Source organism: Bacteroides ndongoniae, assembly GCF_900108345.1.
Classification (GTDB): Bacteria; Bacteroidota; Bacteroidia; order Bacteroidales; family Bacteroidaceae; genus Bacteroides; species Bacteroides ndongoniae.
The window spans coordinates 230,687-288,357 of record NZ_FNVV01000012.1 but is presented as its reverse complement, the minus strand read 5'-3'; the positions used below and the strand labels follow the sequence as shown (position 1 = coordinate 288,357).

42 protein-coding genes, 1 tRNA gene and 4 pseudogenes (2 of these 47 running past the window's edge) are annotated in these 57,671 nt (G+C 45.4%); 20 read left to right on the top strand and 27 right to left on the bottom strand.

Annotated elements, in window-relative coordinates; all coding sequences use genetic code 11:
• Positions 1–614, bottom strand: the 5' portion of a protein-coding gene (locus BQ5591_RS01490; protein WP_071148165.1) for a metal ABC transporter solute-binding protein, Zn/Mn family. Its footprint begins 346 nt before the window's first position; only the first 614 of its 960 coding nucleotides appear in the window; it begins with the start codon at positions 612–614; its stop codon lies off the left edge, out of view.
• A gap of 360 nt (positions 615–974) precedes the next feature.
• On the opposite strand from BQ5591_RS01490, the gene BQ5591_RS01480 reads away from it, so the two are divergent.
• Genes BQ5591_RS01480 through BQ5591_RS01465 form a run of 4 tightly spaced genes read left to right on the top strand, consistent with a single transcriptional unit; the run spans position 975 to position 5,577 of the window.
• Complete coding sequence (locus tag BQ5591_RS01480; protein WP_071148163.1) at positions 975–1,592, top strand: hypothetical protein; 618 nt, start codon at positions 975–977, stop codon at positions 1,590–1,592.
• Between the two features lie 30 nt (positions 1,593–1,622).
• The gene (locus BQ5591_RS01475) at positions 1,623–2,186 is read left to right on the top strand and encodes an RNA polymerase sigma-70 factor (protein WP_071148162.1); all 564 of its coding nucleotides are present in this window, start codon (positions 1,623–1,625) and stop codon (positions 2,184–2,186) included.
• Between the two features lie 6 nt (positions 2,187–2,192).
• Positions 2,193–3,161: a FecR family protein gene (locus BQ5591_RS01470; protein WP_071148161.1), complete on the top strand. Its 969-nt coding sequence runs from the start codon at positions 2,193–2,195 to the stop codon at positions 3,159–3,161.
• Positions 3,151–5,577 (top strand): TonB-dependent receptor, encoded by a 2,427-nt coding sequence (locus BQ5591_RS01465; protein ID WP_071148160.1) that lies wholly within the window; start codon positions 3,151–3,153, stop codon positions 5,575–5,577. The genes BQ5591_RS01470 and BQ5591_RS01465 overlap by 11 nt, the downstream gene beginning before the upstream one ends.
• Before the next feature lie 121 nt (positions 5,578–5,698).
• On the opposite strand, the gene BQ5591_RS01460 is transcribed toward BQ5591_RS01465, so the two are convergent.
• The 3 genes from BQ5591_RS01460 to BQ5591_RS01450 all read right to left on the bottom strand — a co-directional run bounded on the left by BQ5591_RS01460 (position 5,699) and on the right by BQ5591_RS01450 (position 9,243).
• On the bottom strand, positions 5,699–6,454 hold the full coding sequence (locus BQ5591_RS01460) for a succinate dehydrogenase/fumarate reductase iron-sulfur subunit (RefSeq protein WP_071148159.1): 756 nt from the start codon (positions 6,452–6,454) through the stop codon (positions 5,699–5,701).
• Positions 6,455–6,488: 34 nt separating this feature from the next.
• Positions 6,489–8,435: a fumarate reductase/succinate dehydrogenase flavoprotein subunit gene (locus BQ5591_RS01455; RefSeq protein WP_071148158.1), complete on the bottom strand. Its 1,947-nt coding sequence runs from the start codon at positions 8,433–8,435 to the stop codon at positions 6,489–6,491.
• A gap of 130 nt (positions 8,436–8,565) precedes the next feature.
• Complete coding sequence (locus BQ5591_RS01450; protein WP_022162761.1) at positions 8,566–9,243, bottom strand: b558 family succinate dehydrogenase cytochrome b subunit; 678 nt, start codon at positions 9,241–9,243, stop codon at positions 8,566–8,568.
• Positions 9,244–9,479: 236 nt separating this feature from the next.
• Here BQ5591_RS01450 and BQ5591_RS01445 point away from each other — a divergent pair, with 236 nt between their 5' ends.
• Complete coding sequence (locus BQ5591_RS01445) at positions 9,480–10,082, top strand: phosphatase PAP2 family protein (protein WP_071148548.1); 603 nt, start codon at positions 9,480–9,482, stop codon at positions 10,080–10,082.
• Here BQ5591_RS01445 and BQ5591_RS01440 read toward each other — a convergent pair whose 3' ends face one another.
• The 6 genes from BQ5591_RS01440 to BQ5591_RS01420 form a co-directional block, all read right to left on the bottom strand.
• A complete protein-coding gene (locus BQ5591_RS01440) occupies positions 10,083–11,693 on the bottom strand; it encodes a S41 family peptidase (RefSeq protein ID WP_071148157.1) in 1,611 nt (536 codons plus the stop codon).
• Positions 11,694–11,751: 58 nt separating this feature from the next.
• Entirely contained in the window at positions 11,752–12,213 is a 462-nt protein-coding gene (gene coaD / locus BQ5591_RS01435; RefSeq protein WP_071148156.1) for a pantetheine-phosphate adenylyltransferase, read from the bottom strand.
• A gap of 21 nt (positions 12,214–12,234) precedes the next feature.
• Positions 12,235–14,151 (bottom strand): DNA topoisomerase IV subunit B, encoded by a 1,917-nt coding sequence (locus tag BQ5591_RS01430; protein ID WP_022162757.1) that lies wholly within the window; start codon positions 14,149–14,151, stop codon positions 12,235–12,237.
• Between the two features lie 486 nt (positions 14,152–14,637).
• Positions 14,638–14,775, bottom strand: a complete 138-nt coding sequence (locus tag BQ5591_RS21270; RefSeq protein ID WP_159434404.1) for a hypothetical protein — start codon at positions 14,773–14,775, stop codon at positions 14,638–14,640.
• A gap of 54 nt (positions 14,776–14,829) precedes the next feature.
• On the bottom strand, positions 14,830–15,966 hold the full coding sequence (locus BQ5591_RS01425) for an N-acetyltransferase (RefSeq protein WP_071148155.1): 1,137 nt from the start codon (positions 15,964–15,966) through the stop codon (positions 14,830–14,832).
• 91 nt (positions 15,967–16,057) lie between these two features.
• A complete protein-coding gene (locus BQ5591_RS01420) occupies positions 16,058–17,059 on the bottom strand; it encodes a calcium/sodium antiporter (RefSeq protein ID WP_071148154.1) in 1,002 nt (333 codons plus the stop codon).
• 197 nt (positions 17,060–17,256) lie between these two features.
• Here BQ5591_RS01420 and BQ5591_RS01415 point away from each other — a divergent pair.
• Positions 17,257–19,070: pseudogene (locus tag BQ5591_RS01415) on the top strand (mechanosensitive ion channel family protein).
• Between the two features lie 40 nt (positions 19,071–19,110).
• Here BQ5591_RS01415 and BQ5591_RS01410 read toward each other — a convergent pair.
• Together BQ5591_RS01410 and BQ5591_RS01405 are read right to left on the bottom strand one after the other, a co-directional pair.
• Complete coding sequence (locus tag BQ5591_RS01410) at positions 19,111–20,313, bottom strand: THUMP-like domain-containing protein (protein ID WP_071148153.1); 1,203 nt, start codon at positions 20,311–20,313, stop codon at positions 19,111–19,113.
• A gap of 42 nt (positions 20,314–20,355) precedes the next feature.
• A complete protein-coding gene (locus BQ5591_RS01405; protein WP_071148152.1) occupies positions 20,356–21,159 on the bottom strand; it encodes a M15 family metallopeptidase in 804 nt (267 codons plus the stop codon).
• A gap of 1,045 nt (positions 21,160–22,204) precedes the next feature.
• Here BQ5591_RS01405 and BQ5591_RS01400 point away from each other — a divergent pair.
• From BQ5591_RS01400 to BQ5591_RS01360, 9 genes and pseudogenes are all read left to right on the top strand, one after another.
• The gene (locus BQ5591_RS01400; RefSeq protein WP_205410614.1) at positions 22,205–23,698 is read left to right on the top strand and encodes a tyrosine-type recombinase/integrase; all 1,494 of its coding nucleotides are present in this window, start codon (positions 22,205–22,207) and stop codon (positions 23,696–23,698) included.
• Positions 23,699–23,711: 13 nt separating this feature from the next.
• Positions 23,712–24,962, top strand: coding sequence for a DUF6043 family protein (locus tag BQ5591_RS01395; protein ID WP_071148150.1), 1,251 nt, complete (start codon positions 23,712–23,714; stop codon positions 24,960–24,962).
• A gap of 181 nt (positions 24,963–25,143) precedes the next feature.
• Positions 25,144–25,461, top strand: coding sequence for a DUF3853 family protein (locus BQ5591_RS01390; protein ID WP_071148149.1), 318 nt, complete (start codon positions 25,144–25,146; stop codon positions 25,459–25,461).
• Positions 25,462–25,466: 5 nt separating this feature from the next.
• A pseudogene (locus tag BQ5591_RS01385) lies at positions 25,467–26,825 on the top strand (VapE domain-containing protein); the annotation flags it as partial.
• 154 nt (positions 26,826–26,979) lie between these two features.
• Entirely contained in the window at positions 26,980–27,327 is a 348-nt protein-coding gene (locus BQ5591_RS01380; protein WP_071148147.1) for a hypothetical protein, read from the top strand.
• A 50-nt stretch (positions 27,328–27,377) separates the two neighbouring features.
• Positions 27,378–27,770: pseudogene (locus tag BQ5591_RS01375) on the top strand (hypothetical protein); the annotation flags it as partial.
• Positions 27,771–28,240: 470 nt separating this feature from the next.
• Positions 28,241–28,642, top strand: a complete 402-nt coding sequence (locus BQ5591_RS01370; protein WP_071148145.1) for a plasmid mobilization protein — start codon at positions 28,241–28,243, stop codon at positions 28,640–28,642.
• A gap of 14 nt (positions 28,643–28,656) precedes the next feature.
• Positions 28,657–29,868 (top strand): relaxase/mobilization nuclease domain-containing protein, encoded by a 1,212-nt coding sequence (locus BQ5591_RS01365; protein ID WP_071148144.1) that lies wholly within the window; start codon positions 28,657–28,659, stop codon positions 29,866–29,868.
• A gap of 24 nt (positions 29,869–29,892) precedes the next feature.
• Positions 29,893–30,435 (top strand): hypothetical protein, encoded by a 543-nt coding sequence (locus tag BQ5591_RS01360; protein WP_071148143.1) that lies wholly within the window; start codon positions 29,893–29,895, stop codon positions 30,433–30,435.
• 155 nt (positions 30,436–30,590) lie between these two features.
• On the opposite strand, the gene BQ5591_RS01355 is transcribed toward BQ5591_RS01360, so the two are convergent.
• From BQ5591_RS01355 to BQ5591_RS21265, 14 genes are all read right to left on the bottom strand, one after another.
• Positions 30,591–32,039, bottom strand: coding sequence for an ATP-binding protein (locus tag BQ5591_RS01355; RefSeq protein WP_071148142.1), 1,449 nt, complete (start codon positions 32,037–32,039; stop codon positions 30,591–30,593).
• Between the two features lie 18 nt (positions 32,040–32,057).
• Positions 32,058–33,551, bottom strand: a complete 1,494-nt coding sequence (gene brxL, locus BQ5591_RS01350) for a BREX system Lon protease-like protein BrxL (RefSeq protein WP_071148141.1) — start codon at positions 33,549–33,551, stop codon at positions 32,058–32,060.
• Positions 33,552–33,562: 11 nt separating this feature from the next.
• On the bottom strand, positions 33,563–35,992 hold the full coding sequence (gene pglZ / locus BQ5591_RS01345; protein WP_071148140.1) for a BREX-4 system phosphatase PglZ: 2,430 nt from the start codon (positions 35,990–35,992) through the stop codon (positions 33,563–33,565).
• Between the two features lie 3 nt (positions 35,993–35,995).
• Complete coding sequence (locus BQ5591_RS01340) at positions 35,996–39,544, bottom strand: hypothetical protein (RefSeq protein ID WP_071148139.1); 3,549 nt, start codon at positions 39,542–39,544, stop codon at positions 35,996–35,998.
• Positions 39,545–39,559: 15 nt separating this feature from the next.
• Complete coding sequence (locus tag BQ5591_RS01335; protein ID WP_071148138.1) at positions 39,560–42,055, bottom strand: phosphoadenosine phosphosulfate reductase domain-containing protein; 2,496 nt, start codon at positions 42,053–42,055, stop codon at positions 39,560–39,562.
• Between the two features lie 7 nt (positions 42,056–42,062).
• A complete protein-coding gene (locus tag BQ5591_RS01330) occupies positions 42,063–42,281 on the bottom strand; it encodes a helix-turn-helix transcriptional regulator (protein ID WP_235817016.1) in 219 nt (72 codons plus the stop codon).
• A 415-nt stretch (positions 42,282–42,696) separates the two neighbouring features.
• A tRNA-Ile gene (locus tag BQ5591_RS01325) sits at positions 42,697–42,770 on the bottom strand.
• Between the two features lie 607 nt (positions 42,771–43,377).
• Positions 43,378–43,689 carry a DUF4491 family protein gene (locus BQ5591_RS01320; protein WP_022162620.1) on the bottom strand — a complete coding sequence of 104 codons (312 nt, stop codon included), beginning with the start codon at positions 43,687–43,689 and terminating at the stop codon, positions 43,378–43,380.
• A 3-nt stretch (positions 43,690–43,692) separates the two neighbouring features.
• Positions 43,693–44,157 carry an Lrp/AsnC family transcriptional regulator gene (locus tag BQ5591_RS01315; protein ID WP_022162619.1) on the bottom strand — a complete coding sequence of 155 codons (465 nt, stop codon included), beginning with the start codon at positions 44,155–44,157 and terminating at the stop codon, positions 43,693–43,695.
• A gap of 189 nt (positions 44,158–44,346) precedes the next feature.
• Entirely contained in the window at positions 44,347–45,240 is an 894-nt protein-coding gene (locus tag BQ5591_RS01310; RefSeq protein ID WP_022162618.1) for a BamJ family beta-barrel-assembly machinery protein, read from the bottom strand.
• Positions 45,241–45,256: 16 nt separating this feature from the next.
• Positions 45,257–45,850, bottom strand: a complete 594-nt coding sequence (locus tag BQ5591_RS01305; RefSeq protein WP_022162617.1) for a BamJ family beta-barrel-assembly machinery protein — start codon at positions 45,848–45,850, stop codon at positions 45,257–45,259.
• A gap of 332 nt (positions 45,851–46,182) precedes the next feature.
• Positions 46,183–47,088 carry a hypothetical protein gene (locus BQ5591_RS01300; protein ID WP_071148137.1) on the bottom strand — a complete coding sequence of 302 codons (906 nt, stop codon included), beginning with the start codon at positions 47,086–47,088 and terminating at the stop codon, positions 46,183–46,185.
• A 25-nt stretch (positions 47,089–47,113) separates the two neighbouring features.
• A complete protein-coding gene (locus BQ5591_RS01295; RefSeq protein WP_071148136.1) occupies positions 47,114–48,247 on the bottom strand; it encodes an AAA family ATPase in 1,134 nt (377 codons plus the stop codon).
• Positions 48,247–49,242, bottom strand: coding sequence for a DUF262 domain-containing protein (locus BQ5591_RS21265; protein WP_071148135.1), 996 nt, complete (start codon positions 49,240–49,242; stop codon positions 48,247–48,249). Before BQ5591_RS21265 ends, BQ5591_RS01295 begins: the two co-directional genes overlap by 1 nt.
• Before the next feature lie 183 nt (positions 49,243–49,425).
• On the opposite strand from BQ5591_RS21265, the gene BQ5591_RS01285 reads away from it, so the two are divergent.
• From BQ5591_RS01285 to BQ5591_RS01265, 5 genes and pseudogenes are all read left to right on the top strand, one after another.
• Positions 49,426–50,124: an SIR2 family NAD-dependent protein deacylase gene (locus tag BQ5591_RS01285; protein ID WP_071148134.1), complete on the top strand. Its 699-nt coding sequence runs from the start codon at positions 49,426–49,428 to the stop codon at positions 50,122–50,124.
• Between the two features lie 42 nt (positions 50,125–50,166).
• Entirely contained in the window at positions 50,167–50,814 is a 648-nt protein-coding gene (locus BQ5591_RS01280) for a tetratricopeptide repeat protein (RefSeq protein ID WP_071148133.1), read from the top strand.
• 109 nt (positions 50,815–50,923) lie between these two features.
• On the top strand, positions 50,924–52,210 hold the full coding sequence (locus tag BQ5591_RS01275) for an IS1380 family transposase (RefSeq protein WP_071147970.1): 1,287 nt from the start codon (positions 50,924–50,926) through the stop codon (positions 52,208–52,210).
• Positions 52,211–52,379: 169 nt separating this feature from the next.
• Positions 52,380–53,288, top strand: a pseudogene (locus BQ5591_RS01270) (dipeptidase); the annotation flags it as partial.
• A 147-nt stretch (positions 53,289–53,435) separates the two neighbouring features.
• Positions 53,436–56,756, top strand: coding sequence for a beta-galactosidase (locus BQ5591_RS01265; protein WP_071148132.1), 3,321 nt, complete (start codon positions 53,436–53,438; stop codon positions 56,754–56,756).
• A 114-nt stretch (positions 56,757–56,870) separates the two neighbouring features.
• Here BQ5591_RS01265 and uxuA read toward each other — a convergent pair whose 3' ends face one another.
• Positions 56,871–57,671 carry the 3' portion of a mannonate dehydratase gene (gene uxuA, locus BQ5591_RS01260; RefSeq protein WP_071148131.1) on the bottom strand. Its footprint extends 381 nt past the window's final position, so 801 of the gene's 1,182 nt are visible here — the last part of the coding sequence; its start codon lies off the right edge, out of view — the gene reads right to left on this strand; the stop codon is at positions 56,871–56,873.

Sequence of the window (57,671 nt, the reverse complement as noted above, 5' to 3'; positions counted from 1 at the left end):
CTGTCGGTCCGCTCCAGCTTGCGGCACAGCGTGTTGTATCGTTCCAGATAGACGCTCTCGTTCTGTTTGTTCATCAGGCACAGGGCGTTCAGTATGTTTCCGGCAATGATTTGGGCATTGGTTGGCGAGTTCCAGATGTGTGGCTCCACTCCGAGCAGGGGGCGTTCGCCGTCAGCTTCGTCGGCATGGTGCATTTCTTCTTCCTGATAGTTGCTTTCAGGTGCCGAGGAATGGACGTGTTGGTGCGGGGTGTCAAAGATCAGTTCGATGCCACGCGATAGTTCGAAAAACTGCAAGTGGGGCGCATTGTCTGCCAGTCGGTCGGCCCATACCCGTTCGAACCCGATGTGTCCGATTCGGAAGTAAGCTTTGCTTTTGGCCAGTTCAACCAGTTGCTGGGGAGTAGGATCGTAAGTTTCCGGGCTGCTGCCTTTGGGCACCATGCTGACTACGGTGTATTCGTCGCCGGCAATGGCCTCGGTAAAGTAGCGTAGAGGTTCGATGGTGACTGTGATGATGGGCTTTTCAGTACCGGCATCTTTTTTCGAGCCGTTTCCCGATTTGCATGCAATCATCAGAACAGACGATATAAGTAAGATAAGGAGTTTTTTCATATACAAAGCATGTTCGTTTAAGTTCGCAAGTACAAAGTTGGAGTTAGGCTGCATCGTACTTGACTGTGCAAAGATAGTGAAATGTCACATTTATACGAAGTACAAGTTAAAAATGATAAGCGGGAACTTTGGATTGCAGAATTTTTTTTTGGAAAAATAGCAGGTGCGCATAGGGGTTTTTACGGAAGTCTGCGTTATAAAGGCAGAATCACCTGGCCAAGTGATGCGACAGCGAAAACAGAAACAGACAGGTATTCCGGCCGTTTTGTTGCATGGAAACAAGAAGAGAGAGAAAAAGAGACATCCGAAACGGGAAGGAGAAAACCTGATGAGTATTCAACCATTAAAAAACAAGAAGTTATGAAGATTAAATTTATTGCATTATCTTTGTGTGCATTGGCAAGTGTAAATATGGTAAACGCTCAGGAGAGCAGTAAAGGAGAGAGTAAACACGAAATCCGTCTTTCGGTAAGCGACGGACTAACGCAAGGAACGGTCGATGTACTCGGAATGGGACTGGCCGATGCTGTGCTGGGTAGCAAACGTACTGACGAATCATTCAGCATGGTATACGGATTGGGTTACCGTTATTCGCTCAATCGTTTCCGGGTCGGTACAGACTTTGGTTTCTCGTATGGAAACAGTAAATTGATGTTGTCCGGCGAAAAGTCGCCTTCATTGAAGGAGAAAGACCTGAATCTGCTGGTACTGCCCACTGCCGAGTTTACCTATTATAAACACGGGCTGATAGAATTGTATGGTGGAGCTTCGGCCGGTGTCAAACTGAACCGTCACACCGAAACTGGGCTTACTGATGCCGGCAAGAAGGTGGCAAAGAAAGCGGACTTGTCTACTTCGTTTGCCTATCAGGTTAATCCGATAGCTTTGCGGGTTGGCAATAACCGTGTCGGTGGATTCGTTGAAGCCGGATTGGGGCACAAGGGATTCCTGACGGCAGGTGTCAGCTTGAAGTTCTGACAAAACGATATTTGATGTGAATGCAATGATATGAGAGCCGATAGAAAGGAAATATTCAGATCCAGGTTTCAGAAACATTATTCCAGGCTGTGTAGTATAGCCTACGGATATGTTTCTGACAGGGATGACTCGGAAGACATTGTTCAGGAACTGTTCATCAGTATCTGGAACAAGGGACTCGACTCCATGCCCGAAGCTGAGTTCACGGCTTACGTGACTACTTCCGTGCGAAACAGTTGCATCTCTTTCCTGCGGAAGCGCAAGGAAGATGTAGTTTCTATCGAGGACTGCCCTTTCCTGGCCGGTGACGTAACGGACGATAGTCCGGAGGCTGGGCATGAGTCTCCTTCGCCTGCCGAGCTCCTGGAGTCGGCACTTGCTACCTTGCCTCCCAAGTGCAAAGACATCTTCCTGATGGCGAAGTTGCAGGGACTGAAGTATCGTGAGATAGCCCAAAAATTGGAATTGTCCGAGAAAACCGTTGAGAACCAGATGACAAAAGCCATCAAGATGCTGCGCGCCTATGCAGCCGAAAATCGGTCGTTGCTGGCAGTCGCTATCATTCTCCTTTTATCAATTATCGTAAACCGTTAGCACATTATGAATAGTAAGACAGATATCAACGAGCTGCTGGCCAAGCATTTTGCCAACGAACGGCTGACCGCTTCCCAGCAAGAAGAGCTGAACGAATGGATATCAGCCCATCGGGATGAATACAGACGGTTGCAAAAACTGATAGGTGCCTCTGTTGGAAAACCGCAAGGTATCAGCTTCGATGCAGAGCGGGCTTGGCAGAAGGTCGAAGCACAGTTGGAGGAACGGTCTCAGAAGGTCATACCATTCAGGCGAAAGATGTTGTTTTGGACTTCGATGGCAGCTTCACTCCTCATTGTGCTTGCTGTATCGGTGTTCTACTTCTCTTCGGCATCGGACGAAGAAATGGTGCGTTATGCCAATGTCGGCCGTACGGAGCAGCATTGCTTGTTGCCTGACAGTTCGGAGGTTATTCTTTATCCCGAAGCAGTGGTTACCTATCAGCATACCGATAAAGGTCGGTTGGCACGACTCGAAGGAAAAGCATTTTTCCAGGTAAAAAGGAAAATACACGGTGTCCCTTTCAAGGTAGAGACCAACTTGTTGAAGGTAGAAGTGCTTGGTACTTCGTTTCTGGTCGATGCAGCCGGTAAAGAGCAAGCCGCCGTATTTGTAAAGAGTGGCAAAGTCAGAGTCAAGACAGACGAAAGTGGAGCGGTGCTCGAAGCCAATGAAAAAGCTGAATGGAAAGACGGGCGTCTGGAAGTAGGTATCATTGAGGATCCTCAGGCTTTGTTTGGTGAGGCTCCAGTAGTATTGGTGTTTAGCGCGACTCCCTTGCCTGATGTAGTGCGAGATATTGAAAAGAAGACCGGCGTTCGTATCGAATTGGAGGCTGGGTTAGAAAAGAATTTGATTACTACCCGAATAGAAAGTGAAAGTGCACAGGATATGGTAGAAGAACTGGCTTTCCTGTGCGGATGTAAATACAAAACTCTGACAGAAGGAAAACATTATCGCCTGTATGAAGAGTAGGCTGTATATCTTACTGCTGTTGGCAGTGTTAGGTATGACCGAAGTGGACGGACAGGATTTGAAGCCGTCGGATACGGTAGCGGAAGAGCTGGTGCAGGTCAGCGCCTCTTCCGCTACCGTGTTGCAATGGTTTGGCTACATCGAGAAGCAATGTGGTATTGTGCTTTCGTATAATCCTGCGCAAATCGATCTTACTAAAATCTCCACTCTAGAGACTGCTGGAGCTATGACTGTAGGCCGGCTGCTGGCACAGGTGCTGAAAGACTATCGCTTCAAGACAGCCTTTGTACCTCCTCGCAAGCTGGTCATACAAATACAGAAACAAGAAGAACATTATGTTCAGGGTAAAGTGAGCGAAGCCGATACCGATGAGAAACTCTATGGTGCGGTAGTTTCCTGGACTGACGCTGCAGGCAGACAATGGAATACGGTAACAGACGAGAACGGTATTTTCAAGCTTTATTTGCCTGAAGGAGCCTATACATTGAGCGTGTCGTACATGGGGTATACGCCCTATACCCGTCAGGTTAGAATCAGTCGCGACTGTTTTCAGAATGCTTCTTTGCAACCTTTGCTGTTCGAGATAGACGAAGTGACGGTACGTTCGGAGAAATCTACTGATGAACTCACTGAACTGAATCCTTCCAATCTACTTGCTTTCAGTACCAATGACCTGTTCTCACAGATATGGATTTTGCCGGGGGTGACTTCTTCTTTGGCCGGAAACAACCTGCAGGTAGATGGTGGGGGACCGGATGAGAACCAGTTTTTGCTTGATGGAGTACCGGTCTATCATCCGGGGCATCTCGGTTCATTACTGCCCATGTTCAACGGAGATGCTGTGAAAAACATGGTTTTTCATAAAAGCTTCTTTCCCACCCGTCTGGCGGGCCGATTGTCTTCTGTCACCGAAGTCAACCTGAAAGAGGGGAATAAGGACGAACATATGCGTACCCTGACGCTGGATATGCCGGCGGCATCGGTGATGCTCGAAGGACCTATCCTGAAACAGAAGCTGTCGTATATGGTAAGTGCCCGTCGCAGTTGGCTCGATTTTTTCGACAATCTGTTATCGGAAGACGACCGGCTGAACCATTCTTCGTACGACTATAACGCTAAGTTGTCTTACTCCATCTCGCCGCTTTCTACCCTTAATCTGCTGGCGTATGGTGCACGTGACGATTATCACCTGCCAGTGTATGAAGGCGAGACAACTTCGGTTTTAAGATGGGAGAATCAGGTCTATCAATTGTCTTATAATATCCAGTGGGGTAAGTTGGGCAATGCAACTTCCCTGTATTATTCATCTTATTCAAACCGTGCTCTTGTTGACGGTCTGGGGCTGGATGGTGAGGGATATGTACGTAGTGGGATTAAGTCGCTGAATGTCTCGACCGAGTTTACTTATGCTCCTGAGAATTTATATCGGGCCCGTTGGGGACTGAAGTATACACATGAATCTTATGATTTGGCAACGTTGGGCGAAGAAATCCGTACCCGTCGTGAGCCTATCGGACAGGTGTCGCTGTTCTATGATAATACGGTGAATATTTCGCCTCGTTTTTCCGTGCAGGTCGGTGTGCACGGAGTGGGCTATTATCCACGAAATCATCGTTCGTATTATAGTATTCAGCCACGACTGTCGGTGAAGTATTTTCCGACGGAGAAAGACTTACTTTATTTTCATTTTTCGAAAATGGAGCAGTTTTATCATTATCTGCGTTTCAGCAGTTGGGCTTTGCCTACCGACTTCCGAATGCCGAGTATTGACGGTTATAGACCCCGTACGTCGGAACATTATGAAATAGGCTGGAAGCACTTTCTAGAAGAAGGTCGTTTGGAAGCTTCGCTTTATTACAAAACACGACGTAATGTTGTGGCCTTACGTCCTGAAACCTTTGTCGAGAATGGGGCGTGGCAAGAATATATTATGAGTGGTAACGGCGACAGTTATGGTGCGAAGTTCTATCTTTATAAAAATTGGCAACGCTGGAAACTGCAGCTTTCCTATGCGTACACCCGTAGCAGGGAATGGTTTGCCGAGGTTGAGAACAGGAAGAAATTGCCATCTTTGTACGATGTTCCCCATCAGTTGGGCGGGGCATTGTCCTATCAGCTGAATGCGCGTTCACTGTTTTCGGTTGGCGGTATGATGCGTTCAGGGAAAGTCATCGATCTGGACGAATGGTTTGAACCATTACCTGAGGCCGATTTCCGTATGTGGCGCGAACCGCTTCATTATCGGGTGGATGTTGGTTATGCTTATAAGAAGTCGTTTGGTGAGAAGTTGTTCACATTTCGTTGTGGACTTTATAATGTAGTGGGTAATCCTTCGGAGGAAGATGTACTCAGTTTCTATTCCGTCCATTGGCATGGCAACTGTTTACCTTATGCTGGTATCAGCTTTAAATTCTAAAAAGGTTGCTCTGCCCGTTTTCGTTTGGTTATAGCTATTATTTGGATAAAAAAGAAAGAGGGTGCGTCTCTTCGTTGACGCACCCTCACTTCTGTGATATTAATCAAATGTAAAAAACAAATTAGTCTTTCAATTTGGCGATGATGAAGTCGCGGTTCAGACGGGCAATGTTGCTGATAGAAACATTCTTTGGGCATTCAGCTTCGCAAGCGCGGGTGTTGGTACAGTTACCGAAGCCCAGTTCGTCCATCTTGGCAAGCATAGCCTTTGCACGACGCAGTGCTTCAGATTTACCTTGCGGCAACAGGTTGAGCTGGCTTACTTTAGCTGATACGAACAACATGGCCGAACCATTCTTACAAGCAGCTACACAAGCACCGCAACCGATACAGCTGGCGGCATCCATAGCTTCGTCAGCAACGGTCTTCGGGATCAGGATAGCATTGGCATCTTGCGGAGCACCTGTGTTTACGCTTACGTAACCACCTGCCTGCATGATCTTGTCGTATGCTGTACGGTCTACCATCAAGTCCTTGATTACCGGGAAACCTGCAGAACGCCAAGGCTCTACTGTGATGGTATCGCCATCGTTGAAGCGGCGCATGTAAATCTGGCAAGTAGTAGCTCCGGTAGCAGGTCCGTGCGGATGTCCGTTGATGTAGAGTGAACACATACCGCAGATACCTTCGCGGCAGTCGTGATCGAATACAACTGGTTCCTTACCTTCAGAAATCAGCTGTTCGTTCAGGATATCCAGCATTTCCAGGAAAGAAGTATCGCCGGGAATGTCCTTCATCTGATAGGTTTCAAAAGCGCCTTTAGCCTTGGGGCCTGCCTGACGCCATATCTTTAAAGTAAAACTTATATTCTTATCCATTTTCTTTCATTCTTTAATTGTTCAACATTCCCGATTAGCTCTTGTAATTTCTAGTCTGAACTTTGATTGCTTCGTAAACCAGTGGTTCTTTCAGCAATACCGGAGCTTTATCGTCGCTGCCTTGGTATTCCCAGCAAGCTACGTAGAAGTAGTTTTCGTCATCACGCTTAGCTTCACCTTCTTCTGTCTGGTATTCTTCGCGGAAGTGACCACCACATGATTCGTTACGGTTCAGTGCATCGTAAGCGATCAGTTCACCCATAGTGATAAAGTCGTTCAGACGGATAGCTTTGTCAAGCTCTACGTTCATGCCTTCCTTGCTGCCTGGGATGAAGAGGTTGGTTTCGAATTCCTTGCGGATTTCTTTCAGTTTGGCCAAACCTGTCTTCAAGCCTTCAGCTGTACGGCCCATACCTACGTATTCCCACATTACGTGACCCAGTTCTTTGTGGATAGAGTCTACAGACTTCTTACCCTTGATGTTCATCAGATGGTCAATCTTGTCCTGAACGGCTTTTTCAGCAGCTGCGAATTCGGGCAGATCGGTTGAGAAGCGGGGAACGGTGATCTGGTCAGCCAGATAATTCTGGATAGTGTAAGGCAATACGAAGTAACCGTCGGCCAGACCCTGCATCAATGCAGAAGCACCCAGACGGTTGGCACCGTGGTCAGAGAAGTTACATTCACCAATAGCGAACAGACCCTTGATGTTGGTCATCAGTTCGTAGTCTACCCAGATACCACCCATTGTGTAGTGGATAGCCGGATAAATCATCATCGGGTTTTCGTAAGGCGATACGTCGGTGATTTCTTCGTACATGTCGAAGAGGTTGCCATAGCGTTGTGCTACTACATCTTTACCCAGACGGTTGATAGCTTCGGAGAAGTCGAGGAATACGGCCAGACCTGTGTTGTTTACACCGTAGCCCTTGTCGCAACGTTCTTTGGCTGCACGGCTGGCAACGTCGCGCGGAACGAGGTTACCGAATGCCGGATAACGGCGCTCCAAGTAGTAGTCACGATCTTCTTCGGGGATATCTTTACCTTGCAGTGTACCTTCCTGCAATTTCTTGGCATCTTCCAGTTTCTTCGGAACCCAGATACGACCGTCGTTACGCAGAGACTCAGACATCAAAGTCAGCTTAGACTGCTTGTCGCCGTGTACAGGGATACAGGTCGGGTGGATCTGTACGTAGGCTGGGTTGGCGAACCAGGCACCCTTACGGTAGCAAGCCATAGCAGCTGAACAGTTACATGCCATAGCGTTAGTCGAGAGGAAGTAAGTGTTTCCATAACCGCCAGTTGCGATAACTACAGCGTGAGCAGCGAAGCGCTCCAGCTTACCTGTTACCAGATTCTTGGCGATAATACCACGAGCACGACCGTCGATGATAACGACGTCTTCCATTTCGTAGCGTGTATACAGTTTTACAGTACCGGCATTTACCTGACGGCTCAGTGCAGAGTATGCACCCAGCAGCAGCTGCTGGCCTGTCTGACCTTTAGCATAGAACGTACGTGATACCTGTGCACCACCGAATGAACGGTTGGCCAGTGTACCGCCGTATTCGCGAGCAAAAGGAACGCCCTGTGCCACACATTGGTCGATGATATTGTTCGATACTTCAGCCAAACGGTATACGTTGGCTTCGCGGGCACGGTAGTCACCACCTTTTACTGTATCGTAGAACAGACGGTATACAGAGTCGCCGTCGTTCTGATAGTTCTTGGCAGCATTGATACCACCCTGTGCAGCGATAGAGTGTGCACGACGAGGAGAGTCCTGAATGCAGAAGTTGAATACTTTGAAACCCATTTCACCCAACGAGGCAGCAGCACTGGCACCAGCCAGACCTGTACCAACCACGATGATGTCCAGACGACGCTTATTGGCGGGGTTTACTAATTTCTGATGGGCTTTATAGTTTGTCCATTTCTCAGCTACCGGTCCTTCCGGTATTCTTGAATCTATCTTGGTCATAGTTTTTTAGTTTACGAGGGTTCAGTTAACGAGGCTACGAGGCTGTGTCAACTGTACCTGCTTGTTGATTAAATCTTTCCTTGTCAACTTGTCAACTCGTTAACTTGTCAACTTGTCAACTCGTTAACTCTTAAATAAGGGATTGGATGTAGAATGCAACAACTACCAGTGCAAAGCAGATGACAACGATGGTGGAGTAGATGTTAGAAATGCATTTCCAACGGTTAATCCAAGTCTTGTTGTTCCATCCCAATGTCTGCATAGCGCTCCAGAAACCGTGAGTGAGGTGGAACCACAGCGCACCCAGCCAGATGATGTAGAGTACTACGTTGACTACATTGCCAAAGGTGTTCTGGATGTGATAGATACCATTAGCGGCATTCATCATTACGCCCAGATCTTGGCAGCCTGCCAGTTCGGGAAGCATCATTTTTGACCAGAAGTGTACCAAGTGCAGGCACAGACCTACAATGACGATGATACCCAACACCAACATGTTTTGTGAAGCCCATTCTACTGTTTTAGGCTTTTCTACCACTGCATAGCGTTCGCTACCGCGTGCACGGCGGTTCTGCATAGTCAGCCAGAAGGCATAGATGATGTGAATGATGAACAAGGCGGCCAGACCGAGTGTACCGACCACTGCATACCAGTTCGCTCCCAAGAACTCACAAACCATGTTGTAGCCTTCGGCCGAAACCAGCGCAACAAGGTTCATCGCCATGTGAAACGTCAGAAACAGGATAAGGGCGATACCGGTAACGCTCATCACCACTTTCCTTCCTACAGATGAATTACTTAACCACATAAATGATTGAATTTAAATTATTTAATAGTTAGAAAAAAATTCCTGTCAATGCCCGATGGCTATTTTCTTGCAAAAATAGGTGAAATACCTTGATTAAGCAAGGAATTAAAGAAATAATTCCTTAATAAGTAGTGGCTTGTTTCTCTGTTCGTTGCATGTATGGAGAAAGTAGATTATATTTGCTGCCTGATAGGAAAGAAGGATGTTAGAACGCTAAATTGATAGAAATGCAAATGATGAAACGTTGGACTTTTTTTGTATGTTTTCTGTCGTTGCTCGTGTCGGGCGCATGGGGGCAGAATTGGGATATCAACACGGTGCATCGTGTCAATAGTTGGGACGGAAAGTTCATTCGTAATTATAATAAGGTGATTTCACGGACGGAGCCGTATGTGGCAATTGGAGTACCTGTTGCCATGGCGGTAACTGCATGGGCCAAGCATGACAAGCAGTTGCTGAAGGATGCTGTTTATGTAGGTACCAGTGTGGCAGGTGCTTTTGTTGTGACGTACGGCATGAAGTATCTGGTGGACAGGCAGCGGCCTTATGAACGCTATCCCGACAGAGTGCATGCTTACAGCCACGAAAACAGTCCGTCTTTTCCTTCGGGGCATACGGCGACAGCCTTTGCGCTGGCCACATCGCTCAGTGTAAAGTATCCCAAATGGTATGTGATTGCTCCTTCGGCCGTGTGGGCCTGTTCGGTAGGGGTATCGCGAATGAACGAAGGCGTGCACTATCCGTCCGATGTGCTGGCGGGCGCAGCAATCGGAGCCGGATGTGCAGTGGCTAATATCTATATCAATCGTTGGCTGAACAAATGGTTGTTCGGTGACTGATTACAATTCAGTCGTAGTCTTATCCATCAGTTGTTCGTAGAAGCCTTCGTTCAGCACTTTCAGTGCCTGCTGTACGCTTTGGTTGGTGGCGTTCATCACCTGGAAATATTCGTTCATGTCCCATAGGTCGCGGGCGATGAGGGCTTTCAACTGTGTCTTGATGAGGGGAAGCGCACGTTGGTATTGCGCTTCATCGAATTTCACCTTTTCCTTGTCGGCCAGTGCACGCAGGTCGGTCAGGAAGGCTTCGTCTATCTCGAAATCCTTGTCGAAGGCTTCAAAATTCTTGTATTTCTTCTGTAATTCCTGGCGGTGGTGTTCGATGTAGCCCGTTGTGCTGCGGATAATGACTCCTTTTGCCACGAGATTGCGGTGGTAGTCAGTGTACTGCGTAGTATCCATGGGGACAAAGAAGTCGGGCATGATGCCTCCGCCGCCATAAACGGTACGTCCCAGACGTTTGGTCTGGTATTTCAGTGAGTCGGGGAGGTGGATGCTGTCGGCGTGCATCAGTTCGCCGTGGTTGAGGCGGTCGAGCAAGTCCTTGGCATAAGCTTCCTGCATGTCATCGCCTTTGCCGGTGTAGGGCTTCTGGATGCAGCGTCCGGCGGGTGTGTAGTAGCGGGCAATGGTGAGGCGTATCATCGAGCCGTCGGGCAGGTCGATGGGGCGTTGCACCAGTCCTTTGCCGAAGGTGCGTCGTCCAACGACTACGCCGCGGTCCCAGTCCTGTACGGCTCCGGTGACGATTTCGCTGGCCGAGGCCGAATACTCATCCACCAGAACCACAAGGCGTCCGTTGCGGAAGTTGCCGTTGCCCTTGGCGTAGAAGTTGCTGCGGCGGGAGGCTCTTCCTTCGGTATAGACGATGAGGTCCTTCTGGTCGAGGAATTCGTTGGCCAGGTCGATGGCGGCGTTCAGGTAGCCGCCTCCGTTGCCTTGCAGGTCGAGGATGAGGTCTTTCATGCCTTTCTTCTGGAGGCCTTTCAGGGCATTGAGGAATTCTTCGGCGGTGGTGGCACCGAAACGGTTGATGCGGATGTAACCCGTGTGGGGCTGTATCATGTACGAGGCGTCAAGGCTCAGGATGGGTATCTTGTCGCGCTTCACCGTGAAGTGGAGCGGATCGGTCACGCCACGGCGCACGATGGTCAGGTTGACTTTCGAGTCCTTGGGTCCGCGAAGCCGGCTCATGATGTCTTCGGTGCTCATCTTCACTCCGGCGATGGCGGTGTCGTTGACGGCCGTGATGCGGTCGCCGGCCAGTATGCCTGCTTTTTCCGAAGGGCCGCCACTGACGGGCTGGATGACGAGCAGGGTGTCTTCTATCATCTGGAACTGCACGCCGATGCCTTCGAAATTGCCCTGTAGGGGTTCGTTCATCTTCTTCACCTCTTCGGCGTTGCTGTAGGTGGAGTGCGGGTCGAGTTGTTCGAGCATACCGACGATGGCTTCCTCTACGAGTTTGTCTTCGTCCACCGAGTCCACGTAGAGGTTGGTAATGGCAAATTCGGCCATTTGCAATTTGCGCATGGCGTTTTTGTTGATGTTCTGTGCCTGTGCGGCGAGGGTGCAGGCAAGCAGAACCGGTAAGAGTATTATATATTTCATGATGCGATTCGTTTTCAGTAGGTTTCTACCACAAATTACACTTTTCGTTTTCTGTTTTTCATTCTTCGTTGATCTTCATTCCTTCGGGAAGGAACTGGCTGACGTCTTTATGGAATTGCAGAAGTTCGCGTACGGCGGTGGAGCTGATGCTGGTCAGTTCGGGTTCGGTGAAGAGCAGAATGGTTTCTACTCCGGCCAGTTTGCGGTTGATGTCGGCAATGGTTTCTTCGTATTCGAAGTCTTTCACCGTACGGATGCCGCGGATGATGAGGTTGGCTTTCTCCTGCAGGACGAAGTCGATGGTCAGGCAGTCGTAGGATTTGACGCTGACGCGAGGTTCGTCTTTATAGAGTTGCCGGATCATGTTCTCCCGTTTCTCGGTAGGGAAGTAGCTGTGTTTCTTGTCGTTGATTCCGATTCCGATAACGATTTCATCGACAAAGGTCAGTGCACGCTTCACCACCGAGTAGTGGCCGATGGTAAAGGGATCGAATGTTCCCGGAAAAATAGCTTTGGTCATAGTTAAATTAAGAATGAGGAATTAAGAATCTTCATTTACCATGTCTTCTTCGATAACCAGATTATCTATAATAAAGTTCTGCCGTTCCATGGTGTTCTTGCCCATGTAGAATTCGAGCAGTTCTTTCACAAGGTCGTTTTTGCGCAGGTTCACCTGTTCCAGCCGCATGTCTTTGCCGATGAAGTGGCGGAACTCGTCGGGCGAGATTTCGCCCAAACCTTTGAATCGGGTGATTTCGGGGTTCGGTCCCAGTTCTTCGATGGACTTCAGCCGTTCGTCTTCGGTATAGCAGTAGTTGGTTTTCTTTTTGTTGCGTACACGGAAGAGGGGGGTCTGCAAGATGTACACGTGGCCTTTCTTGATGAGGTCGGGGAAGAACTGCAGGAAGAAGGTGATGATGAGCAGACGGATGTGCATGCCGTCCACATCGGCATCGGTGGCTACGATGACCTTGTTGTAACGAAGTCCGTCAAGACCGTCTTCGATGTTGAGGGCGGCTTGCAACAGGTTGAACTCTTCGTTCTCGTAGACTACCTTCTTGGTCAGTCCGTAGGAGTTCAGCGGTTTTCCGCGTAGCGAGAATACGGCTTGGGTATTCACGTCGCGGCTTTTGGTGATGGAGCCGCTGGCCGAGTCGCCCTCGGTGATGAAGATACACGATTCGGCTTCCTGCTCCTTGCCTTTACCGTCGTTCAGGTGGTAGCGGCAGTCGCGCAGTTTGCGGTTGTGCAGGTTAGCTTTCTTGGCACGCTCACGAGCCAGCTTAGTGACGCCGGCAATGGCTTTGCGCTCTTTTTCGGAGTCTTGTATCTTCTGCAGCATGACTTCGGCCATCAGCGGATTCTTGTGCAGGTAGTTGTCCACTTCGGTCTTGATGAAGTCGCCCACGTACTTGTTCACCGTGGGACCTGCCGGCTTGTCTTCCTGCGGCACGGCGGGCCACATGTTGTTCGAGCCCAGCTTGGTCTTGGTCTGACTTTCGAACATGGGCTCTTCTACATCGAGTGCAATGGCGGCTACCAGTCCGTTGCGGATGTCGGCATAGTCCATGTTTTTGTTGTAGAATTCCTTGATGGTACGTGCCAGATGCTCTTTCAGGGCTGTCTGGTGCGTACCGCCTTGGGTGGTATGCTGGCCGTTGACGAAGGAATAATATTCCTCGCCGTACTGGTTGGTATGGGTGAAGGCTATTTCGATGTCCTCGCCTTTCAGGTGGACAATGTCGTAAAGGCCTTCGCTGGTCATATTATCTTTCAGCAGATCTTCCAGACCGTGACGCGAGACAATGCGCTGGCCGTTGTAGATGAAGGTCAGACCTGTGTTCAGGTAAGTGTAGTTACGCAGCAGTGTTTCTACAAACTCGTTCTGGAAACTGTAGTTGAGAAACAGGGTGTTGTCCGGCTCGAAGAAGATGTAGGTACCGGTTTCTTCCTGTGTGTCTTCGGTAGTGTCGCTTTGCAGTACACCCCGTTCGAAGATGGCAGTGCGTACTTTACCGTCGCGGTAGCTGCGGACTTCGAAATGGCTGCTCAGTGCGTTGACGGCTTTGATACCTACACCGTTCAGTCCGACGCTTTTCTTGAACGCTTTTGAGTCGTACTTTCCGCCTGTATTCAGTTTGCTGACAGCCTCAATGAGCTTGCCTTGGGGGATGCCCCGGCCGTAGTCGCGTACACTGACACGCAGGTTGTCTTCGATGTTCACTTCGATTTTTTTGCCGGCTCCCATTTTGAACTCGTCAATCGAGTTGTCCATAACTTCCTTGAGCAGGACGTAGATACCGTCATCGTTTTGTGAACCATCGCCCAACCGGCCGATGTACATACCCGAGCGGACACGGATGTGTTCCATGTCGTCCAGGTGGCGTATGTTGTCTTCGGTATATTCTACCGGTGCTTCTGTAAATTGCAGGTTGCCGTCTTTTTCTTCTTCTTCCATGGTCTGACTATTCCCTTTCTGTCTTATCTTGCAAAAATAACGGTTTTATGGGGCATGAACAAATTTTTTATTCTTTTTAGGGGAGAAGTTTTTGGGCTTTTAGCCAAGCAGAGGGCTTCTGTATGCGGTTATCTCGCCGTTTTCTTGTCCAATATCCCTGGACTTTGCAGGCAAAACCGCTGGGGTTTGTGGGGCTGTTGCCCCGCATTTGCCAGGAAAACGCCACGCGTCTGTCTGGCAAATGCGGCGGCTTTATTTGTTCAGTATGAGCCTCCGTTGATACGGACGATTGTTTCAAGTGGAACGTTGTCGTCGGTTGTCGTTTCTCTAACAACAACAATATCTTTTTTTCTTTCTTTCTTTTTATATATATAAAGAGACGTTTTTTTGTCGTTTCTTTGCGTAAATAGATGATAAGTAGTTTGCTATCAGTTTGTTAGTTCGATTTTTAAGGCGTTTTTTATGCCTGTTTTAAGCTGTTTTTCATCAATTTCTGCTGTTTTTTCGGTGTTTTTTGCTTGTTTTAGAGCGAATTTTCATCGTTTTTCCGCCAAAATTCGTTGTTTTTTCGTCAGAATTCATCAGTTTCCCATCAAAAAACATCCGTTTTTCGTCAGAAATCATCGTTTTTTCATCGGATTTCGAGCAAAAACGGGATAAAAACAATCTCTTCAGGCATTACTTGATTTCCTTGATGAATGCTCGGCGACGCTTGTGCTGCTCCGTGTGGAAGTATTCCCACTGTGCCTGTACTTTTCCGTTCAGTTCCAGTTCGGGATTGCTTTCGGCATATTCGAAGCCCAATTGCTGGTAGACGGGAATCAGGTCGGAGAACAGCAGTGCATTGACGCCCTTATTCTGATATTCGGGTTTGACGGCTACGAGCAGCAGGTCGAGCATCTTGGCGCGGCGTTTGAAGAACAGAGCTTTGAGCAGGTAGAACCATCCGAAAGGTAACAGACGTCCGTGCGACTTCTGCAGGGCTTCGGACAGCGACGGCATGGAGATGCCTACGGCAATCAGCTGGTCGTCGGCATCGGTGATGAGTGTCACCATGCGCAAGTCCAGAATGGGCAGGTACATCTTGACGTATTGGTCTATTTGTTTCTGCGTCAGAGCCGAGTAACCGTAAAGTGGTGTATAGGCTTCGTTTACCAGTTCGAAAATAGCCTGTCCGTAATCGCGGGCGATTTCTTTCCCCGATGTATATTTTTTTACTTTAAGATTGTACTTCCGCTGTATCAGGTCAGAGATGCGTTTGTGCTTGTCGGGGATGGCGTCGGGGATAAATATTTTATATTCTACCCAGTCAGCATCTTTCGCAAATCCCATCCGTTCCATGTGCTGCGGATAGTAAGGATAGTTGTAGATGGTAGCCATGGTACCCAGCTGGTCGAAGCCTTCGACAAGCATTCCTTCGGCATCCATGTCGGTGAAACCCAACGGACCGGTGATGTGGGTCATTCCACGCTCCTTACCCCATTGTTCGACAGTGCTGATCAGGGCATCTGCCACTTCGGCGTCGTCGGTAAAGTCGATCCATCCGAAACGGACTTCCCGTTTGTTCCAGGTCTGGTTGGCCCGATTGTTGATGATGGCGGCCACACGACCTACTAGTTTCCCGTCTTTGTATGCTAGAAAGTATTCGGCCTCGCAAAACTCGAAAGCTGCGTTCTTTTTCTTGTTGAACGTGTTCAGCATATCGTCGTAAAGGTCGGGTACGGAGTAGGGGTTGCTTTTGTATAGTTCGTAGTTGAAGCGGATAAAGCGCTTCAGTTCTTTTTTTGTGGTAACTTTTTTTATTGTAACAGCCATGGTCGTTGAGTTAGTTTGATGGCGCAAAGATACTTTTTTTTCATGAAGAATGAACTATGTGGGAAGAAGAATGATGCCCCAGTCATGAGTTTTAGGCGGCATTGTAGATCAGCCAGGCTGTATATCCCACATAGCATGCTATCAGTATGGCACCTTCGACGCGTGTGATGATGCGCTTGCCGAAGAAGACTCCGAACAGCCATAGCAGAATGCTGGAGCCGACGAGTACCAGCAGATCGGTATTGTTGATACCTGCCAGGTGCAAGGGGGTGATAGAAGCCGAACAACCCAGTACGAAAAAGATGTTGAACAGGTTACTGCCTACTACGTTGCCGATGGCTATTTCAGGATTTTTCTTCAAGGCCGCAACAATGCTGGTTGCCAGTTCGGGCAGCGAGGTTCCTCCTGCCACCAGCGTCAGACCGATGATCGATTCGCTGACTCCCAGACTGCGTGCAATGCCGCTGGCACCGTCTACAAAAAACTGTCCGCCGTAGATGAGGCCTGCCAGTCCGGCCACGATGTATATCAGAGACCGCCACAGAGGCATCTCCTTAATTTCCGTTTCTTCTTCTGCAGTAGCCGGACCGTTGCTTTCTCCACTCTTTTCGGGAGAGGGGGTGAGACCACTTCTTGCAATGGCAAAAGTATAACTCAGGAAGATAGCCATGAAGCACAACAGGATAAGGCCGTCGGTGATGCTGATTACGTTTTCGCCAGATTTGTCGAGCAGCATGTCGTTGCCCATAATCAACAGGGCAAGTGAGGCCAGTATGCAGAGTGGTATTTCTTTGAGCAACGTGTTGCGTTGCACCACGATGGGGGCAAACATGGCTGTGCAGCCTACAATCATCAGGGCATTGAAGATGTTACTTCCTACTACGTTTCCTACGGCGATGTCGGCACTGCCTTTCAAGGCCGACGATACGCTGACGGCCAGTTCGGGTGCCGAAGTACCGAAAGCTACGATGGTCAGTCCGATAACGATGTTGGGGATGTTGAAGCGTTTGGCTACGGAAGAGGCGCCGTCGGTCAGTCCGTTGGCACCCAGCAGGATGAGGAGCAAGCCTCCGATGAGCAAAAGAATATCCATATACAGGGAATAATGATGTTATTGGTTATTATTTAATTGTGCGGCAAAGATATACATTTCACGGATAATGGGCAAAAGCGGGACGTGACAAACACTTTTTTTCGCCTTTGTAAGGACCGGAATGTGGAAATATCGGAAACATTACGTATGTTTGCTCCCTTGTTTTGATTTTGGAACAAAATAGAATGTTTATGAGTATGAAGAAAAACCTGTTTCTTATTTTTAGTCTGTTGTTGTGGGTTCCGGTCGCTCTGCCGGCTCAGGTGGTAGAAAAGGTTCTTGATATTTTCCATGCCGACAGTTTGCAGGCTTCCGAGATAAGGCTGATAGTGATTCACTGCATCTTGCCGCTGTCCGGAAAGAACTGGCAACAGCCAAACTGAATGAAGCCAATCTGCGTATGGAGATTGAGCAGATGAAGCTGGCTGCTTATGCTGCCGATTCGGTAAAACTGGCGTCACAAAAACAGCGCATCGATTCGCTGAGGCAGGTTACCTTGGGCGTTCCCGTAGTAGTGGACGAAGATACTCTGTTCTACCTTTATGCCAAGCGTGGAGGCCTTTCTCCGCAGCAGCGGGCCGAAAATGTGTCACGCGACATCACGGCGTTGGGCAAGCGCTTCAATCTGCATCCTGATTCGGTCTACATCGAAAGTACCGATATTGTTACCGACTTGATGTATGGCGACAAGGTACTTGTTTCGTTTACCGACCAGGACGGTTTGTGGGAAAGTTGTTCGCGCGACCGTTTGGCCGAGATCAGGCGCCAGGTGATTGTAAAAAAGCTGAAGGTGATGAAAGCCGAACACGGCTTTTGGCAATTGTGCAAACGTATTGCTTATTTCCTGCTGGTGATTGTAGGACAGTTCCTGTTGTTCAAACTTACCAACTGGCTGTTCCGCAAGCTGAAGGCACGCATTGTCAGGCTGAAGCATACGCGCCTGAAGGCATTTTCCATTCAGGACTTTGAGTTGTTGGACACACGCAGGCAAGTGATTGTACTGGTATGGCTGGCCAATCTGTTCCGGTATGTCATTATGCTGTTGCAGCTGTTGCTTACAGTGCCTCTGCTGTTCTCCATCTTTCCGCAGACCAAAGATCTGGCCTATCAGTTGTTTTCCTATATTTGGAATCCTGTGAAAAGCATCCTTTATGGTGTGTTGGCCTATATCCCCAATCTGTTCACCATTCTTGTCATCTGTATTGCTATCAAGTACCTGGTGCGGATGTTTCGTTATCTGGCGAATGAGGTGCAGGAAGAGCGGCTTAAATTGAACGGATTCTATCCCGACTGGGCCATGCCTACCTATCACATTATCCGTTTTCTGCTCTATGCCTTTATGATTGCGATGATTTATCCGTATCTGCCTGGATCCAATTCGGGAGTATTTCAGGGGATATCGGTATTTGTAGGTCTGATTATTTCGCTGGGGTCGAGCACGGTTATCGGAAATATTATTGCCGGTTTGGTCATCACTTACATGCGTCCTTTTAAGCTGGGCGACCGTATCAAGCTGAACGATACGACGGGTAACGTGGTCGAGAAAACTCCACTCGTAACCCGTATACGTACGCCTAAAAACGAAGTCGTGACTATTCCCAACTCGTTTATCATGTCTTCGCATACGGTGAATTTCAGTTAGTCGGCGCGCGATTACGGATTGATTATCCACTCCGAAGTCAGTATCGGATACGATGTCCCTTGGCGACAGGTCAATAAATTGCTGATAGAGGCAGCACTCGATACCCCCGGCGTGGTAGACGATCCCCGTCCTTTTGTCCTTTCTACTTCGTTAAGCGACTGGTATCCGGTATATCAGGTCAATGCCTACATCAAGGATGCCGACCGTCTGGCACAGATTTATTCGGATTTGCATCAGAATATTCAGGACCGCTTCAACGAAGCCGGTGTCGAAATCATGTCGCCCCATTACATGGCCGTGCGCGATGGAAATGCTTCGACTATTCCTCACGAAACAACGGATGAGGCAGAGGAAGGTGCAGCAAAGTAAGTGTGTGCCTTCGGTCACGCGATAGACAGACGTGCTGTGTTTAGTCGGGTTTGCTGCATCTGACCAGCACTTTTTGTCCTTCGGCCAGTGTTGTTGCAAATAGATAGATGTTGCCTCCTTCGGCCAGTTTCAGCCGTTTGCGCAGTTCGGCCACGGTGGCGGGAAAGTTGCGGACAGTGATATTGGCTTTTCGGTTTTCGCCCAGCAGACTTTTTACTTCTTTTTTGCCGAAGCCGCACCAGCCGTCTATGCGGAACATACGGCCAGGGAAGTCGGGCAGCGGCATGTCCGAGGTGTAGAGGTGGCTGTTGGGATGCAGTTTTTCTGCTTTGTATGCGTTGGCCAGGCTGCGGAAAGCTCCGGCTTTAAGCAGGGAGGCATTGGGCTCGTACAGGTATGTGCGAAGTGTTGGGGCATACGGGCACGCAGTGTCCTGTTCTTCCTGACGTGTAAAGCTGAAAGCAGCCTGGTCCGTGGGCAGGTTGATGCAACGGATGGGGACGCGGTCGGGTTCGGTCATGTCGCCGCGTGTCAGTACCAGCAGCAGCTCCTTGCATTCGTTTCCTACGGAGACAATGTGTGCTTCGCTGACGTGCTGCAGGGTGTGCAGGGCCTGGGTCAGGTCGAGCATGGGCGATAGCTTTATCAATACGTGTTCGGCCTTTTCGAGCAACAGCGGTTCGAGGGCGGCGACGTCGGGTTCGCAGTCGGCTATGGCAACGGTTTTTCCGCCGTGTCCGTCGCGGCGGGCAGGATCAAGAAAGAGCCAGTCGGTACCGGTCATGTCCCGCAGGTAGTCGGTGCCGTCGGCATGGCACACGTTGATGTGCTCCAGTCCCAACAGCGGAAAGTTGTGGCGGGCCGCTTCGCACAACATTTCTTGCCGTTCTACATAAGTGGCATGGCTGAAGAGTGCGGACAGGAAAGAACAGTCGATGCCGAATCCGCCTGTCAGGTCGGCAAACTGTTCGTGTCTGCCTCCGAAGGCTTCGATGATGGTGGTCTTGTAGCGGGCCGTCATCTCCGACGAACATTGCTCCATGGAGAGGTGTGGCGGATAGAGGATGCCGTTTGTCGTAGCCCAAGTGGGTATCTTTTCTTCAGCAGCCTGCCGGCCGGCTATCTGCGTCAGTGCTACAGGCATATCTACATGCGGATAGCGGGCTGCTTGCAGTGCCAGTGTGCGTACATCGTCGTGCCGGTGTTCGGCTACGAATCGGAGGGTTTCTTCGGTCAGTGTCATAAGGCTTTTTCTATTAAAAGGAAATGTTCAGGAGGCCGGCGGTCAGGGAATAATCGGGAATCGTTGTCTGGCTGTCTGCCGGCTGTATCGGTTGAAGTGCCACCATTCGGTTGGCAGGGGGCGGAAGCCGGCGTTCTTCATCACACGGCGTAGCAACAGGCGGTTCTGCCGTTCGGCTTCGGTCAGTTTGCCTTGTGCTACAAGCTGTTCTTCGGCTGTGATGTGAGCTTCCTTGCCCAGGTAGTCTATGGGAGTACCCATGGGCAGAGGCTTTCCCTGTCCGTCTACGATGCTGACGTCTACGGCCAGACCGTAGTTGTGCAGTCCTCCGCCGTGGGCGGGGTTGGAGACGTAGATGTATTTGGGGGTACCCTTCACTGCGTTCCACATGGTTTGCTGGACGGACATCGGGCGGGCAGCGTCGTAGACGATGAGGCTGTACGACGGGTGTTCTGCCTTCAGCTGTTGTTGTGCTTTCTGCAGGCTCGTCATGGCGTCGGGGTGCAGGTAGGCTTCGTGCAAATCTTCATAAAGTATTTTGCCAGTAAAGTTGTCGGCACGGGTGTACATCAGGTCTACTGCAATGCTGCTGTCTGCTTCGCTGATGCAGACCAGTCCGAGCGAGTCGAGGTAAAGCGCCGTCTGGCTTTTGGCAGGATGGGGGACTGCTGTATCTGCCACGATTGTTTCCTCTGTCTTTCCGGTCGTATCTATTTCCGCATTCGCAGTCTGTTTCGCGTCTGTCTTGCAGGCGTACAGCATGGGCAGAAAGAGTAGTACGAGCAGAATCTGCAAGTAAAACCTGTCAAAACAGGCCCGACCCAAAGAATCGCATGCTTTTTTCATGCAACAAAGATAGGAACTTATTTACGTACCTGCAAATGGGTGGAGGGGGAAAGAAAAAGGAGTGCCAGTGCTCCGCTAACGGAAGCTGACGTTTTCTGACGAAAGTTGTCCGTCATACAATAAATTTTCGTAACTTGGGCTGCCGATTAATGGGAAAATGGATGTTGTATGATGAAAAAAATTTATTGGAAGGGTGTGAAGCGAAAAATAGATAAATTTATAGACAGAGTAATCGATTGCATTCTTATCTTCACAGACTGGTTAGGTTAAGGCGGTTGGAACAGAGATACTGTGTTTACGCATTGTTTTCGCAAGGACATAAAAAAAGCAGCTACGAGATTCGTAACTGCCTGATTTCCTTCGTGGACCAGCCTGGGCTTGAACCAGGGACCTCCAGATTATGAGAACGATAAAATGATATTCTACGATAGCTCATTTTATCAATATTGATTGAATATCAAGCAGTTATAAATTTTACTATTTCTTATAAGACTCATTAAATACCCATAACTGAAACTATTTGTTTTCGCATTGTTTTCGCAAAAATAGCGAAAAAAACATTCTAATATAGTATGATAGTAGTATTATGTACGAATATAAAAGTTAAATAGTATCTATGATATTTAGTTTTTAATCAGTTATTTCAAAATATGAAGATAATTCATTAACTTTGTCACACTATATATAAGGCAAACCATGACTATAAAGTGCTCTTTCCTGAAATATGGAAAAGTGAGTTTGCCTAACCATCGTGGGAGGGTTATTCCATTCCGATGAATCGAAGCGTAGAGGAAGTACCAGTCGGAGGGTACTTTAATATCAACGAAACGCGAGAGTTGCTCTAGGGGTTGAGACCGATTAGCATAAGCCCGGTTACCAGTCAGCGACAAGAGACAACGAGATTGCACCGCTGCATATAACAACAATATTTTTATCCAATTAAGGATAAGAATTATGTGGTTATATGCAGTGTTTTGTGTATGTATACCTCACATCGCAAAGCGTCTGTATTCAGAGGTTATGTTGAACATAAACAATGAATGCAATGGAAAAATTAACAAAATCTTTGTCTTTATTCAAAGAACGTGGTTGTACAGTTTCACTTGCCCTTGATATTCGAACTAATAGAAGAAAGTCAAGTGAATATCCCCTATCTGTTCGTTTTACATTAGAACGTAAAGCATTTTACTACCCTGTTGGTGGATCTTATACAGCGAAAGAATTTTCCGATATTTGTAATGCCGTAAAAAGCAGAAGCGATAATTATAAACTTCAAAAAGAGTGGAAAGATACCCTTATTCCCAAATACAAAGAAATTCTGATGAACCTGAATAAAGGTGGTATCCTGACATTTGAAATGGTACGTCAATGTATCATGGGAGAAGAAGTCGCAACATCCAATGAAGAAACAAATAAACCACAATCTTTTATTGGCATATGGGAAGAAATCATTAGTGGATTACGAACAGACGATGATGGTGCACGCTTTACTACAGCAGAGAGTTATGAGTGCGCACTCAAATCATTAAGAAAGATACTCGGACCAAATATGATTAAAGGATTTTGCATTAGTGCAGCAGAAATTCAGAAGTGGAAGGACGGAATGCATAATGGAGTAAAAGATGAGAATGGGAAGATAATAGGAAAAATCAGTGATACTACCGCAGGCATATATTTACGCTGTTGTCGTGCCGTATGGAATAAGTGTGTACATGAAGGCTATCTCAAAGATGTTCCTTATCCTTTCTCTAACAAGAAGGAGAAAGGGCTTGTAAGTATTCCTAAGAGTGCAAAACGCAAACAAAGTTTCCTGAATGTTAATCAAATGACAGAACTATATAACCTCTTTGTATCCAAGAAATATCCCGAATATTGGTCAGAAGAATATACCAAACGCGCTCACTACTCATTAGGATTGTTTCTTGCCCAGTATTTGTGTAATGGGTTCAATATGGCAGATGCAGGGCGATTGACTTACGATAATTATTATTATCAGACACATGGCAAAGCTTTCCGCTTCAACCGTAAGAAAACTTCCCGAAGAAGTACTGATGGTTCCGAAGTAATCGTTCCTATCATACCTCCTTTACAATATATTTTAGATGAAGTGGCTGCACCTCCGACCCGAGGCGGTTTGGTCTTTCCCCACATATTAAAAGGAGCTGAAACAGAAGAACTGCGTCGCAAATATACAATGCAGGAAAACTCTAATGTGAAAGACCGTATCATCAAAATATGTCACGAAGCACTGAATTGGGATAAATCCATCTGTCCGTCTGGTACATGGTGCCGTCATTCGTTTGCCACGAACCTACATAATGCCGGAGTAGATATGGATTATATTTCTGAAAGCATGGGACACGCTTCTTCTGATCATGCAATCACTCAAATATACATTGAGCACTATCCACTTGAAATTCAGATGGGAAATAACTCAAAGCTGTTGAATTTGACAAAAACTTCTGAAAGAGATTTGTTATTGGCAAAACTGACGAGTATGTCCACTGAGGATTTATCCAAATTGTTTAAACGACTATAATACGATTTTAAGGATGATTCATTTCATAGAGAGAATAAGGGACTATTTTACTAGAAAGGATTGTGCTGATATGGCTATTCGTACTTGGAAATCCGCCAACGAAGAATTGTATGCCAATTTCTGTAAACGCATGGATGCTGTTGGAAAGGGTAACTTATCTGTTTTGACAGATATGTATCAGATGATGCGGGAATGTACACCGTCAGAAGCTTTGCTGTTATATAACTGGCTTTCTGAACTTATAAACGGAAACGGCAAAAATGTACAGAATATAGCCAATCAACAATGGGCCGGTAAGTATACAGATATTATAGCCCAATGTATTACCAACAAACGGTTATGGATAGGCATAAACATAAAAACGGCTACGGTAGAGCTACTCACATCCCCAAAATCAGAATTACTTATGGTTCATTCCAAAACACCTCTTGAAATTTGGAGTCGTTTGCCACAGGAAACGAAAGCCTATTTGACTGGGCAGTTGGATGTACTAATGAGAAACAACAAAGGATGCTATCTGTTAAGCAATCTTGAAAGAAAAATGGTGTATCAGTTCTTGACGTACATTTCCCAAATCATCGTCCTATCCCACGCCGTGTTTGTTGGAGAGTTTGTGGCTAACCTGTACGATTATGTGATAGAGAAAAAGGAGGCCTTAAGTTATTGTATGTACTATTTCGTAATATTTGACCACGGCCTTTCACGTATGGCTAAGTTACTTGACCGTCTGTTGAGTAGTGAAGAAGTTGATAATGGAGATATGCTTCTAATAAAATCGTGTATTGCTTTGCTTGTTAATAAAAGCATAGAGATAGGAACTGAAAGTAAAGCCGAATGGGAAGCAACGGCTGAAGTATGTAATCCGGATATTTGGAAAGAAGTTATGTTTGCCTTGCGAAAAGTGAAAGGTAAACGTGGGAACAGAAAAGTAATACAATCATTGGATGACATCCTTATTGGAGATAAGGAACTTATCAAACAAGGCATTTACTCTTTTCTTGAAGAGAATACCGAGGATATAAGTCTTGCCTATTTATTGAAAGCTCTGGTAAAAGCTGGAAGAATGAAAGCTTCTATAAGATACATGACATTTCATCGTGCCATTGAACAATTCTACCAGCGACATTACGGACATGACATACCACAGAAAAGATATGGTGAAATCAAAGACATTACATTGAATTCACCTCAAAGAGGAAACAGTTATATCAAAGCAAAACGGATAATAGACCGATGGACAGATTATTTTATCAAAAACGGATAGTTGGGAAATCCAGCTATCCGTTTTTACTTTCTGTAAATATCTGTTGTAAACCGGTCGGTTATATTAAGGTATAAATAAGCCGACCAATACGCTGAGTTTCATACAATACCTTTGCTTGTGAAATCGGTTTCACAGAGTTAAACCGAGGCTTAAAGTATTCATTAACTAAACAAATAAAGGTATGGAAGAAAAATTCAATCTAAACCAGTTGCTCCCAAAGCCCATCGCTATGATGACCGGCGAGGAACTTTGTTTTCTAATTACAAAAAGTGTAGAGTCCACAGAAAAAGCTACATCCCTAATAGCTCCAAAAGGCAACTACTATGGAATAGAGGGTATTGCCCGTGTGTTTGGATGTAGTGTACCTACGGCTAATCGCATTAAGAAGAGCGGTATAATCGACAAGGCTATCACACAGATAGGACGAAAAATTGTAGTGGATGCAGACCTTGCATTATCGCTGGCAAAGGAATCAGGTGGTATCCATATTAAAGAGTAAACAGTATGGAAGAGAATTGGAAACAGCAGCTGGCAACAGACAGCTACGGGAATCTTTTCCGCTCCATAAGCAATTATAGGCTCATCTTTACATCGGATGAAAACTTGAGCATGATAAAGTACGATACCTTTTCTCAGGATGATATATGTTTCTGTTCTTTATTCCATAATGTCAATGGCAATAAAATTGATGAAGAGTCAGTTGGAAAGATACAAGACTATCTGGAAAGGACATACAAATTATATCTGACGCAGAATAAGGTATTTGAAATATTAAAAACAACCTCTTTGGAACGTGGTTTTAATCCTGTACAGGATTTTATCACCCAAGAAATATGGGATGGACAACCTCGTATAGCCACAACTATTATTGATTATTTAGGAGCGGAAGATACCCCACTAGTAAGGGAACAAACAAAGTTATGGTTCGTAGCGGCTGTTGCCCGGGTTTTTACTCCCGGTTGTAAGTTTGACAACGTATTGACTCTGCCTGGTCCCCAAGGCATCGGAAAAAGCACCTTTTTCAAAACCATCAGTGGAAAGTGGTTCAACGATTCGTTCTCTTTTGCCAGTGGTGACAAGGAGAAGGTAGAAACCATAACCAATGGTTGGATTATAGAAATAAGTGAGTTGAACGGTTTAAAACGGGCAAATGACGCAGAGGCAGCCAAAGCTTTTCTGAGCCGCTGTAGTGACTTTATGCGTCCTGCATACGGACATAAGGTAGTGGAATTTATGCGGCACAATGTCTTTGCAGCTACTACTAATGAAACAAATTTCCTGCAAGGTGACAATGGAAACCGTCGCTGGTGGATAATCCCGGTCAAAGGTAACGGTCATGTATCAGAATGGTTGGATATTTTACAACGTACTGTTCCTCAACTTTGGGCAGAAGCATACGTCTATTATCGACAAGGAATGAAACTTTACTTAACACCAGATTTAGAAATCAAAGCAAATGAGGTACAGGGGCAACATTCCAACATTCTTGTTGACCCCATCATGGAAGATTTGGAAATGTATTTGGAGCGTGAAATCCCCATCCAATATGCAAGTTGGACTATTCCTAACCGATTGGCTTATCAAAAAGGAGCATACCCAGATTCCAACTTCAAAATGACCACACTCAATATGGTTTGTGCCCGGCAGATTATAGAGGAACTACCCAATGATATAGTCAGACGCAATCCGTCTAAATACACATCGCAATATATTAATCGCCTGATGTCTATGATTCCTAACTGGAAACGGAGTGATCAGGAGAAGGTCAAAGGGCTGCACCCTGCATACTGCGACAAGACAGGACGGACAAAGCATCCTTGGGTGAGAGTAGATACACCAGGCGAAGAAGCCAGTTCAACATTATTATTGTGAACAGAATTTACCATTCAAATTAAGGGAAAAGACAAATATCATGTCCCTTTGTCCCTTTTTCCCTAAAAAAATAATAAAAACAAAAATTAGATAAAAAGAAAGTTATAAGATATGCATGGGACATGGGACAAAATGAATTGACTGTATGAAAAAGGAAGAGCTAATCAAGCAAATACAAAAGTATGAACCACTACTGGCAAATGCGGTCAGCCATATGGTGGAGTATATTCAAGACAATTATTCTGCAGCATATCCAAGCAAGGTACAAACCGAAGCTGTGAACGATTATCTACGGAGTGTTTATGCTGACGGAGATGGCAGTATGTCAGAAAAGAATTGTGAACACCGCCGTATCGCTTCACAGAAAATCACGATTGCTGCTATTCCTGTTTTGGATAACTACCAACTTGATAAGCTGCAAAATGTACTTGACCATATAGCCTACGACAAGGAATATTATATGCCAGATAGAGGTTATGGAATGCACCGTTAACTTTCTCTTTTGGCTGCACTATTTATAAAAGATCTTCAAATAAACAGACGATGAAATCAAATTTGAACTATTGTATAGTACTTTCGTCAGAGCAGCTTACGTATCTGTCAGAAAGTAAATACGGCATTGACCGTATGAAGATTCTGCACCGCCTTATTGAAAAGGCAGTATTGAAAGAAACCAAGTATGCCATAAAAGGCTTCTCTACGACCTTGCAAGTGGGACAAGCCGTCCTTTCGGAGGTAGAATTGTCCAGCAAATTGGGCTATGATAAAAAAACTGTATCCCGTGTACTTGACAAGATGAACCAGTTAGGAATTGTCACATCTACACAAAGCAACCGAACAAGCATCCATACGCTGAAATGTATATCGGCATGGATGCAGGACGGCAACCGAATTGACAATCCTTTCTATATCCGTTTAAAAGACAGACCTGACGATATGCCTGTAAAGTCAGTTAAATGATACGGTTAGTATTTTGTCTGTGTTCCATAGTAAATTTGGATAGCCATATTGAAGAAGATTTTCTCAACTATAAGAATCAAGAATGGCATAAAACGAATATAGATACAAAACTTTGTAATGGTATACTTTTGTATTGACACAAGTAATACCTACAGTCTTGATAAGGTAGTTTTTTTACCCTATTGTTTGTTATTATTATGCTTCTGTTTTACCACAAACTATAGCAGAGGAAAAATTCAGTGAAAAATATTTAGAGTAAATGTCAAGTATAGCAATATCTAAAACGTAACGTGTCCAAAGCGATTATGTGTGGTATTGCAAGAAGTTCCTATGTCGCACAAATTCGTTAAGCTCATTCGTACTACATAGGCATTTTTCGGTGGTCGCAAGCTCCCACCGTGTTGTACCTTTTAAATTAAAGACCACTTATAAATGTATAATAAAACATGAAAAAGAAAATCGATAATAATACCAATGAAGAGAATAGCAAAAATGCCAAGAAAATTATAAGACGTAGCCTGCGGCTTGAAGCTCGTGTAACAGAGAAGGAATATTTCCAAGCCACAGAATTAGCCAAAACCTGCGGCTTGTCCATAAGTGACTACATACGCCGTACAGCTTTGGGGCAGCATCCACGACAACGACTGTCAGAGCGTGAAATAGAAGCCCTATGTAGTTTGGCAGATGCAAGGGGTGACCTTATCCGTATTGCAGCAGCCGTTAAGTCCATACAAGCAGATAAACGAGCCATGTATTTTAGTGATACCAGGTTTGTGGAACAATGGATGATAGCAGCAACGCAACTAATTAATCGCTGGAACCAGATAGAAAATTACCTTACCGAATAATTTACTTACCCATTATGATAGCAAAGGCCTCTACCATATCACATGGAGCGAATGCCATAAGATATTCCGTCAACAAAGAGAAAGCGGATATAGTAAAAGCCAATCTCCTTCCAGATAATATTTCTCCGGAAGCAATGTATGGGCGAATGATGCTTGTTCAAAAAAAATATGCTGAGAAAATCAATAAGGGCAGACCGCTTGGCAGGAACGTGATAAGAATCGAAATTTCCCCATCCGAGGAAGAAAGCCGGGAATGGACAATGGACGATTGGTTACGTTTGTCAAATGAGTTCACCCGCGTATTTGATTCCATAGATCTCTCTGGTAAGACCAAGAGGGCTTCTTCACAGCATACCAACCTCAAGAACTCTCAATACATCGTAGCTCTACACCGGGATTCCAAAAGTGGAATTCTCCACCTACACATTGATGCCAATCGTGTGGATATGGACGGAAAAATCAATGATAGCCATAAGATTGGCGAGAGGGCTGTTCTGGCTGCGAACATCATCAACGAGAAACGAGGCTGGATACAGTCTAAAGAAATAGGCATACATCATAGGCAGGAAATTTCAAACATCTGTATAGAGATACTTCGCTCTATGGAAAAATTCAGCTGGCAGCAGTATGAAACAGAACTGAAAAAACGAGGCTATAAAGTGCATTTACAAGAAAAAGATGGAGGCGGAGTTTATGGCTATTCCATTAAGCGTGGTAACTCCACCTATAAGTCGTCCGTGTTGGGTATCGGGAGAAACCTGACCCCTTCAAAAATAGAAACTACTTGGGCAAAACTTCATTCGCAGAAAAGGAAATTTGAATCGAAAGAGCCTACTTCCCGACAAGTACGGACAACTGACAGGACTCCTGTTATACAACCTTTAACTATTTCACAATCGGTTATGAAACATTATGATATAATGACAGACGAATATCACAAATTCCACGTGGAGATACCCGAAGCCGCAGACAATATCATTCGTCAAGATTGTTCTTTGGAGGATGCCCATCCATTTGCAAAGATTGAAGAGATACAGCATACGGCTCTTTTGCTTTTTGCCGGATATTTGGATGCTGCTACAAGTATGGCGTCATCAAGTGGTGGAGGCGGCTCTGACACAGGAGGTTGGGGAAGAGATAAGGACGAGGATGAACTTGAATGGGCACGTCGCTGTGCAAGAATGGCAAATTGTATGTGCAAACGTAAGAAAGGACTTCACAGATAAGCTAACAATCAAGAAATATGAATCATGGGAATTAGAAAATCAAAAATCACACCATCAATAAACGTTGATGATATGTTGAAAAAAGCTGAAATCAACCATGAAATAGAAACTGAGAAACTGGATGTCGATAAGAGGCTCAAAGAAATATGTGAAATAAAAGAGACTTTGTTGAAAATTCAACAAGACCTTCAGGATGCCATTAAAGCCGAAGGTAATGCTTCAGTGGTGTTGAAGAAGGCTATCAGTAACTCCAATAGCATTGTTAATGGCATTTGCAATGCTATTGTAAAGGCCGAGCAAAATACAGAATTTAGAGCAACTATAAAATCTGAACATTTTGCCCAACTCCAACAACTCCTAAACCAGTCTGTCAAAACATGGGAAATCATGTTGGAGAATCATCGTTCCGAACAGACGAAAATGTTAACGGAACATGAATCTAATATACGCAAAATTCTCAAACGAAATGAAGGTATCTGGTTCTCAGATTTCTGGATGAAAGTTTTAGTGATATTTTTGTTAGTTTATACGCTGGCATTGGGGCTGGTTGTATATTGCGTTACATAAATTACCATGGCTTTGCTAGATAATAAGGAAGATTTCTATCCCTATTTTTAACTTGCCAGCAAATTACCAGCAAGTTAGAATAGGGATGATGTCGTCTGATTTTCAATGGATTATACTTATCCAATAGTTCTTTGGCAAGTTACCAGCAAGTTAAATCACGCCCAAATTGGAATATACCTCATGTATCTTGGTGCTGTTGTAGGATCAACTGGACGTATTAACTTCTTATTAACTGCTTCCTTTATCAAACGAGATATACTTCCTGCAGATGTTTCTGCCACACCAAATCTTTCTCTAAGAGAAGTATTTGTCAAGGCTTCTCCTTCTGTAAATTTGACACAAGCATGAAGATATGTAGACCATAACTTATCCTCTACGGGAATATTGGCAAAATCAAGTTGTGAGAACAACGAGACTTTTGTAGATTCCTGATATATTTGAATACGTGGCGCAGGAAGTTGTTGTAGTTCACAGCTAATAACCATCCTATCCCATCCGCGACCTAATTCTTCACACATATTTAACCTTCTCATTAAAGAAGCGAGTTTCTCATTTCGGGATTTGGGTGGATTGTCTATAATTCTCATAATATCGACAAGAGGAATTCCAGGATTGGTCACTTCCACCCTATTCTCAAATATCTCAACGACGGGACCTGCACCTGTAAGGAAGAAATCTTGATGGATAAGAGAGTTTGCTATGGCTTCCCTAATAGCTGGAAGTGGAAATTTGCTGATGGATTTTCTACGAACAGAATTAATATCTTCTTTAGCAGGAAGGAGATTGTTTACAAGTTTTGCTGCATTCTCAAAACTAATGGCATATCCTTCGCTTGCAGTGTCTTCTTTCAATATGGTTAATCTATTATTTCCCTCATATTGTACAATTCTGATAGCCTTTCTTCCCAGCCGTGGAAAATCAGACAGTTTACGCGCAAATAGAATTGCTCCTAGATTGGTTATTGCAAAAAGTCCATTGTCTTGTTTTACAATAATACCTTCTTCCAATAAATAATGCTTAAATCCATCTATACTTGTTGGTATGGGTAAATTTAATATGTCAAAATATATATCGCAGTTCAAATACTTGGTAATATCACTGATTTGCAAATTTGTCATGACGAAAATTTCCTCAAATTGCTCATGACGTAACTTGTCCCACAACTGTGCTTGCAATGTAGGGAACTCTACAATTTTCTTTGTGTAACTACCAACACGAATATAGTCTACTTTCTCGAATGTTACAGGCACTCCAACGGCCTTGGATATAACAAGCATTTCTATGTGCTTTCCGTCAATGTCTATGGATTGAATTTCAAAATCCGTATTTTTAGAAAGCATATATCGCAACCAGTTCTCTATTTCCTGATTACCTTTCTTTTCCTGTTTTAGCCTGACATTTGTACCTATGATTTCATGGGTGCTATCATTAATTCCCCATATCATATAGGCATGACTTCTATCAGCAATGACGGCACTATTCGCCAATGCACTTATATCCTCGCCTATCATCTTAGGGTCACAATTGTTATGCTTAAATTCAACCCAATCTGTTTCATTGGGTAGTTTACATAATTCAATTACCAATTTATCTAAATTCTCCATAATGCTAATTGTACGTTATTAGAACAATTGATTTTCCTCAGCTCCTATTTCATTTGAGGAAATAGAAGAAGCATCACCTTCTTCTTTAATCCAAAAATGAGGCATGGCTGTTTTAAATTCAGAATCAATGTAGTGACATTGTTCTTTGATAATTCCCCTACGAAGAATTGCCGGTTGCAAACAATATTGGTCAAATTCTTCAAAATCTACAGCCTGCATACTTGTCCAATGAGGAAAGAGCAATTTCATATAACCGACTGCTATTTTTTTTACTGCCTTTGAATCACGAGTGTCTGCGTTTTTATCCTTGCCAACAATTTGGTCAAAAACAAGTCCGTAAATACTTTGAGTACGCATAGCATGGAGAATTTCAGAAAAGTATTCCATATTGATAGTCCAACCACTATAAATAATTCCTTCATTGATACGAGGTAGATGCCACCCTTCAATGAAACAATGGAATCGGTCGAGTAATGCTGACTCTCGGAATGATTGGGGGAGAGAGTCAAAGTAACGGTAATTTAATGGTCGCTTATTTGAATCAAGAGGAATGTTTCCCATCAACATCAATCCGCACTCTGAAGAGAACTCGTTATTGTCAATAGTGGTTTTACCTGATTCAAGATAAGACTTAAGGGCTGCTTGGATTTCTGCTGGTTCTTGAAAAATAATGGTTTGTATCTCGTCAAAAGCAATGAAGTCATGATTCTTCATGATACCGTTCTGCTGACGTGCTTTATCATAAAAAAGTTTAGCACGAGTAACTTTACCTCCACTGACTAACCATCCATATTTGGAAAGATTACCGAAAACAAACGATTTCCCTGTTCCTTTAGGTGCAAGTTCAACAACGTTGAGACGTGGCTCAACAAATATGAGCAATCGGGATATAAATTCGATTTTCTGTGTCAAAGATTCAAATCCGTCAGCATCATACTCCATAGCAGAAAGGAGCAAATCAATCCATTCTTTGGTTGAAAATGCTTGGCGAGCTATACGTAAATATTCTACATCAACAGACTTATAAGGCTTAAAAGGTTTGTAGTCAACCATTTCTACATGATTCTTTTTCCCGTCTTCATCTGGGAGAACGGAAAGTTTAATGATCCCCCATTTTTCACCGTCAACCAATTCTCCTGGATGTTTGGTATAAACATATTCTGGTATTACACCTTCATTCGTCTTTATACCAAGATCTGGAATGCCAAAACGACGTAAACCCTTTACAAGATCTATATAAACAACAAAGCGACAAAGCAGCATTACCTCCTGCCCTGCATCAAGTCTATCCTTAACTTCTGTACTTTCCTTTGGAATTACCATATCAAGGAATGAAGTTAACTTCATACGGTCTACCGACCCATCAGGATTTATGTAGCGTTTGAGAAGGAAGTCTTTCACAAACGATGGAAGATTTCGTCCTGCGAACAACGAGTTGGTCGCCATTGGGTCTTTATATATCGCCATCGCAGCAAATTGCTCACGAATTTTGTTAGAAATTTCTGTCTGCATGAGAATAGATATTAAAAATCAAAGAGATCATCGGCCTCAGATAGGCCTGTTGAAACCTTGATGTTATAATTGTTAAACTGTTCTCCGTTGATTCGAAGAGTTATTTTAGTGGCGGTGTCTACGAGGTAAAGTCGTTCGCTTTCGTAAACACTATCACTTGTATTGGTAAGATTATAGATGGTACCATTATATTCAATGGTAGGAACATCTATTGAAGCTAATCCTTTAATTTCAAATTGAATCTTGGGATTAGTACCGTTCACTTCATCTTTTACAAGTTGAACGGAATATTTGTTAGAGTTTTTCTGGGAAGAGATTATGATAATTGGAACAAGTACTTCCTCTGGAGTACAGCCACCATGTGCACCATGTCCGCGGTCTACTTTATCAGTGAGCGACCGATGAGTAAGTGAGCATAAAGTTTTTCCGTCTTCAAGTATAAAATAACCGTTATCTGAGCCAAGTTTATCCGTCATCAGGGCCAACCTCCCTTCATGGTCAGACTTGACACCTGCTAATTTCATTCCATCGCTTAGTTGTGACAGATAAGTTAGTCCATGGTCAGAAACAATAGCGATTTTCTTACCATTATAATCATCCAATAGTTTGGTAATAGATGTTTCAAGTATTTTCATTTCGTCAACCAAATACTGTGGATAACTTTTTGTCTTATGAGCAAATGTATCTAAATCACCAGATTTCGGTAGTTCCGTTCCTTCTTCAAGCAAAGATAACAAATTGGCTTTATTGGTTGATGTTGTCGTTGGTAATACAGCTGAAGCAATATAGATTTCATTCAAATATATGTGTTCCTTGGAATAACGTCTCACAACATTGCGTATAAATGGAATCCAATCAATTCCAAGTCCATCAATCCAATATATAACATCAATATCCTTGCGATTATGTAGTATTGTTTTAACGGTCTTAAATTCATCTCGCCATATTTGAAATGAAGATGAGCTACCATTCTTTTCGGATATAAATTCCTCTATTTTTTCGTGAGGATAATTAGCGAGTTTGGATAGACGATAGAAATTTATATAATCAGAAATCCAAGAAGTGCAACCACTTAGACTATTGAGTCCAAGTGGTTGCATATAGCTGTAAAGTAAAGGAAACACTTCTTTGATTTCATCTGGTTGTACTTTTCCTTGACCTACCCATTCAATTGCTAACTGGCATTCTTCATCCGTTAATGGTGTCAGTAGTCTGACAGCCATATAATATCCTCCCAGCTCTGGAGAAACAGCAATAACACTTAATTTTTCCTTAAGTTTTGTGCGTGCAAAATCAGTAATATTTACGCCATGCTCCTTTGCAAGACACATTGCTTTACGTCTCTCTGATATAGAGAATTCTTTATTCATATCATCAAATATGAGGATGGCGATATTTGAGAATAACTCCGATATACTGAGTTTAGTACAGGACGTGATAGCACGGCTAATATAACCACAACCCTTTGAAATTTTATGGAAATATAATGTTAGCAGCCAGCGGTCAAATTCTGATTTGCAATCAAACCAAGATTTAATAAAATCAATGCCATCATTCAATGTGAATGTATCAAGACGTTCTTTTACAAATTCTTCAAAGTTGAAAGACCGTATATCTATCATACTTGCCAGTTCTTCCCAATATACCATATCTTCATCAGAAGGACTCTCGGTTAATCCAAAATCTAATCCGAGTCCTATCGTTAGAAATTCATATACATTGGAACATTTGCAATATTTGAACGCATTATCTGGTTGAGCATGGTACGCATTAGCGTAAATATTGGGTGAACTACATATGATAGTCTGTTTTACATAGCTTCCCTTTTCCCATAATTTAAGCCACTCCAGCAAATTATGCGCTACAGTATATTGATTTTCGAGTCCTTCTACTCCATAAGTGCTACCATTTGTAATAATAAGAGAATATATTCCTTTATCACAGCTTGATTTATATTCCCAAACAAAGGTATTGTTGTCTTTGATAAACTTACCCATTTTCCCTTCCATACCAACTATTGGTATATATATTCGTACATTTTCGGCTTGGGCATCTTCTGGTGCCTGGGAACTTGCGATTGTTTTTACCATTGAAGTAAATTCGGTGTTAACCTCATTGTCATAAAAACGAGCCATTTCCGAAAATGGATATATGATAAAGTCGTTAATCGGAATTTTCTTAATGAACGCACGTATTTCTCCCGACAATTCAGTATACGAAGGGAACGTGTCGGGATAATCTTTATCAAGCATAGTTTCAATAGAATGCTTGTAAATCCCGACAGGTCTATTTATAATAAATTCATTGAAGTCTGCGAAATTATCAAACAACACGTACCGAATAGGATATCGGTTATGTTGGGCGGCATTTGCTCCCGTCCATTCTTTGTCCTCTTTTATGTAGGTAAAGAGTTCGTCAAGAGAAGTAAACGACCTATACATAACTTATTTGTTTAATGGTGCTGAGTTTAAAATTTCATCTATTACAAACTCGTAGCCAAGGTCAATAACCTTGTCAAGAATTGAACGGAGTTCTTCGGGAGAATTAATTTTATCTATAAATTCCCTTGCAGAAACTTTTTTCTTTGCCACAATTTCCGGCTTTCCTTTTAGCTCCTGTTTAGCCTTGTCTTTAGCTTCTTTGGCCTCTTGTTCAAGTCTAATACGTTCTTCTGCCTCCAGCTTACGGCGTTCATCCTCTTGACGTTTCCGTTCTTCTTCTTCCTCAATACGACGCTGTTCCTCAATCTCCTTGTTGAGAGCAATACGCCAACTCATAAGTGCTTTGGCTACTTCCTCTTCAGTCCAGTATCCAATAGTAGATTCGAGATGCTTCTTGATGTAGTCATATGCAGATTCTATCTCAAACGTCTTAAGCTCAATATCTTGTTGCGAAAGCAAGAAATTATTAAAACCATTGGCAAAACTTCCGGGTCTTGCTAATATATCAGGAATATCTGCTCGGTATTTCTCAAGCAATTCTAATGTTTCCTTGACAAGGGCGGGATTCTTTTTGTCGCGTTCGTTACAGATGTCCACGATGTTGTCAAACAGCTTGCATAACTCGTCATTTAGAGTAATAGCAGGATGTGAAGATACAAAGTTTGCATCCATATACTTAAGGGACCACATTGGGTATCCTTTTTCTTCAAGAAGGACTCGTGTTATGGTAAAACGTGCATCTGTAAGACTAGATACATCATTATATCCTTTAAGTTTGTCAAGTTTCAGGGTCTTGACAAGTGTCTTACACAACTTACCCTCTTCCGGCGTTTGGAATTTGAAGCTAAGTTTATTAGAGGTCTTGCCCTTATCCCAAACATTAAACAACTCACCCACGGCATCCACCAAACTGTTTTGGTCAATTGGTTTGCCAACAGTGTCGAAAATCTTGTTGGCCCAACCACGCAGTGCAAATGTTACCATGGCTATAGAAGCGAAGTTAGCAGAAAGCCCGTATGGAGGCTTGCGCAAATCGTCAAACTTTTCTATGAAATTAAATAGTGTTGACTTGTCTGCATACTTAATGCGGTTTTGGATGAAATCAAATACAGCCTTGAACGGGTGCTCTGGATTTACATCATTACGCCATTCCAGATTCTCATTTAGACACTCTTGTATGAGGTATTGCAGATTGTTCTTGGGATTAGCCAATGATGCAATTTCAACCTTAGTAGTAGCAAACATAAATGCACGAGCCATTTCCTTTGATACTTGTACCTTCCAAAATGGATTTGGTGCTTTTTGTCGCAAGATTTCAATAGCATCTGGTCCCTTCCCAAATATAAGCGGAGCTATTATGTTGTTCATCTGCGAGGTAAGATGCTTTACGGCTATTGCTAAAGTCTGTTCATTAACAAATACTTGAGCATTATTACGTTGGGCAGATTGCAGCCACTCTTTTATCATTTCTGCAGCATGGTCTCGATGAACATTCACTTGGTCAAGAAAACCATGGGATTGAGCCACTGAGTAGTTGGCCATATATTCAATGAAACGATCATATTCTTTATTTCCGAATGGACAGTCAAAGACTATGAATACAATATCGCGCAGGTCTTTATCTTCGGAGCTTGCGAGAGATGCCTCCATTGCAAGGTCACGAAGATGAGCTACTTCTGCTTGATTTTTACCAAAAAGTAACGCCATGAACAAATCACTAGGATTTGCGCCTTTTTTTGCTCGTTTAATTTGGTCTTTAAGAATTGAGTCGTTACCTGCTTCAGAGAAGAAACCATAGCTGTATGGGCGTATCATCTTCTGAACATACTTTTTCTCGAAGTAAGATTTCGCTGTATCTCCAAAGTTAAGAACACTCGACATGAAGCGATATTGCTTCGAATCGTTGCGAAGATTCTCTTTTATCTCTTCTATTTCTTGTGAGGGCAGAGCTGAGAACTGCACAGAGTAGACACCACCAGGGGTTCGTTGGATTATTCCATCCTCATTAAACCATTTAAGTACTTCCTCCAATTCTGATGCATATTGGGTACCGGTAAAAAGGTGAATGATATTGTCTTCTGTAGGAGTGACTAAATCATTATTGTTCTCTCCTGACATATTATTGAATGCATTGAGCAACAAGATGCCTTTGAAAATTGCATATGCAGCTTCACCATGATTTTCTACATGTTGGCGATAATTGTTGAAGCGTTCTGTGACTGCACCATAGTTTTGTACATCATCTTGAAAAACTTTCAACACGAAATCCCAAAGATAATCGGCGGTAACAGTAAGACGGTTGGCGAAAGCTTGTTCGTCCGCCAGGAAATTCTCCAATTGGTCGTTCTGACCAATAAACTCAAACACGCTACGACTTGAAGATCCAACAACAGTAGCGTAATGGGTTGCCAAATTTGCAGTTCCTGGATGAAGTGGAAAAAGTTCTTGAAGATCCTTACGAGTCTCGGCTGGATCATTGGAAGTCTGAGTATACAGATCTAGAAGATGATTGTTTACGGTGTAAAAATAATTACGCATGGATTCATGACGAGCAGGATCGATAATCTCAAACTTGCGCGACATTATTTTGAATGCAGAAACGGGAGCCATGTTGTATTTCATACGGTGATAGCGTCCGTCTGTCTGCTTTGTTTCTTCCACTCCGAGTTTATTGAAAGCCGATGGGTGGGATATGAGAAAAAGGAAACAGTCGTTTTCCTCATTTGCAAATTTATGAGCTATCGTCTGCAAGGCTTTAAGTACAGAAATACCTATGGAGTCATCCATCACATCTGTAAACTCATCCCAAATAATAAGTAGTCCCTTATAATCACTGGTTTCACGGAGTTTTTCTTGAACTTCAATTAACCACTCCCCGATATTGTCGTGATCCATCAGAATGAATGTGTTAGCTTTTCGTGAAACAGTCTTAGTCTTTTGGTAAGTTGCCATATCTTTAGCCAAAAGCTTCTTTGTAAGTATTTCTCTGTTGGGCGCTATAGACGATAATTCACTAAAGCGAACAATCCAGTCATCCCAAATTACGGGATTGTCGTTGATATGCTTTATCAAGGCATCAAAGTCGGTATCTACTGCAAATTCTATATTCACATCTTTAAGCGACTTAACCACTGCCGTTTGAAGAACAAGCGGCAAGTCAGAGGCATGTGACATATCTCGCAATCCTTCAATGTTAACTGGCAGAAGGCGTTTTTTGTCACGCAAACTATAAATAGAATCACGATACTGTTTAAATTTATCGCCCTGATATTCGTAATCAACCCATTTTTGTATCTTATTTATGGGATCGCAGAGTAAATGTTTTATTACGGCAACAGCATGACTTTTACCCGTGCCATAGGTTCCATTTATCCAAAACGACTTATGGTTATCAATGTCATTTCCTCTCACAGAACGGAGCACTGTGCGAAGCACAGCATTGAATTGATCGTTAGGAATAAAGGATTCCCATTGTTTTTCCTTTTCCTCCTCAATACTATAAGCAGCTTTGCCGCCACGTTTTCTGATTATGTCATTATATGTTGTTGCCATTGTAGATTATAGCTATTATTTAGTCAATATTTCCAGGACTTTCATAGGGGTTAACTCTGGCTTGAGTGTAATATGATCAAGTCCCATATTAAGTTCTGCTAAAATAACCCGATTGGAATCGGATGAAAGGAAACGCAAATTCTTTATAAGAGCGTTTTTTGATATTCCAAATTCAATAGCAACACTTTTATATCCATCGGGATTATAAAGGTCGCTAACTCTAAATTCCGTCAGTTCGTTTCTTTCTCCAAATAAATATAAAGAATATGCCAGTGCTTCTGGACTTAAATCCTCATATGCATGTCGTACACGTTTTTTCCCTGATTCTTCACCTTGCATGATATCTTCTCCAATAGGCGAGTTTTTCATTAAATCAATTAATGCGCCAATGGCGTTGTTTAAAGTTGAGAGTGATGAAACACTTTCGGAGATAGTGATAGATTCTGCTATAATTTTTTTATCATATACTGAACCAGGACGTATATGTTCAATAAATCGGTTTACTATGAATGACGAATACGAAAGATTAACCCAAACTACTTCCCAAAATAATGTGGGATTATCATTGTAAATTTCATTCATCAGCATTCCAAAAGGAGTGGGTTTATTTTTTGAATCAAGAAGACCTGCATCTTTACCCCATGCTTTGAATGAATCAAACATAGCAGTTCCTAATAATCTGCTATTCCAAAAACCTTCTGTATCACAAACGTATTCATCTATCCATTCTTCACGTAGGCCAAAGGTCTTGTATCCTTTAATTGACAATGATGAGTCCATTTTTATTTTTCCTGATATTTTGCGCAGACAATCAGCCGCAATACAACCTTTTTCATGAAATGTTAAACATTTTAAGCAATGAATGCATTGAGATCCGATTTTAACTTTAGGAACTATATGAAGTGCCCCCGTTGGACATTCTACTTCACACACTTCACATTGCACACAATATGATGCTTTGTGTGCCACGCGCATAATGTTATTTATAAAATTTTTATTTTCTGTTGCGAATTGTATCTCAAGCTTTAAATTACTCGTGGTACCATCGAATGAAATAATATCTTTACCTAGTCGCATCTCACCTTTAAACGATTTTTCCGAACGAGCGATTGAATAATTCCCTATAACTTTCAGCCACTCAAAAAACAATTCAGCAGAAGCGTTAATAGCAAGTTTAGTAACATGGTTACTTGAACTAATCTTTACTCTATCGAGATATTGTATTTGGGGACTACCTAGTGCCGAAATATGCCAGCGTCGAGTTTTTATATAAGTATTTACATCTTTAACTCCAGCAGCAGCAACCCAAGAATATAATTTTGATAAAAATGGGGCTCTATATTCTGGATATAATTTAGTTACTAAATAATCAGACCAATCTGAGCCAAATGGACAAATAACACACCCTACACGAGCAAACCCCATACGATATGCGGGATTGTTCGGCAAGTGATGTATCATCATATATAGGAAAATTTCAACAACATTCCAATTGAGAATTGGGTGAGCATTAAATGTAAAGACATGCTTACCTTTTCCTATGCGGTTATATCCACTACGACGCGTAGACTCTTCGGCACGAACCCCATCAAATGTAAGGACTCTAGCCTGTTTGTTTCCTTCAATTTTGAGATAACGATAAAATGGAGCCGTTTTCATTACAGAGCAACACCAGCGATGAGTATCGGAAGGGGTTCCAATTTTATCCCAGTAGTTTAATACGGACTCGTGGTTACGAGTGGTTGTAAACTTTAAAGCGGGGAAACATTTTCCGTAATATCGCTTGACTTCCTCATAAAGTTCAAGCGAAGGTGGAAGCTCGTAACCTGTGTCAGAGTATATAACCTCAAAATCGGTAGGTGGGATAGCACGAGTACATAGGTCAAGAACAACCAAAGAGTCTTTGCCTCCACTGAATGAAGCAATAAATCGATCAATTTTAGTTGTAAGTAAAACTCGTTTGCCCTCAGCTTTGGCTACATCAAGTGGAACGACATCAAAACTGTCGCAATCCTCCTTTACTACAGCCATTTTCTGTTTGGTTTTCTTCTCAACTTTAGCGACAAAATCTTCAAAGTCTATTTGATTGGCTTTGATACTGTCATGAGCACGGTTAACACCCGAATAAGCGGTAAAAGTGTCACGAATAAACTCAATGGCTTCGCTCTCAAGTAGGAACATATTATCAGCATTGCGATGAAGCATTTCTGTAACGTCAACTGCCGATAGTCTCTTAGGCTCTACACCGGGAGCAAATTCTAGAGTTGGGGCATCGTAGATATTGGCTCCTTTCGCCTCAAAGAGCATTTGGCCACGATACCAATACTGTTTATTAATTGCCCACATTACAGGTTCTTCGCAGTGAGGATAGGTCCATCCATATCTGTCAAGTTCAAGCAAGTCAAGTTCTTCAAAGAAAACAGGACGTGGAGACATTCCCAAAGTCTCTTTTGTGACCTTGGTACTCAGAAGAACTCCGCCTGTTTCTGTATCCCATATTATCTTAAACATATCTATTTTACTTTGTGGGGCATAACAACTCCCTTACATCAACATCCAAGAAGCGAGCTATTTCTTGGAGTTGACTGACTGATGGCTGAATTTTATTATTACACCAACGAGATACTGTTGCTTCATTTTTGCCTACGGCAATACAAAGTTGCTTGGCAGACACTTGTTTTTCTGCCAGCACAGCCTTAATCCTATTCATCGGCATAGGTCTATCTTCATCCTTCATTTTGTTACAACTTATTATAATAATATGCAAAGTTACAATAAAATATCCTCATTCCATCATTTCCTTAGGATTATTTATTGGTTACAGCGAACATCAATTTGATTATTGCTATTTTAAAGTGTAAGTGTCAAAGTTGGTATTCTGTTAGTGCCAGAGTCTTCTTGTAGTCCATATTTATAATAGCAATCCATTTGTCGTAAAAACATAGATTATTTGCGACAATATTGCAGTTTTAGTCAAAAGTCATCTTTCAGATGTATTTTCTTGTCTGTCAAATGACTTAAATCGGCTATCACAGAGATTAGCTGATATTTTATCTATAAAACAGTGAAACTCAAACCTTTTGTTTTCGCATTGTTTTCGCATGAAAAGAAAAAAGGCAGTCAGCAAATTGCTAACTGCCTGATTTTCAATGTGGACCAGCCAGGGCTTGAACCTGGGACCTCCAGATTATGAGTCTGTTGCTCTAACCAACTGAGCTACAAGTCCGGTGTATCCTTTTGTCGGATGCGGGGGCAAAAGTAATGCTTTTGCTTGAAATATGCAAGCGTTTTCTGTTTTTTCACTTGTTTTTTTGATGGTTGAAGTCTTAAAAAAGGAGGGGCAGGACGGTTGTCCGAGCCGTGCAAGTGTCCCTTGTGAGCCGTGCAAGTGTCTCTCATGAGCCGTACTGGTGTCTCTCTCACGAGCCTGTTTGTGACTGCCATGTGCTACTTTACGGCTGTAAAGTGCCTCATTACACTCGTAGTTATACTGTTTTTACGGAATTATCCTTCACGCCTTCACCAACGTTCTTTGTGTGCTGATACATAGGCGGGTGTGGTGAAAGATGACGTTTCACGGCAGTTTCACAAATGGGGCGCAGCGAGGGGCAATTTTGCAGCATGTTTCACTGCATTTTGCTTATAATAAGACGCTTACGTTGAAACTTTACCTTACAGCTTCCGCAATCCTTGTGTCGTGGTGAAAGCAAGGTGACATGTGGGAGTTGTGTCACCGCGATGGGGCGGCGATGTTACATAAGTGAAAGTCTATGTTACGTGAACGAAAGTCGATGTTACATAAACGAAAGTAGTGGAGGGAGGAGACGCACCTGTCAGAACTTGTAGGTACGTTTCGGGTTCTTGGGGAACCAGCCTTTCTTTACTCGTTCTTCCTGTTCGAAAATTTCCTTAATGGTCCAGAACGACGAGAAGGCGAAAACACCCAACAGGGCCGACAGCAGAATGTTGTCGATACACACCGAAGCAGCTGTTCCCCCGATACCCAGCAAAAGGAATATCCACCAGCATCTGGTACCCCAGTAATATTCGGCCTTTACCACGATGGGGTGGAACAGGCCGATGATGAGGAACGTGCAGATGCCGATGAACAGTCCGGCAAGATGGTATGTGTTCAGAAAATCCATGACTTATTTCTCCGGACAGATAGGTATTTCTTTCTTGATACTCTGTTCCAGTGAAATCAGTGTTTCGGTGGCGGTTACGCCGGGGATTTCCTGCATTTTGTTATTCAACAGGTCCATCAGGTGCTCGTTGTCGCGGGCATATACCTTGGTCAGCATGGTGTACGGGCCAGTGGTGAAGTGGCATTCCACTACTTCGGGAATCTTTTCCAGCTGTGCCACTACCGTCTTGTACATGGAACCTTTTTCCAGCTTGATACCCACATACGTGCAGGTTCTGTATCCAAGGGATTTAGGGTTGACGTGATAACCCGAACCTACAATGACACCGAGATCAATCAGACGCTGCACACGTTGGTGGATGGCAGCACGCGATACGCCGCATTCGGCAGCTACATCCTTGAAAGGAATACGGGCGTTCTGGGAAATGATTTCCAGAATCTGCCGGTCAAGATTGTCTATTTTTTCCATAATAGTAAATTAGTAAAGTTCTTGTTCTTATCAAATAGTAAGCAAATATAGGACTTTATTTTAATTTCTCTATAAAATGGAAAGGAAAATTGTGAAAAACAAAAGAAAAAGCGGATAAGACAGGCTTTTTTCTGTGCATCTGTCTTATCCGCCCGGAATAACGTTCTGATAGGAAACGCTATCTTATGACTACTTCTTGTCGTTTTCGATACCTACCAGTTCTACTTCGAAGATCAGTGTAGAGAACGGTTTGATCTGTCCGCCAGTTTCTCTTGAACCGTAAGCCAGGTCGTAGGGGATGTAGAGTTCCCACTTCGAACCTACAGGCATCATGGTCAGAGCCTCAGTCCAGCCTTTGATCACCTGGTTGGCGCGGAAAGTAGCGGGTTGCGACTTGCCGTCTTTGTCTTTACGCTTGTACGAGCTGTCGAACTCTGTTCCGTCGATCAGGGTACCTTTGTAGTTTACCTTCACCTTGCTGGTATCGGCCGGGATGGCACCTGTACCTTTGGTGATGATTTTATATTGCAGACCGCTTTCGGTAGTTACCACGCCTTCCTTAGTCTTGTTCTCGGCCAGGAACTTTTCGCCTGCAGCCTTGTTGTCGGCATATTTCTTTTCAATGGCTTTCTCTCTGATAATGTCCATCTTGGTACGCATGTAGTCCTGAGCCTGAGCCATTTCCATGGCGCCACCCTTACCTACTACTCCGGCTACGAATCCTGCCAGCATGTTTTCGCGGCTCAGTGTCTGTGTAGAGTCTTCACCGAAGATCTGTTGGTTGAAGCCTTCTACCCATTGCTTGCTTACCATCTGACCAATCTGCAGACCAGCCATGTAGGCTACGTCTTCTTTGCTGATTTTTTGAGCACCTTCGTTGAAACCTTTCAGGAAGGTAGACATTTGAGTTGAGTCGATGCCTTGTTGTGCCAGATATTGTTCCAAGCCTTCAGTACGTGCCATACCGATGGCATAAGACAATGAGTCGATGTCCGTCTTGATGTTTCCTTTCGGACTTTGTGCAGTACAAGATGCCATACCGGCGGCTACTGCCAGAGCCATGACGATTGATACTTTTTTCATTTTGCTTTTAAGTTTATTATTTGGATAAGATTTTCAATAATTCTACGTCGAATATCAGTGTGCTGTGAGGCGGAATCATTTCGCCGGCTCCCTGTGCGCCATAGGCCAGTTCGCTGGGGATGTAGAGTTTCCACTTGGCACCTTCGGGCATCAGCTGCAGGGCTTCTACCCATCCGGGGATCACCTGGTTGACGCCAAACGTAGCGGGCTGTCCACGCTTGATGGAGCTGTCGAACAGGGTTCCGTCTATCAGCGTACCTTCGTAGTGGCACTGTACCTGGTCAGTAGCTTTGGCATAGTGGCCTACGTTGCCTTCCTTGATGACCTCGTATTGCAGGCCGCTGGGCAGTGTGACTACGCCGGGGCGTTTGCCGTTCTCTTCCAGGAACTTCTGTCCGGCTTCGATGTTTGCCGCGTTCATCTTCTGTTCCATTTCTTCGAAGTATTTGTTCACGATGTCGCGTGCTTCCGTATGGCTGATGGCTGTCTGGTTGCCTTCCAGCACATCTTTGATGGCCTGTGCGAAGTCTTCTACTACGATGCCTTTGGCACCCATGCTCCATAAGTTCTGACCTATTCCAAGGCCGATTGCATAACTGAATTTGTCCATAAGTCGTTTTTTCGTTGGTGGGGCAGTACTGATTATCTGCCCATTGCAAATGAATGAGTGGCAAAAGTACGCCTTTTATTTGAATGATAAGGCGTTTGGTTATTTAATTTTTCTTATTTTATTCATGTTTCGCAAACTCAACATGTAGTTGACAAGTAGATAGTTAACAAGGCTGGAAAGCCGAATATTGGACAGGACGGCAGAAGATATCTGCAGGATGTTGCCGGTTCTTAATCTTTACGGCCGTGCTTGTTTGCGTCCTATAGCTTTGTTTACTAAGAAGTTGAACTGTGTGCGACGATTCAATTGCAAGGCGTGATGCCGCATTCTTTTCATACCCTGATGTTATGGCTCCGCTGCGGAGTGGCATCGGTTGTCTGGCCGTTGTGTTTGATTTCTTTCAAGTGCCTGCCGGCGTAGTCGCACAGTTCGAAACGGATATCTTCGTGCTCCAGGTCGATACAAAGGTAGGTTGCGGTGTTCTTGAAAGCTTTGGAGTAGAAGATGACTCTTTTCTGCTCGTTGTTCGAGTTGATGCGCGACAGTCGCGTGTGCAGACACCATCCGTTCATCAGAGCTATTTGGGTAGCGTGTTCGATGAGGTAGGCCTGCTTCTCTTCAGTCGAGGCGGAGTGGCGGTTGTCTTCGTGTCCTATCCGTGACAGATATCTGGTCACCATTTCCTGGTTCCATAAGGGCTCTTTTTCAGGGTTCTTCCTTTTGCATTCCTTCAACGAGGTGAGGCAGACAGCCATCTGTCCGGTTTCTACCCGATACAGGTTTTTTACGGTGGCTTTTTGTACTTTTTTGCCGGTACCCGCACGCAGGAAACCCTCGATGGTGTCTCGCTTGTCTACTTCCCGAAAGGTGAAACTCACCACAGGGCGGTCGTCCGTACAGGCTTTGCCCAGTGCGGCGGAAGGGTTGCTGAAGTCTGCTTCTTCGCAGAACACGGTGTCGGCATCCAGTTCGTCGGGGCGGGCTTCGCGCAGGGTGCTGTCCATCAGGGTGACGATTTCCATCCGCTGGTCGTCGTTCAGTTCTTCCATCTGGAGGTAACAGTCTTTCCATGCCACTCCGCCCAGAGGCAGGCTCTTGTAGCCTTGCGGACAGACAATCTTGTCTACGCCGTATTCTTTCAGCCGGTCGGCAAGGATGCCAAAACAGCTTATAGCTTCCCAGTGTTCGCACAGTTTTCCGTTGCACTGGTACGATTGGTCGTTGAGCAGAAGTTCCATGAGGGATAGTGGCTGAAGAAGGAGGTTAAGGTTGGTTGATTTGGCGCAAGGCCAGTTCCCATTCGTCGAAGAATCCTTGCGGCCAGTGGTCCAGGGTGCCGTCTTCTTCGAGCACGATGCGTTCGTTCAGATGGAATTCGGGATGGTCCTTGTCCTGATAGATATAGTGTATTTCCACCTTGCCGGCATCTGTCCGGCCTTTGCCTTCCATTCCAGCTTTGGCCATGACCCGCACGCCGTTCAGCAGGTGGTCACTGTGGGTTTCGACTATAATCTGTATGCCGTGTTCGGCGGCCAGTGCCAGCAGTTGCCCTGTGCGGAACTGTGCCGACGGATGCAGGTGGGCTTCCGGGTTTTCGATGATGAGCAACGAATTCTCCGGTGCCGTGAGCACGGCCAGTATAATGGGTAGTATATACGAGTTTCCGAAAGCTACGTTCAGGGGCGAAAAGGCTATTTCGTTGCCCTGCACGTTTTTCGAGTAGCTCAGGGTGACGCGGTCGGCAGTCTCCTGTGCGGCAGCCAGGCTGACATCGCTGCCCATGATGTAGCTCAGCCAGGCCGATACGTTGGCAAAGACGGAGTGGTTCTTTTCCAGCAGGCAGAGGGCTGGTACGGGTACCTGTTCGTTGCTGCTCATGGCTTCGTAGAAGCGGAAGGCGGTGTTGCTGCCGTGCTTGTCGCCCAGACGGCTGTCGGTGTTGCTGGCATTGCCTTTCCGGTAATTGCTTTGCGGAGCGGTGCGGTCGGCATACAGGTAGACGAAGCTGGGGGCGAAGAGCGGCCACGCTGTCAGTACGTGGTCAATGTTGTCCGAAGGAATGCAGGCAATTTCCGTATCGTCTGTCACGGCGTCCTTCAGGGTGAAGCAGGCTTCTTCCGATTGGTCATTGGTCAGCCTGATCAGGATATCGGTATCTTCGCTCAAGGCATAGCGCATGGCATTGCCGTTGGTCAGGTCGGCCAGGTCGCCGTCGGCTTTTACGTGGGTGTGCAGGTCGGTCCGCTTGTCGTCGTTGCTTTGTCGCAGGAGCAGCAGGGCCTGGACGATGCTCGACTTGCCGGCACCGTTCACTCCCGTTATCAGTGTCAGTCCGCCCAGCGGCAGAGCCAGTTCATCGAAGCATTTGAAGTTCTTCAGGTATACGTGTTTCAGCATTATTTCGTTTCCAGTTGTTGTTTCAGATAAAGGTACCGTTTCAGATAGTTTTCCAGCAGTTGTCCCGTGTAGGGAGGGATGGCAGGTATTTCTTTCCAGGCTTCTGTTGCCCATTCCTCCCAGTTGCGGGGAGGCTGTTCTTGGGGTTGGGTGGAAAGCAGTGCCAGCATAGCTTCCTGTTTTTCTGCCTGTTTCCGGGTTGTCAGTCTGATCCGGTCTATTTGTTCGAAAGTCCTCCGGGCGGTTTCCGCAAAACGGCTTTCCTGTACAAGGCTTTCCAGATCGGGCTGTGTGAGCAGTTCGTTTACCAGTACTTCGACGGGGGTTTTCAGAGCTTCGTATTGGCTGCGGAGCATGTTCAACCTATAAAGGTGGAAGACAAGCAGCCGCCCGGTCACTCCCTCCGGCGAATACACATCGAATCCGCTTCTGAGGAGACCGCTTCTTCTCGGATTTGTTTCCTGGCAAAGTCTTTTCAGCGTTTTAAATCCCTCGGGGAAGAGGAAGTTCCGACACGGATTGCTGACATCGCTATTCCCTTTGGCAAGCAGGCCGGTGTACACACCGTAGCGTACCAGGTCGGGTGTATTGGGGTTCAGCAGGTTGACTTCGAACCTGAAGTTCAGAATTTTACGCCTTACCAGCAGAGGAAGCTGGTCGAATTGCTGGTTTTCGTACATGTCGCCCAGAAAGTAGAGCGACTGCAGGGCAAACCGTCCTTGGACGAAGTCAGACAGAGCCGTCAGGCGTTTCCGCCCGTCAACGATGTACCATTCTGTCTGGCTGCCGTCGAAGAAGAGAGCTGGTTGCGGTTGTCCTACAATCAGACTTTCGATGAAGCGCGATTGCTGTTGCGGCTGCCAGTCGCTTACTGTTCTCCGTCGGTGGAATGGGAGCGGTTGCAACTTGCCGTGCCACAAGTTGATGAGTTCTTCCGATGCGAAGAACTGGTTGCGGAAATGGCTGAGTGTGGCTTTGTAACTGTCTGAAAACATACTTACTTTCTGTTGCGGCCTTTTTTGATTTGCCTGATGCAAATATAAATACTTTTTGCGGTATTCTTTTCCGAATAGGCCCGAAAGAAGTGCGAAAACCGGAGAAAAGATAGTTTTTTTGCCCGAGAACGTTTATTTTTGTCCGTACGAATCAGTCAAATTATAAAGAGAAAGGAACAAGTTATGAAGAATCTGGTTGTTTTGTCGGGTGCAGGCATGAGTGCCGAGAGTGGTATCAGTACGTTCCGCGATGCGGGCGGGTTGTGGGACCGTTATCCGGTGGAGCAGGTGGCCACGCCCGAAGGCTATGCGCGCAACCCCGAACTGGTCATCAACTTCTACAACGAGCGCCGCCGTCAGTTGCTCGAAGTGGAGCCCAACGAGGGACATCGGGGAGTGGCGGCTTTGGAGAAAGACTTCAACGTCACCGTAGTGACGCAGAACATTGATAACCTGCACGAACGCGCAGGCAGCACGCACATTATCCACTTGCACGGCGAGCTGACCAAGGTCTGCTCCAGTCGCGACCCCTACAATCCGCACTTCATCAGGGAACTGAAGCCTTCCGAATACGAGGTGCACTTGGGCGACAAGGCGGGCGACGGCAGCCAGTTGCGTCCCTTCATCGTGTGGTTCGGCGAGGCGGTGCCCGAGATTGAAACCGCCATCGAATACGTGCAGCAGGCAGACATCTTCGTCATCATAGGCACTTCGCTGAACGTTTATCCGGCAGCCGGTCTGCTGCACTATGTGCCCCGCGAGGCGGAAGTCTACCTCATCGACCCCAAGCCGGTGGACACGCACAGCTCAAGGCCGGTTCATGTCATCCGTAAGGGGGCTTCGGAAGGTGTGGCCGAGTTGAGGAAGCTGTTGGAGAAGTAAGCTGTGAAACCGGAAACTTAAAAATCTGAAATCTGTTTTTACATGCGTACACTTCGCACACTGTTGCTTTTCTTCCCTCTCCTGCTGCTTGCCATCGTCTCGTGTGGCAAGCGGAACGATGGTTTGCCTGCCTTGCAGCGGGTGGCCTTGCTGGCTAACACCCATCCCGACAGCGCAATGGCGTTGCTCGATTCGTTGCGCGACAGCATCTTCCTTCAGCCTCGTTCCGTCCGTATGTACTACGACCTGCTGACTGTGAAGGCACGCGACAAGGCTTACATTCGTCACACCTCCGACTCGCTTATCCGGAGCGTGCTTCGCTACTACGAGCGTCAGAACGACAAGAAACACCTGCCCGAAACTTATTATTATGCCGGGCGGGTGTATTCCGACTTGGGTGATGCTCCTCAGGCACTCAACTACTTTATCCGAGCCAGTGAAACGGCAGATGGGAAGGATTATGACTTGCTGAGCCGGATTTACAGTCAGATAGGAACCTTGTACCTGTACCAGGATGTTTACGACAAGGCTTTACCTGTTTTCCGGAAGTGTTATCAATACAACTTGTTGGAGGGGGACAGCGCAGGAATGGTTTATGCTATTCGTAATATTGGTCGGACTTATAGAACCTTGGATCAAGTGGACAGTGCACTTCATTATTATCCTAAATTCCGCAGCATTTTAGTTTAACTTATTTTATAAGTACCTGAGCAACAAAAAGTTGCTCAGGATTTTGCCATGTCAGATTTTTCACCTATCTTAGTGTTGCAAATCAAAATATGTATCAAACCCGACAGACATGGCAAAGGTAGCAATAAAATCTGAGAAACTCTCTCCTTTTGGAGGAATTTTTTCAATAATGGAGCAATTTGACTCCAATCTCTCATCTGTAATCGACTCAACCCTCGGTATGAGATGTAGGCTGTATGGTTATCAATACAGCGAAATCATCCGTTCGCTTATGAGCGTTTATTTCTGTGGCGGCTCATGCATAGAGGATGTCACCACTCATCTGATGTATCACCTCTCGCTTCATCCGACACTTCGCACATGCAGTGCCGACACGATTCTCAGAGCCATAAAGGAACTGACCCAGGATAACATTTCCTACACATCCGACACTGGCAAGACCTACGACTTAAACACGGCAGACATGCTGAATACACTGCTCCTCAATTGCCTATTGTCCACAGGGCAGCTGAAAGATGGCGAGGGGTATGACGTTGACTTCGACCACCAGTTCATAGAGGCTGAGAAGTTTGATGCGAAACCCACATACAAGAAGTTTCTCGGATACCGTCCTGGCGTGGCGGTTATTGGCGACTTGATTGTCGGCATTGAGAACAGCGACGGCAACACAAATGTCCGTTTCCACCAGAAGGACACGCTGAAGAGGTTCTTTGAAAGGTTTGAAAAGAACAAGCTTATGATCAACCGTTTCAGAGCTGATTGCGGCTCGTGTTCTGAAGAGATAGTGGAAGAGATTGCTAAACACTGCAAGACCTTCTATATCCGTGCCAACCGATGCAGTTCGCTCTACAATGACATCTTTGCCCTCAGAGGTTGGAAGAAAGTGGAATTGGGCGGCATTGAGTTTGAGCTGGCCTCCATTCTCATCGAGAAATGGAAAGGGAAGGCATACCGTCTTGTGATTCAAAGACAGAAGCGGATAGACGGCGAACTCGACCTGTGGGAAGGAGAATACACCTACCGCTGCATCCTTACAAATGACTACGAGTCTTCCGAGAAAGAGATTGTCGAATTCTATAACCTCCGTGGAGGGAAGGAACGCATCTTCGATGACATGAATAACGGATTCGGCTGGAACAGGCTTCCAAAATCCTTCATGGGAGAAAACACGGTGTTTCTTCTGCTTACGGCACTCATACGCAACTTCTATAAATTCATCATGGCGAGGCTTGACGTGAAGAGGTTCGGACTCAAAGCAACAAGCCGCATCAAGGCGTTTGTCTTCAAGTTCATCTCTGTGCCAGCCAAATGGGTCAGGACATCAAGGCAGTATGTGCTGAATATCTATTCATGCAACAACGCTTATGCTGATGTGTTCCAGAATGACTTTGGATGACACCGACAACTTATGGTCGTGATTTTGCGTATTGCCTCAAGTCGCATGGTGGGGTAAGGGGATTTAATGCGTCTTTGTGGCGATTTTTGCTGCGTTGCACCCTCTTTTGCCACAGTGTCGCTACCTTTTTGACCTCTGTGTCATCTTATGAGGGCGGTTGCGGATTTGAGGCTATAATATAGGTACGCGCGAAAAAACGCAGGTTTGCCTGCCCAAGATGCGAGAAGGAAAATTGGATGGACAATACCTGGCATGCTGGGTGCGCCAAGGCCCGTGCGATGAAGAGAACAGTCTGAAAGCCATTGACCGAGTGGATGAGTTGATACGCCACATCTACCGACAAGTGGAGATGAACGGGGAGCAATGTGCCATAGCCCGCACGCCCGATGATTTGTCCAGGCTCAAGACCGAAGGAAAGAAAGCCTTTTATATTGGCATCGAAAACGGATACGGCATCGGCAAGGATTTGAAGAATATCACCCGTTTCCATGATGCAGGCGTTACCTACATCACCCTTTGCCACACCCGCAACAATGACATCTGCGACAGTTCTTCGGACACGACTGCCCGTTGGAACGGCTTAAGTCCTTACGGTAGAAAAGTGGTGAAAGAAATGAACCGGCTGGGAATAATGATAGACCTTTCCCATGCAGCCGAAAGCACCTTCTGGGATGTACTGAAATATTCAAAAGCACCGGTCATAGTCTCCCACTCCTCTGCAAGCGCCATCTACAGACACGACCGCAATCTGACCGACGAACAGCTACGCGCCCTTGCCGCACATGGCGGTGTGGCTCAAGCCTGCCTGGTAGACGAGTTCCTGAACCCGGATGCCAAGAAAACCAACCTTACGGACTTCATGAAACACCTGCTGCACATGGTTGAAGTGGCAGGCATAGACCACGTGGGCATTGGCTCGGACTTCGACGGTGGAGGCGGGGTCAAAGGATGCAATGGGGACAATGATTTCATCAATATCACCGTCCGTCTGCTGGAACATGGATTTACAGAAACAGACATCGCCAAGATATGGGGTGGAAATTTCCTCCGGGTGATGAAACAAGTACAAACCAAATAGAAAAGACCGAAAAACATCACAAAAAGGAGAGATTAGAGCTATAATCTCTCCTTTTTGACACATTTACATACCCTCCATTTCTCAACTTTCGCATATCTTTGCCCAAAACATAAACGATTTATTAATTATCTAATACCGAATTCTTAAATGAAAAGGAAAATTATTTGGAGTTTTGCATTGCTGGCCTGCCTTTGCTGCCTGCCATCTGCAAAAACAAAAGCACAAACGAAAAATGCCGCAATCATACCCGGGGAAGTATGGAAAGACACCGACGGCAATCCCATCAACGCCCATGGCGGCGGCCTTCTTTACCACGAAGGGACCTACTATTGGTATGGCGAATACAAAAAAGGGGGAACCATCCTGCCCGAATGGGCTACGTGGGAATGCTACCGCACCGACGTAACCGGTGTCAGCTGCTACTCTTCAAAAGACCTGCTGAACTGGAAGTTCGAGGGTATTGTACTTCCTGCCGTGAAAGATGACGAGAAACACGACCTGCACCCCAGCAAGGTGTTGGAACGTCCCAAAGTGATTTACAACGAAAAGACAAAGAAATTCGTCATGTGGGCGCATGTGGAAAGCGCCGACTACAGTAAGGCATGTGCCGGCGTAGCGGTCAGCGATTCTCCTACCGGGACATTCACCTATGTAGGCAGCTTCCGTCCCAACGGTGCGATGAGCCGCGACCAAACAGTGTTCGTTGATGATAACGGCAAGGCATATCAGTTCTACTCGTCGGAAAACAACGCTACCTTATATATAAGCGAACTAACGGATGACTACCTAAAGCCCACTGGTCGCTATACACGCAATTTCGTAAAGCAAAGCCGCGAAGCACCCGCCGTATTCAAGTATAACGGCAAGTACTATATGCTCTCTTCCGGTTGTACCGGCTGGGATCCCAATGTTGCCGAACTGGCTGTGGCCGACTCCATCATGGGGCAATGGACTACCATCGGCAATCCGTGTACCGGTCCTGATGCAGATAAGACCTTCTATGCACAAAGCACTTACGTGCAGCAAGTATACGGAAAAGGAAATGCCTACATTGCCATGTTCGACCGCTGGAAAAAGAAAAACCTTGAGGACTCACGCTACGTATGGCTCCCGCTTGAATTCGGCAAGGACGGCACAATCGCGATACCCTGGCGCGACAGCTGGGACCCGCGTACCCAATGGGAAGGACAAGGCGACTTCTCTGCCGGCAAAGGAACATTCCTATTGAATGGCAAGCCGTTTGTCATCAAAGCCGCAGAGCTGCACTATCCACGTATCCCCAAAGCCTATTGGGACCAACGCATCAAGCTATGCAAGGCACTGGGCATGAACACCATCTGCCTTTATGTATTCTGGAACTCCCACGAGTCTCAGCCGGGAGTGTTCGACTTCACCGGACAGAATGACCTGGCGGAATTCTGCCGCCTATGCCAGCAGAACGACATGTATGTCATCCTGCGCCCGGGACCGTATGTCTGTGCCGAATGGGAAATGGGCGGACTGCCCTGGTGGTTACTCAAGAAAAAAGATATCCGCCTGCGCGAATCCGACCCCTACTTTATGGAGCGTGTAGGTATCTTCGAAAAAGCCGTTGCCGAGCAGGTAGCCGGTATGACCATACAGAACGGAGGTCCCATCATCATGGTACAAGTAGAGAACGAATACGGCTCCTACGGGGAAGACAAAGGCTACGTATCGCAAATCCGCGACATCGTACGCGCCAACTACCCCGGCGTAGCACTGTTCCAATGCGACTGGGCGTCCAACTTCACCAAGAACGGACTCCACGACCTGGTATGGACCATGAACTTCGGTACAGGAGCCAACATCGACCAACAGTTTGCACCGCTGAAGAAACTCCGTCCTGATAGCCCGCTGATGTGCTCCGAATTCTGGAGCGGCTGGTTCGACAAGTGGGGAGCCAACCACGAAACCCGTCCGGCTGCCGACATGATTGCCGGCATTGACGAGATGTTGTCCAAAGGCATCTCCTTCAGCCTCTACATGACCCACGGAGGGACCAACTGGGGACACTGGGCAGGAGCCAACTCACCCGGATTCGCCCCTGACGTAACCTCTTACGACTACGACGCCCCCATCAGCGAATCGGGACAGACCACTCCCAAATACAGGGAATTGCGAAAAGCATTGTCCAAATACATGAACGGCGAGAAGCAGGCTAAAGTTCCCGCTTTAATCAAGCCCATCCGTATTCCGTCTTTCCAATTTACAGAGATGGCTCCTTTGTTCGACAATCTTCCTGCTGCCAAGAAAGACCGCAATATCCGTACCATGGAGGAATATAACCAGGGATTCGGAAGTATTCTCTACCGCACCACACTGCCCGAGATGAAAACCCCGTCCCTGCTCACTGTGAACGATGCGCACGATTATGCCCAAGTTTTCCTGGATGGCAAATACATCGGCAAACTGGACCGCCGCAACGGTGAAAAGCAACTGGAATTCCCCGCCTGCCCCAAAGGTGCACGCCTCGACATTCTGGTAGAAGCCATGGGCCGCATCAACTTTGGACGTGCCATCAAGGACTTCAAGGGTATCACCCAAAGCGTAGAACTTACCGTAGACATCGACGGCCGTCCTTTCACCTGCAACCTGAAGGATTGGGAAGTCTATAATCTCGAAGATACATACGATTTCTATAAGAACATGAAGTTCCAGCCCATCGGCTCACTGAAAGATGAGTTAGGACAACGCATTCCGGGTTGCTACCGTGCCACCTTTAAGGTGAACAAGCCCAGCGACACATTCCTAAACTTCGAAACTTGGGGCAAGGGACTTGTCTACGTCAACGGGCACGCCATGGGACGCATTTGGGAAATCGGCCCGCAACAGACCCTCTACATCCCGGGATGCTGGTTGAAGAAAGGTGAGAATGAAGTGATTGTCTTCGACATCATCGGTCCCAAAGAAGTTAAGTCCGAAGGACTGAGCGAGCCATTACTGGACCAGTTGCTCGTCACCAAACCGCTGACGCACCGCAATGAGGGTGAAAATCTCGACTTGTCCGGTGAGCAGCCCGTCCTCTCCGGCAGCTTCAATCCCGGCAACGGTTGGCAGGAACGCAAATTCGACCAACCCGTCACCGGACGTTATGTCTGCCTGGAAGCCTTGAGTGCACAAGATGGAAAAGACCTGGCTTGCATTGCCGAAATGTATCTGCTGGATGAGAATGGGGAACGTCTGTCACGCGAACCCTGGATTGTCAATTATGCCGACAGCGAAGACGTATCCCACGTCAACTGTTCTGCGGACAAAATCTTCGACCTCCAGGAATCAACCTATTGGAGCACAACAAAAGACACTCCATACCCGCATTCTGTCGTGATTGACTTGGGTAGCACCCGCACCCTGACCGGCATACAATATCTACCCAGAATGGAAAGCGAGGTACCGGGTGGAATCAAAGACTTCAAGGTTTACGTAAAATCCAAGGCTTTCAACTATTAAGCCGGATTTACAACACTAATAGATTCTTTAGACACGGATTACATGAAAAATCATGGATAATAAATGAAGAATATCCATGATTTTTCGCGTAATCCATGCCTAACTTAAAATCAATCAAACAGATTTTCCGTACAATTCATCGTCTACCACAGCCAGCATTCCCTCCACTTGAGCCAATGCCAGCATACGGCCATGAAAAGAATAACCTGCATTGTACCCTTTATCCTCGTCGCCCAACATCATGCGACCGTGGTCCACACGCATCGGCAATCCCGGATTTTCTTTCTCAAAGATACGAATCAAATCAATGAGGTGTCCCCTTCCCTCCAGATGGGAACTTTCGATAAAGTTTCCACCCGGTATTGCCTTCGTACTGCGCAAATGCACAAAGTGGGTACACCTGGCAAACTTCCTTGCCAGTTCACGGGTATCATTCTGTTCACCCGCACTCAATGAACCGGCGCAAAAAGTCAGGCCATTATGGGGATTGTCCACTGCACTCAGTATCCAGGCAATATCTGCCTCGTCTGTCACAATGCGCGGCAACCCCAATACCTGAAAAGGAGGGTCATCGGGGTGTACACACATATTCACCCCATATTCCTCGCATACCGGCATGATGGCAGACAAGAAATAACGCATATTCTCGCGCAGAGCCTCCCGGTCTATCCCTTTGTATAGCGCCAGCAAACGTTTGAACAGGGTTACCGGCTCCTTGTCACCTTCCTTGATGTTGCCATTTACGAATCCTTGTGTCTTTACGATAATCGTATCTACCAGCTCTGCCTTTTCAAACTCCGTAATCACCTTATCCAGTTCTGCCACCTTGTCCAGCTCTTCCGGAGAATAATCGGCTTCCGCATTCTCCCGTTCCAATATCTTCAGGTCGAAGTAGGCAAAACGGATTCTGTCGAA

Bases quoted from the DNA above. Each gene is read 5' to 3' on its own strand.
- BQ5591_RS01360 (WP_071148143.1), top strand. From the start codon at position 29,893: ATGGGAATTAGAAAATCAAAAATCACACCATCAATAAACGTTGATGAT.
- BQ5591_RS01425 (WP_071148155.1), bottom strand. From the start codon at position 15,966: ATGGCTGTTACAATAAAAAAAGTTACCACAAAAAAAGAACTGAAGCGC.
- BQ5591_RS01445 (WP_071148548.1), top strand. From the start codon at position 9,480: ATGAAACGTTGGACTTTTTTTGTATGTTTTCTGTCGTTGCTCGTGTCG.
- brxL (WP_071148141.1), bottom strand. From the start codon at position 33,551: ATGCAGACAGAAATTTCTAACAAAATTCGTGAGCAATTTGCTGCGATG.
- BQ5591_RS01395 (WP_071148150.1), top strand. From the start codon at position 23,712: ATGATTCATTTCATAGAGAGAATAAGGGACTATTTTACTAGAAAGGAT.
- coaD (WP_071148156.1), bottom strand. From the start codon at position 12,213: ATGACCAAAGCTATTTTTCCGGGAACATTCGATCCCTTTACCATCGGC.
- BQ5591_RS01480 (WP_071148163.1), top strand. From the start codon at position 975: ATGAAGATTAAATTTATTGCATTATCTTTGTGTGCATTGGCAAGTGTA.
- BQ5591_RS01450 (WP_022162761.1), bottom strand. From the start codon at position 9,243: ATGTGGTTAAGTAATTCATCTGTAGGAAGGAAAGTGGTGATGAGCGTT.
- BQ5591_RS01460 (WP_071148159.1), bottom strand. From the start codon at position 6,454: ATGGATAAGAATATAAGTTTTACTTTAAAGATATGGCGTCAGGCAGGC.
- BQ5591_RS01305 (WP_022162617.1), bottom strand. From the start codon at position 45,850: ATGGACAAATTCAGTTATGCAATCGGCCTTGGAATAGGTCAGAACTTA.
- BQ5591_RS01310 (WP_022162618.1), bottom strand. From the start codon at position 45,240: ATGAAAAAAGTATCAATCGTCATGGCTCTGGCAGTAGCCGCCGGTATG.
- BQ5591_RS01355 (WP_071148142.1), bottom strand. From the start codon at position 32,039: ATGGAGAATTTAGATAAATTGGTAATTGAATTATGTAAACTACCCAAT.
- pglZ (WP_071148140.1), bottom strand. From the start codon at position 35,992: ATGTATAGGTCGTTTACTTCTCTTGACGAACTCTTTACCTACATAAAA.
- BQ5591_RS01465 (WP_071148160.1), top strand. From the start codon at position 3,151: ATGAAGAGTAGGCTGTATATCTTACTGCTGTTGGCAGTGTTAGGTATG.
- BQ5591_RS21265 (WP_071148135.1), bottom strand. From the start codon at position 49,242: ATGTTTTCAGACAGTTACAAAGCCACACTCAGCCATTTCCGCAACCAG.
- BQ5591_RS01335 (WP_071148138.1), bottom strand. From the start codon at position 42,055: ATGTTTAAGATAATATGGGATACAGAAACAGGCGGAGTTCTTCTGAGT.
- BQ5591_RS01380 (WP_071148147.1), top strand. From the start codon at position 26,980: ATGAAAAAGGAAGAGCTAATCAAGCAAATACAAAAGTATGAACCACTA.
- BQ5591_RS01295 (WP_071148136.1), bottom strand. From the start codon at position 48,247: ATGCTGAAACACGTATACCTGAAGAACTTCAAATGCTTCGATGAACTG.
- BQ5591_RS01390 (WP_071148149.1), top strand. From the start codon at position 25,144: ATGGAAGAAAAATTCAATCTAAACCAGTTGCTCCCAAAGCCCATCGCT.
- BQ5591_RS01340 (WP_071148139.1), bottom strand. From the start codon at position 39,544: ATGGCAACAACATATAATGACATAATCAGAAAACGTGGCGGCAAAGCT.
- BQ5591_RS01365 (WP_071148144.1), top strand. From the start codon at position 28,657: ATGATAGCAAAGGCCTCTACCATATCACATGGAGCGAATGCCATAAGA.
- BQ5591_RS01455 (WP_071148158.1), bottom strand. From the start codon at position 8,435: ATGACCAAGATAGATTCAAGAATACCGGAAGGACCGGTAGCTGAGAAA.
- BQ5591_RS01405 (WP_071148152.1), bottom strand. From the start codon at position 21,159: ATGAAAAAAGCATGCGATTCTTTGGGTCGGGCCTGTTTTGACAGGTTT.
- BQ5591_RS01320 (WP_022162620.1), bottom strand. From the start codon at position 43,689: ATGGATTTTCTGAACACATACCATCTTGCCGGACTGTTCATCGGCATC.
- BQ5591_RS01265 (WP_071148132.1), top strand. From the start codon at position 53,436: ATGAAAAGGAAAATTATTTGGAGTTTTGCATTGCTGGCCTGCCTTTGC.
- BQ5591_RS01410 (WP_071148153.1), bottom strand. From the start codon at position 20,313: ATGACACTGACCGAAGAAACCCTCCGATTCGTAGCCGAACACCGGCAC.
- BQ5591_RS01440 (WP_071148157.1), bottom strand. From the start codon at position 11,693: ATGAAATATATAATACTCTTACCGGTTCTGCTTGCCTGCACCCTCGCC.
- BQ5591_RS01280 (WP_071148133.1), top strand. From the start codon at position 50,167: ATGCGTACACTTCGCACACTGTTGCTTTTCTTCCCTCTCCTGCTGCTT.
- BQ5591_RS01430 (WP_022162757.1), bottom strand. From the start codon at position 14,151: ATGGAAGAAGAAGAAAAAGACGGCAACCTGCAATTTACAGAAGCACCG.
- BQ5591_RS01420 (WP_071148154.1), bottom strand. From the start codon at position 17,059: ATGGATATTCTTTTGCTCATCGGAGGCTTGCTCCTCATCCTGCTGGGT.
- BQ5591_RS01475 (WP_071148162.1), top strand. From the start codon at position 1,623: ATGAGAGCCGATAGAAAGGAAATATTCAGATCCAGGTTTCAGAAACAT.
- BQ5591_RS01370 (WP_071148145.1), top strand. From the start codon at position 28,241: ATGAAAAAGAAAATCGATAATAATACCAATGAAGAGAATAGCAAAAAT.
- BQ5591_RS01470 (WP_071148161.1), top strand. From the start codon at position 2,193: ATGAATAGTAAGACAGATATCAACGAGCTGCTGGCCAAGCATTTTGCC.
- BQ5591_RS01330 (WP_235817016.1), bottom strand. From the start codon at position 42,281: ATGAAGGATGAAGATAGACCTATGCCGATGAATAGGATTAAGGCTGTG.
- BQ5591_RS01300 (WP_071148137.1), bottom strand. From the start codon at position 47,088: ATGGAACTTCTGCTCAACGACCAATCGTACCAGTGCAACGGAAAACTG.
- BQ5591_RS01285 (WP_071148134.1), top strand. From the start codon at position 49,426: ATGAAGAATCTGGTTGTTTTGTCGGGTGCAGGCATGAGTGCCGAGAGT.
- BQ5591_RS01400 (WP_205410614.1), top strand. From the start codon at position 22,205: ATGGAAAAATTAACAAAATCTTTGTCTTTATTCAAAGAACGTGGTTGT.
- BQ5591_RS01275 (WP_071147970.1), top strand. From the start codon at position 50,924: ATGGCAAAGGTAGCAATAAAATCTGAGAAACTCTCTCCTTTTGGAGGA.
- BQ5591_RS01315 (WP_022162619.1), bottom strand. From the start codon at position 44,157: ATGGAAAAAATAGACAATCTTGACCGGCAGATTCTGGAAATCATTTCC.
- BQ5591_RS21270 (WP_159434404.1), bottom strand. From the start codon at position 14,775: ATGATTTCTGACGAAAAACGGATGTTTTTTGATGGGAAACTGATGAAT.